32 protein-coding genes, 1 tRNA gene and 1 pseudogene are annotated in these 54181 nt (G+C 31.7%); 26 read left to right on the top strand and 8 right to left on the bottom strand.

The features are described from left to right. The 4 genes and pseudogenes from BW964_RS22260 to BW964_RS22655 all read left to right on the top strand — a co-directional run. Positions 1-1108 (top strand): RHS repeat-associated core domain-containing protein (locus BW964_RS22260; protein ID WP_317044356.1); only part of this gene is annotated, 1108 nt, incomplete at its 5' end. 4 nt (positions 1109-1112) lie between these two features. Beyond that, positions 1113-1634, top strand: coding sequence for a hypothetical protein (locus BW964_RS21805; protein WP_123912041.1), 522 nt, complete (start codon positions 1113-1115; stop codon positions 1632-1634). A 66-nt stretch (positions 1635-1700) separates the two neighbouring features. Next, positions 1701-1917 (top strand): annotated as a pseudogene (locus tag BW964_RS22910) (RHS repeat-associated core domain-containing protein); the annotation flags it as partial. A 23-nt stretch (positions 1918-1940) separates the two neighbouring features. Continuing rightward, positions 1941-2114: a hypothetical protein gene (locus tag BW964_RS22655; protein ID WP_165789227.1), complete on the top strand. Its 174-nt coding sequence runs from the start codon at positions 1941-1943 to the stop codon at positions 2112-2114. A gap of 300 nt (positions 2115-2414) precedes the next feature. Here the strand turns inward: BW964_RS22655 and BW964_RS21795 are convergent, their stop codons facing one another. Next, complete coding sequence (locus BW964_RS21795; protein ID WP_076510660.1) at positions 2415-3446, bottom strand: phytase; 1032 nt, start codon at positions 3444-3446, stop codon at positions 2415-2417. Positions 3447-3450: 4 nt separating this feature from the next. After that, positions 3451-6261 carry a TonB-dependent receptor gene (locus BW964_RS21790; protein ID WP_076510657.1) on the bottom strand — a complete coding sequence of 937 codons (2811 nt, stop codon included), beginning with the start codon at positions 6259-6261 and terminating at the stop codon, positions 3451-3453. Positions 6262-6447: 186 nt separating this feature from the next. Between BW964_RS21790 and BW964_RS21785 the strand changes: the two genes are divergently transcribed. The 4 genes from BW964_RS21785 (at position 6448) to BW964_RS21770 (ending at position 9659) form a co-directional block, all read left to right on the top strand. Continuing rightward, positions 6448-7026 carry a hypothetical protein gene (locus BW964_RS21785; protein WP_076510656.1) on the top strand — a complete coding sequence of 193 codons (579 nt, stop codon included), beginning with the start codon at positions 6448-6450 and terminating at the stop codon, positions 7024-7026. 55 nt (positions 7027-7081) lie between these two features. Next, positions 7082-7663, top strand: coding sequence for a DUF6624 domain-containing protein (locus BW964_RS21780; RefSeq protein WP_076510654.1), 582 nt, complete (start codon positions 7082-7084; stop codon positions 7661-7663). 441 nt (positions 7664-8104) lie between these two features. After that, a tRNA-Ser gene (locus BW964_RS21775) sits at positions 8105-8189 on the top strand. Between the two features lie 252 nt (positions 8190-8441). Beyond that, positions 8442-9659, top strand: a complete 1218-nt coding sequence (locus BW964_RS21770) for a site-specific integrase (RefSeq protein WP_076510652.1) — start codon at positions 8442-8444, stop codon at positions 9657-9659. 43 nt (positions 9660-9702) lie between these two features. Here BW964_RS21770 and BW964_RS21765 read toward each other — a convergent pair whose 3' ends face one another. Beyond that, the gene (locus BW964_RS21765; RefSeq protein ID WP_084176126.1) at positions 9703-14550 is read right to left on the bottom strand and encodes a RecQ family ATP-dependent DNA helicase; all 4848 of its coding nucleotides are present in this window, start codon (positions 14548-14550) and stop codon (positions 9703-9705) included. Between the two features lie 241 nt (positions 14551-14791). Here BW964_RS21765 and BW964_RS21760 point away from each other — a divergent pair, with 241 nt between their 5' ends. Together BW964_RS21760 and BW964_RS21755 are read left to right on the top strand one after the other, a co-directional pair. Further along, positions 14792-17200 (top strand): AAA family ATPase, encoded by a 2409-nt coding sequence (locus BW964_RS21760; RefSeq protein ID WP_076510650.1) that lies wholly within the window; start codon positions 14792-14794, stop codon positions 17198-17200. A 3-nt stretch (positions 17201-17203) separates the two neighbouring features. Further along, positions 17204-18172: an HNH endonuclease family protein gene (locus tag BW964_RS21755; protein WP_076510648.1), complete on the top strand. Its 969-nt coding sequence runs from the start codon at positions 17204-17206 to the stop codon at positions 18170-18172. Positions 18173-18267: 95 nt separating this feature from the next. Here BW964_RS21755 and BW964_RS21750 read toward each other — a convergent pair whose 3' ends face one another. Then, entirely contained in the window at positions 18268-21288 is a 3021-nt protein-coding gene (locus BW964_RS21750; RefSeq protein WP_076510646.1) for a DEAD/DEAH box helicase, read from the bottom strand. Between the two features lie 279 nt (positions 21289-21567). On the opposite strand from BW964_RS21750, the gene BW964_RS21745 reads away from it, so the two are divergent. Further along, on the top strand, positions 21568-27141 hold the full coding sequence (locus BW964_RS21745; RefSeq protein ID WP_076510644.1) for a reverse transcriptase domain-containing protein: 5574 nt from the start codon (positions 21568-21570) through the stop codon (positions 27139-27141). Positions 27142-27185: 44 nt separating this feature from the next. Here BW964_RS21745 and BW964_RS21740 read toward each other — a convergent pair whose 3' ends face one another. Continuing rightward, on the bottom strand, positions 27186-27473 hold the full coding sequence (locus BW964_RS21740) for a helix-turn-helix domain-containing protein (RefSeq protein WP_076510642.1): 288 nt from the start codon (positions 27471-27473) through the stop codon (positions 27186-27188). Between the two features lie 625 nt (positions 27474-28098). Here BW964_RS21740 and BW964_RS21735 point away from each other — a divergent pair. From BW964_RS21735 to BW964_RS21725, 3 genes are read left to right on the top strand one after another with little or no spacing between them, the layout of a single operon-like run. Further along, positions 28099-29385 (top strand): TlpA family protein disulfide reductase, encoded by a 1287-nt coding sequence (locus BW964_RS21735; RefSeq protein ID WP_076510640.1) that lies wholly within the window; start codon positions 28099-28101, stop codon positions 29383-29385. A gap of 20 nt (positions 29386-29405) precedes the next feature. Next, positions 29406-32606 (top strand): SusC/RagA family TonB-linked outer membrane protein, encoded by a 3201-nt coding sequence (locus tag BW964_RS21730; protein ID WP_084176123.1) that lies wholly within the window; start codon positions 29406-29408, stop codon positions 32604-32606. A gap of 9 nt (positions 32607-32615) precedes the next feature. Continuing rightward, a complete protein-coding gene (locus BW964_RS21725; RefSeq protein WP_084176119.1) occupies positions 32616-33959 on the top strand; it encodes a RagB/SusD family nutrient uptake outer membrane protein in 1344 nt (447 codons plus the stop codon). A 59-nt stretch (positions 33960-34018) separates the two neighbouring features. Here BW964_RS21725 and BW964_RS21720 read toward each other — a convergent pair whose 3' ends face one another. Beyond that, entirely contained in the window at positions 34019-34348 is a 330-nt protein-coding gene (locus BW964_RS21720; RefSeq protein ID WP_123912043.1) for a hypothetical protein, read from the bottom strand. 280 nt (positions 34349-34628) lie between these two features. Then, a complete protein-coding gene (locus tag BW964_RS21715; protein WP_076510632.1) occupies positions 34629-35057 on the bottom strand; it encodes a MauE/DoxX family redox-associated membrane protein in 429 nt (142 codons plus the stop codon). Between the two features lie 273 nt (positions 35058-35330). Here BW964_RS21715 and BW964_RS21710 point away from each other — a divergent pair, with 273 nt between their 5' ends. The 5 genes from BW964_RS21710 to BW964_RS21690 all read left to right on the top strand — a co-directional run bounded on the left by BW964_RS21710 (position 35331) and on the right by BW964_RS21690 (position 41518). Next, a complete protein-coding gene (locus tag BW964_RS21710; RefSeq protein ID WP_076510629.1) occupies positions 35331-37031 on the top strand; it encodes a helix-turn-helix domain-containing protein in 1701 nt (566 codons plus the stop codon). 815 nt (positions 37032-37846) lie between these two features. Beyond that, on the top strand, positions 37847-38107 hold the full coding sequence (locus BW964_RS21705) for a helix-turn-helix domain-containing protein (RefSeq protein ID WP_076510664.1): 261 nt from the start codon (positions 37847-37849) through the stop codon (positions 38105-38107). Positions 38108-38142: 35 nt separating this feature from the next. Continuing rightward, a complete protein-coding gene (locus tag BW964_RS21700; RefSeq protein ID WP_228432189.1) occupies positions 38143-38475 on the top strand; it encodes a hypothetical protein in 333 nt (110 codons plus the stop codon). Positions 38476-38642: 167 nt separating this feature from the next. Continuing rightward, positions 38643-40211, top strand: coding sequence for a type I restriction-modification system subunit M (locus BW964_RS21695; RefSeq protein WP_076510627.1), 1569 nt, complete (start codon positions 38643-38645; stop codon positions 40209-40211). A 59-nt stretch (positions 40212-40270) separates the two neighbouring features. Continuing rightward, positions 40271-41518 (top strand): restriction endonuclease subunit S, encoded by a 1248-nt coding sequence (locus BW964_RS21690; protein WP_076510624.1) that lies wholly within the window; start codon positions 40271-40273, stop codon positions 41516-41518. A 6-nt stretch (positions 41519-41524) separates the two neighbouring features. Here BW964_RS21690 and BW964_RS21685 read toward each other — a convergent pair whose 3' ends face one another. Continuing rightward, positions 41525-42736, bottom strand: coding sequence for a restriction endonuclease subunit S (locus BW964_RS21685; protein WP_076510622.1), 1212 nt, complete (start codon positions 42734-42736; stop codon positions 41525-41527). Positions 42737-42843: 107 nt separating this feature from the next. Between BW964_RS21685 and BW964_RS21680 the strand changes: the two genes are divergently transcribed. From BW964_RS21680 to BW964_RS21650, 7 genes are all read left to right on the top strand, one after another. Next, positions 42844-43770: a tyrosine-type recombinase/integrase gene (locus BW964_RS21680; RefSeq protein WP_076510619.1), complete on the top strand. Its 927-nt coding sequence runs from the start codon at positions 42844-42846 to the stop codon at positions 43768-43770. Positions 43771-43875: 105 nt separating this feature from the next. Next, positions 43876-46737 (top strand): type I restriction endonuclease subunit R, encoded by a 2862-nt coding sequence (locus BW964_RS21675; RefSeq protein ID WP_076510617.1) that lies wholly within the window; start codon positions 43876-43878, stop codon positions 46735-46737. Between the two features lie 329 nt (positions 46738-47066). After that, positions 47067-48821: an AAA family ATPase gene (locus BW964_RS21670; protein WP_076510615.1), complete on the top strand. Its 1755-nt coding sequence runs from the start codon at positions 47067-47069 to the stop codon at positions 48819-48821. Then, complete coding sequence (locus BW964_RS21665) at positions 48799-49806, top strand: hypothetical protein (protein WP_076510612.1); 1008 nt, start codon at positions 48799-48801, stop codon at positions 49804-49806. The genes BW964_RS21670 and BW964_RS21665 overlap by 23 nt, the downstream gene beginning before the upstream one ends. 50 nt (positions 49807-49856) lie before the next feature. Beyond that, a complete protein-coding gene (locus tag BW964_RS21660; protein ID WP_076510610.1) occupies positions 49857-50159 on the top strand; it encodes a hypothetical protein in 303 nt (100 codons plus the stop codon). Positions 50160-50163: 4 nt separating this feature from the next. After that, complete coding sequence (locus tag BW964_RS22250) at positions 50164-52164, top strand: AAA family ATPase (RefSeq protein ID WP_076510608.1); 2001 nt, start codon at positions 50164-50166, stop codon at positions 52162-52164. Beyond that, positions 52165-53601 (top strand): 5-methylcytosine restriction system specificity protein McrC, encoded by a 1437-nt coding sequence (locus BW964_RS21650; RefSeq protein WP_076510606.1) that lies wholly within the window; start codon positions 52165-52167, stop codon positions 53599-53601. It abuts the gene before it with no gap. The last annotated feature ends 580 nt before the right edge of the window (positions 53602-54181 follow it).

Raw genomic sequence — 54181 nt, 5'->3', positions numbered from 1 at the left:
CCTTGTTATCGGAGGCTCCCCTGAATGGAAACTTGATTTTGTGCCTACTTCAGAAGGATTTTACAGTTTCACAGAAAACCGTTATATTTACCAGTTCAGAGACCACCTTGGCAATGCGAGGGTAAGTTTTGCGAAACACAGCGAAGGCGTTCTGGGGGTTACCGATACTAATAACTACTATCCTTTTGGATTGAATCATATTCAGGGAATGATTAGCAGTTCTAGACTTGGAGGGTATTATAGTTATAAGTACAACGGAAAGGAACTCCAAGAGACGGGAATGTACGATTATGGAGCGAGAATGTATATGCCGGATATTGGAAGATGGGGTGTTGTGGATCCGCTGGCGGAGAAGATGACCAGACATAGCCCTTATAATTATGCTTTTAATAATCCTATAAGATTTATTGACCCAGATGGAATGCAGGCAGAAGATAAGATTAAGATCTTTAACAATGGTAACATAGAAAGAACAAAAGACAATAATGCTTATGATACTATTACAAACGAAGATGAGTCTAAGTCTATCCAGATTGCAAGGACAGGTGTATCAGAATCAAATCCAACTGGAGATTCGCAAATAGGAGATGCTAAGACAGAAAACATTGTAACACAAGGTCATGATGGAGAAGCAGGATCATCCAGATATACATATTTACAAATTCAAAATTATGATGTTGCAACCCAGTTTTTTGAATTTGCTGCTAGTAATACAAAAGTCGAATTTGGACAGGATAGATTAGGTTTTTCAGATGGTTTTAATACAAATATTATAACTACAAATCATACAGCTAATTCGAGTTCTAGTATAGTTAAGACAATTGGTTATGTTAATGTAAGCCTACCAGGATCAAGTTCTTCTCATTTTATAAATATGGCAACAATTCAAGAAAGAGTTCACTCTCATATATCAGGTTCAGAACCTGGTCCTTCAGGATTTACTTCTTTTCTTAGAAAGGGAACATGGGTAAGTGAATTATCACTACCTACGGGTGATCGTATAAAATATGATATAAATATTAAAGATTCATATCAATATACGCCTAATGTAGGTTATTTTAGATATAGTAACGAAGTGTCTGTATATACAGGTAGAACAAAAAAATAAAAATATGAAAAGATTTTGTTTACTAATGTGCCTTATAATTCTTTGTAGCTGTAAAAATTATTTTTATAGCCAAAAGAAAAGTAACTTATATCAAGATATAGTTAAAACATATATTGAATATAGAAATTCAGGAAAGATTTTAAATAAAGAGGAAAACATATTATTAATTGGAGCTAATACAAGTAAATATTATGAAAATAGCTATTGGGTGGATGTTACTTTTGTAAGTCCAATGTTATTGCAAGATGTAAAATACACTAAAGTCTATCAAATAGGTGGTTATAAATTAATTATAGATGAATCATTAAACAAATCAGATATATTAAACAAATCATTTAAAGAAACTAAATATGAAAATTTCAATTTAGCAAAAGATCTAATAGATTACAATACTAAAAATTGGCATATTATCTTTAATTCTAAAAATGAAATTATTCGCATAACATCTCCTTATCAAAAATCAAAAGAAATAAAAGAATTGCTTATGAGAAAAGGAGTAAAGTTTTCAAAGGACTACGAAGAGTAAAACTATATAACAAATTAAGAGACTGCCTTTGAGGTAGTCTCTCTCTTTATAGTAAGATGTAAGAGCTACAAGTACAACGGGAAAGAACTCCAAGAATCTGGGATGTATGATTACGGCTGGAGACAATACATGCCGGATATTGGACGTTGGGGTGTTGTAGATCCTTTAAGCGAAAAGGGGCATAATTTTTCCCCCCGCTGGCGCGAGCGTCTCGCTCGTGTCCATCTGAGCCCTAAATAACCCGACAAGATTTATTGATCCTGATGGAATACAAAATCAGGATATCACATTGGGAAAAATATATCATTGGAAGCGCAAAATAAGATTGTTAATAATTTGGAGCAAGAAACAGGACTTAAATTATCAGTTGGAGACGATGGGAAATTAAGTTATACAGAATCTTCTGATGCAGGAGGAAGTCAAACAGCTCGTGATATGTTGAAAGGTGCTATTGAAATCATAGAACTGACGATCATATGAATTCAATACTAAATGATCATCAATCGAACCCACAGGACACGAGGTGAAATAATAGATGGAGTATATGGTTCAATAGTGACATATGACTTGAATATTAACGTTACAGCCGGAAGATCTTCTGAAATAAAAAAAATACTGCTTAGCAATAGGCAGTATTTTTAGTTTTTATTTTTACGAATATGCTTTTTTAGCTTTATGATCTCGGATAAAAATGGACTAATTGTTCACCATATACTTTTATCGGTGACAGAACGATTGATCAATCCAGCCATCATCTCAAACTCTGCTCTAATAGAAAAATTATTGAGCGGTTTGCTGGGCCTTTTTTATCCTTTCCTCAATAACCCTCCAGTCATAAAAATGGAAAACCCTTCCATTGCTCATAGCGACAAATACTCCTTTGGGAAACTTAGGCCCTAAGTTGACATTCGTCACCTCTGATCCATCGCTCTCACTTGTGGAAACGGGGATCTCTGCAATTTTTCCTCTGGCCGGATCTTCTCTAAGATATACATTAAATGTATCTTTCTGTTGATTCGAAACCAGAATATAACCTGTTTGAGAGGAGGTAGGGTAGATGGAGATTCCTTCCACATCAGATTTAAAATCACCCTTTCCGAAAACAAGGAGTTCCTCATTTCCTTTCGACGGATCTGCATAATACTGATGCACTCCAAACTGTTCATCAGAATAATAAATATAACCCATCTCATCATCTACGGCAATACTTTCGATCTCTTTTAATCCGCTGTATTTTCCGAACTTACGCACTGCTTCACCCGTTATTTTTCCGTCTTTTTCAGACAGTTGATACTGCCACAGATACCCATCTGCCGGACCGGATTTTCGACCCACAACAGCGTACATTTCACCGGATTTCGGATTTTTGTACATCGAAATACCCATAGGATCACGTTGCATTTCACCATCAAACACAGTAAATGCACCTACTTCCTTCAGATCCGGGAGACTATATAATTTTACTGTATTCGTTTCCCTTTCCGTAACGGCAGCAATATCTGTTGGTTTTCCGTTCAGCATAAAACCATACTCCAGATCTACATTGTTTGGGCGTTTTAAGCCGGAAACTTTGCGGATGATCTTTCCGTTCAGGTCAAAAGCATAAAGGCCACCATCAGTATCTTTATCAGTCCCGATAATGATGCTTTGGGAAGCATTTGCCGGATTGATCCATATTGCAGGATCATCCGTATCATGGACTACCGTTTCGGTAATGACTGAAGGTGTTATTTTTTTTCCTAATGATTGCGTGCTGCAGCTTACCACAAAAGGTAAAACTGAAACAGCCAGTATAAATGGTATCTTTTTCATGCGTTTAAAAATCAAATTTCACTCCTAAAGTGAATCGGGGTCTGTAATATTCTACCTGGGCAGTTCTGCTCTGGATTCCCTGGTAATATCGTAACGGTTGATTGGTCAGATTATTGGCTTCTGCAAAAACTCTCAGTTGACTGGTGATTTTATATGAAGCATTGGCATCCAGAAAAACCTGTTTGTCATAATAACGGTCCTCAAATGCTTTTCCCCCTAATTCATCAATATAATGAGAAGCATAATTCATAGAAACCCTTGCCGAGAAACGCTTATTTTCCCATGAAAGCGATCCGTTGAACATATGAGGAGCCGCGCCTGGAAGTCCTACATCCGTTCTTTCCACACCGTCTTCATTTGTGATTCCCTTTGCTTTTGACTTGGTGTAGGTGTAGTTGACATAGACGCCAAGACCTTTCCAGAAAGCTCCCGGAATGAAATCCAATTGTCTTTGAAGCGCCACTTCAAAACCGTAAATATCTACATTGTCACCATTACGCTGCTGGTTAAATCTCCAGTTATCCGCTCCCGCAGGAATAGGATTAGACTGTCCTCCAAAATCATTGGCGAAATCATCGGAAGTATAATTTCTTCTCGAATACGTATAAATAAAATCTTTCAGGTTCTTATAAAAAACACCACCGGAGAGAATCCCTACAGACTTAAAATACTTCTCCGCCATAAAATCAAAATTATAAGCATACGTCGCCTTTAAATCCGGATTTCCTGCCGCGATGGTTTCATCCGCTGAAATAACGTTAAGATAAGGAACCAGTGAATAGTAATTGGGACGCGCTAAAGCCGTTGTAAAAGCTGCACGGAGGATAAGGTCCTGAACCGGAACATATTTAAACGATAGATTCGGAAGGACATTGGTGTAAGAATTGGTACGGTTGATTTTCCCTGCCAGATCCTCTTCATCCAAAACATAATTTCCGGTATAGTCGATTTTTGTGGTTTCGAAACGGGCTCCCACGATCATGGAGAATGTATCGCTGAAATCCTGGTCCCATCTGATATAGCCCGCATAGATGTTTTCTTTTGCCGTATAATTGCTCGAAAGGAATTCTTCCGGTTTAGATTCACCATTGAATAAATTCGGATTAAAAAGATCCAGACCGCCAACATAAGAAGGATTGACGAAAGTTCCGGGAACATAATTCCCGGGCTGGAAATTGTGCCCGTCAAGATGGATTGTGGGAACAGACAGCAAGCTTCCCATATCATTTAAAGGGTCAAAAGCATAATAATCATTGTTTCGCTCCTTTTGTTTTAATCGTACTCGGATACCCGTACGAAGCCTTCCTTTCTGGTTTTCAATCACAGAAAAAGGAAAACGGACATTCACCTTTCCTCCAAATTCCTTTTCCTGAGTAAAGCTGTTCGAATCCGAAAGATCGCTGAGCTGATAAACCCCTAAATTATCTGCAGAAAGAGGAGTGATCATTGGCCTTCCCGGATCACTCAGGTCAGAAGAGAAATTCATCTTTCCGTTTTCAAACTCTATCATGCGTTCGTGAGGTTTCTTTTCACTTGCCGTTGCATAGTTCATCGACCAGTCAAGATCGATCTTTGAACCTAAAAGATGTTCTCCTCTCAGGGCATAGTTTTGAACTTTCTGTCTTTCCAGACGGGTGTTGTCATTATCAGAATCTCCACCTTTATTCTGTCTCGTAATGCTTCCTTTCCATCCTGTGATTTCAGTTTCATCACTATTATAAACAGGTTTTACTTTATACCCCAGAGCGAATCTGTTTTCCTTATCCGTTCTGAAATTGTACATCGCTGAAGCATAGATCTTGTTTTTGGAGTTGAATTCATAATCCATATTCAGATCAAAACTGTGTCTGATCCGGTGTTCATTATAATAACGAACTCCCATTTTACTGATGTAAGCAGTCTGAGCAACGTCATTGGCAAGACTCCAGGTAGGCTCTATATTGTCTGAACCAAAATTATTATTGTTATAAGAAAAGCTGAAAACAGCCCCTAATTTCTTGTTTAAAAAACGGTTTCCGTAGACCAATCCTGCGGTGTAATTTCCCTTTTCACGAATAGGATTATAACCTCCGGCCAATGTTGCAGAAATTCTCTGTCCGTTAGGAGAAGCTCTTGTAATCAGGTTTACAGAACCACCGATGGCATCGGCATCCATATCGGGAGTCAGAGTTTTATTCACCTCAATTGTCGAAATCATATCAGACGGAATAAGATCCATCTGAACATTCCGGTTATCTCCTTCAGCAGAAGGAATTCGGTCTCCGTTTAGTGTTACAGAATTAAGATTGGGCGCCAAACCTCTGATGATAAGATTTCTTGCTTCACCCTGATCATTTTGTATGGTGATTCCCGGAACACGCTTTAAAGCATCTCCGATATTGGCATCAGGAAAACGTCCGATCTGATCAGCTGAAATTACATTTGTGATATTGGCGTTATTTTTTTGCTTGTTCAGTGCTCTCGCCTGATTTTTCAGTGTAGATCCGCTTACGACTACTTCTGCAATCGTGGTTTCTTTTCTGGTGAACAGAATATTCTGTCTCGTATTCTTTTCAGCTTCAACAGTCACGCTGTATTCACTGGTTCCATAGCCCAGGTAATCCACTTTCATAGTATAATTTCCAGGAGGAACATTCAGGAAAACGAAATTACCATGGTCATCTGAGGTGGTATAGATATTTCCGGGTGTCAGAGATATCTTGGCACCCGGAAGAGATAATTTTGAATCATCATTAATATTTCCGGAAAGACTACCAGTCTGTGCATAAAAAAATAGAGAGGCACAAAACAAAACAGAGGTAAAAATTTTCTTCACTTTATTAGTTTATATTAGATCTGAGCAAAATTAAACGTCTGTTTGGGAAAATACCTGAAATTAAGATTACGATTATTTTAAGGATTTGTGAACAACTGATAATAGTCCTAGAGCTTCGAGCTTATTTTTCTAAGATATTACTTTCAAATTTTTCGTAGTTTAGGTTAAATAATAAATCGAGTTTTCATGAAAAAACAAATCCTGTTTCTTCCATTATTGATATTCATCTTTTCATGCAGTGGAAACAAAAATGATTCGGTGAAAAAAGAAGACAAAGAAGCATTGTCTATTGAAGATATGCCAGATAAAGATACCGCGTATGATACGATCAAGACCCAAAATACAGAGGGCCATCAAAAGCTGATCAATGATCTCGGTGTGGAATTACAAAAAGCAGGTTTCAGTTTTGAAATGAGAAAAAACCAGAACCGGTCTTTCAATAATTGTGAAGAAAACAGAGTGAAAGTAATAGCCGGAAACGGAATAAGGGAGTATTTTGCAAAAAGTCATAAACCAGAAAAAGGAACGAAAGATTTTTATCCTGATTTCGTCATCCGGGTATATGAATTTAAGTCTGAAGCGGATGCTGAAAGAAATTTTAAAGAACTGAATACCGCACTATATTCCCGGGGAAGGCATTGTAACGGAAAAGCTCCCGAAAAGCTGGTGATCAACGGAAGGGAAATCTATGATCTGTCAACCCGTGCAGAAATGTTCAGAGCTTATATTGAAAAGTATAGTAAAGTAATTGAAGACTATCATTAGTTGCATTTTATTGTTATAGATTGTATTCTTCATGAAATAATTTGAACTTAAAAGGATGGACAATACATTTTCGAAAGAATTAATAGAATTGGCTCAAAAGGACCTTTCTGCAAGAGATCGGTTGATGTCGGAAGGTCAGCTTTCCGGTGGCTATCATCCTGAAATGGAAATGATCCACAGAAAGAATGCGGAAAGGCTTCGGGAAATCATTAAGGAAATTGGATTTCCAACAGTTTCAAAAGTCGGTGCACAAGCCGGGAACGCAGCATGGCTCATTATTCAGCATTCGATTGGGGAGCCTGAATTTATGAAAAACTGTTATAAGATGATGATGGAAAACAGTAATGATATCCATCCATCAAATATTGCCTATTTGTATGACAGGATTCAGGTTTTCGAGAGCAAACCGCAGCGGTATGGAACACAATTGACCTCAGAAGGAATTCCTTATCCTGTAGAAAATAAAATGCATCTTAATAAAGAACGGCTAAAAGTAGATCTTCCAACTTTTTCCCCGGAAGAGATCAATAGGATTTCCGGTGCAGAAGATATCCCCGAAATCGATAGAAAAGATATAGATTATAACAGGTGGAGACTCAAAGTAGGGTGGATTTCTGCATTTCCGTCAGGAATGTAAAAAGGATGGAATCATGAATTCATGTTTTTTGAAAACCCAATGAATTTCAGGATTTACAAAAGGTGCAGATTTTCATCTTTTTGTTTTCTGTATTCAAGCATCTGGAAATAGAATGTATTAGCATAAATAGAGAAAAAAAAGAAGGATAAAGAGATATAAGAACACTTTCGTGCAGGGAATCAAGGCGCTTTTTCGTGTTTTTCAAATTTTTTGAAAATAATACTATAAAAATAAAACATTTTGAATATCGGCCAGGTAAAATAAGTCTGATCTTTGAATCCTATTCTGTATCAGATTATTATATCTAAGGGAAATCTTAAATAGAGTAGTACTGCTGCTGTCAAAGTTCAAAATTTTTGATAAACAGCTAAAAATATTTTGTCAGTTCTAAAAAACTTTATATATTTGCACCACTGAAAACAACGGTACAGCCGTTATTCAGGAGAGATGGCAGAGTGGTCGATTGCGATAGTCTTGAAAACTATTGACTGTAACAGGTCCGGGGGTTCGAATCCCTCTCTCTCCGCTGGTAGAGATACTAAAATAAGCTAAAACGCTGTAAACATCAATGTTTACAGCGTTTTTTGTTTTGCGCTAGAATCAAAAAAAATCAAAATAGGTCACGATTTATATGACCTATTCCGTGACCCATCCTGAAAATTTGAAAATGGGTCACGAAAAATTCAGGGAAAGCCGACTAACAGGCAGTCTAACGATTGTACATCTTGCAGAAAGTGGTAATAAAAAGTAAATTATTAACAATTAAAGTTACCACACTATGAACAAAACATTCAACCTGTTATTCTTTATAAAAAAGAATAAAATCAGAACAAACGGAACTGCTCCCATCTACTTACGAATCACGATAGATGGCAAGGCAGCGGACATTGCCGCTAAGAGGTACATCGACCCACAGAGATGGGATGTTAAAGCACATAAAGCAGTTGGCAACTCTCAGGAGGCGAAAACGCTTAATGTGTATCTTAAAACTTTGGAACAACAAGTTTACGATTCTCACTACCAGATGCTGAAAGAAGAAGACTTTGTAACATCTGAAGGTTTAAAATCTAAACTGCTTGGAACCGATGTTTCCACACGAATGCTCATTCCTATTTTTCAGGATCATAATGATAAAGTGGAAGCACTGGTAGGTCAGGATTTTGCCCCCGGAACATTGGAGCGTTATAAAACATCGTTAAAGCATACGCAGGAATTTCTAATCTGGAAATATAAAACATCTGATATTGACATTACAAAAATCGATCACGCTTTTATAATGGATTATGACTTCTGGCTTCGGAGTGTACGCAAATGCGCTAATAATACTGCAGTAAAGTACATCAAGAATTTTAAAAAGATCATTCGTTTATGTATCGCAAATGGATGGCTCACCAAAGATCCCTTTTTAGGCTACAAAGCAAAGCTTAAAGTAGTGGAACGTCCATATCTTACAAAGGAAGAAATTCAGACAATCTATGAAAAGGAATTTGCGTCAGAAAGGCTAAACCAAGTACGTGATATTTTTCTTTTTAGTTGCTATACAGGTTTAGCGTATGTTGATGTAAAGAAATTGACGAAATCTAACGTCAATATTGGAATAGATGGCGACCAATGGATATTCACACATCGTCAGAAAACTGATACCTCAACCAGAGTTCCATTATTACCTTTAGCACAGGAACTGATTTTAAAATATGAAGACCACCCAGAATGTGTAAATTCAAATGTCTTGTTTCCCGTTCTCAGTAATCAAAAAATGAATTCCTATCTTAAAGAAATTGTGAACGTCTGTGGAATCAATAAAGAGCTGACGTTTCATATCGCTAGACATACTTTCGCTACAACTGTAACATTGTCTAATGGCGTTCCGATTGAAAGTGTAAGTAAAATGCTGGGACATACTAATATAAAAACTACACAGCATTATGCGAAGATTTTGGATAAGAAAGTGAGTGATGATATGTTGGCTTTAAGAAGCAAACTTGACAATAAATAAAAGCTATTATACTATTTTTTAGCTTCTTGTAGGAGATTCTTTTCTAAGCCTGAAGGATTGTTTTTTCGAAATAAACTTCAGGCAAAATAATTTTAATTTCTTGTAATGTATCTTCTTTTAACCAATATACTATGAAGTTCACTTTTATGCTTTTTAATTCATATAATTTTGTTTTCATCTGCTCTATTCTCTGTCGAAATTGTTTAGAAAACCTTAAAATAGGTTGATGACGAGAATTAACACATTCATTTCCATTGAAGATTAATATATCTCCACATTGAAGCTCTGAAACCAGATGCTGTTTGTTTATAAAATAATCCAGCCATACATCCTTATAGGTTAGATGCATAGCTAATTCGTTCGGCTGGAAATATAATTCATTATCCTCAATACGCATTAAATTATCTACAAAAAAATTATCAAGAAATTTAGAATTTGTATGAATATTTAAGTTGCGTTTTGCTCTGGTAATACCGACATATAACTGTCGTTTAACTTCATCTGTTGAAAGATTAAAGTTCTCAAGTAGTAAAAAAACATTATCAAACTCTTTACCCTTAGCCTTATGGATAGTTGATACAAAAATGGTTTCTCCATTTTCATTAAAAAAATCTTCTAGTTTGGATTCTCTTACAAATACTTCCAAATCAGATTTGTATTTTCTTTTAGTGTTTGTGGCTTCAAACTCTTTGATAATATTGCCACAAATTTCTAGCTTATCACTGCTTTGAAATTTATTCTTCAGTTCTTTTTTTGCTATTTCCCATACCTCATCACTAATAATGAATGTATCACTGTCTAAGTTTAATTTACTTAAGAAGAATCTAACTTCTACAAGGTTATACAAACTGAAACCGTCATTAGTTTGGATTAGTTTTGCTGGCATTTTATTTTTTAAAAGTAGACCCGTAATCTGCAAAGCCTCTTCATTTGTCTTTGTCAGCACACATGTAGTGCCTGAGAGATTCATATTAATTATATCTGAAACAGTAGGTGTGGTCAGATTTCCACTTTCGTATTTTACAATTTTTATTTCTCCATTGTCAATTTGCGTAGATAAAATTGGTGTAATCTTTAATCGATGCGAAATCTGCTTAACAAATTCATTAGCAAATACAACAAGATTACTTTTACTCCTGTAATTTTCTATTAACTCATATTTAACAGCATTATTGGACAAAATAAACTGCTCTAAATACTTTGAGCTTGCACCTCTGAATTCATAGATATTCTGATCATCATCTCCTACAGCAATAACCCTCATTTCCTCATTTTGTTCCATCAATGTATTGATAAGCCTATGTTCATCCTCATCCATGTCTTGAGCTTCATCAATTACTAGTACTGTTTTGGTAATTCTGCTCGCTTCAACTTCACCATTTTTTATTTTCTCAATTGTTTTTTTCAAAATTGTATCAGATTTCTCTAGGTTTCCGACTTTACCTAATAAATCAAAACAATAGGAATGAAATGTTTTCATTTCAACATAATTGGCTGCATTTCCAATAAGCTTTATCAATCGTTTTTTAAATTCGGTAGCAGCTGCTCTGGAAAAAGTTATCATAAGTAGCTGCTCTTGCTTAATATCCTCCATTAGAAGAAGGGATGCAAGTTTATGTACAAGCACTCGTGTTTTCCCACTACCTGGTCCAGCCGCTACAACAATATGTTGTGCTTCTTTGTCGTTTATGATTTTTAGTTGTGTTGGAGAAAGTTCTCCAAAAAGCTGATTGAATTTTGCTGGTGTTAGATTACGTCTAATCTCATTCTGCCTACTTCCTTTAAAATATTTACTGAGAAAGGATGTATAATTTAACTGAAAATAGTCTTCTACGAATTGTAAAGCATTTTGATAATCGGTAATCATTTTCTTTGCGTATTCTCCAACAATGTGGATTTGCTGAATCTTGTTTTCGTAAAATTGATTTAGTCTTTGATAGTCATCCTTAGTATATCGTTTTTTATTATCCTGTTCTGTACGCTCGATGGTTAATCGGTTATAAACGACTAAAAAGCCTCCCTCAATTTTTATGGCCTCAATTCTTGACAAATAAAATAATGTATCTTCAACATCCGTAATATCGACGTCTATTTTAAATAGATTTTGACTACTCTCATAAGCAGATTTCAATTCATGAACTGAAAATTCTACGAGTACTTCATCTTTATCAGCTTCATCTTTCGTAGCTTCCAAATTACTTTTCCTATACAGAAATTCCACAATGAAACGAGCCAATTCATGTCTTTTTTCAAGCTTGTCTTTCAATATTTCTTTGGAAAATAGGCTAACAACAGCAACATGGTTTTTTGAATATTCTAGATTTTGTCTTTTGATCCAATTCTTAATTGACCAGAAGTTGATAATCGTTTTTATTTGGTTGGTATTAATATTTTCACATCCCATATTTTCCGCCTCCTCATTAAGTTCTTTGATATGAAATACCTTTTCCTGCTGATCAAAAAACGGAAGTAAGAAATTTTCAATTTTACTGAATGACTCAACAATATTAAGTGAGCGATTTATATTCTCTCCTCTTTTGATAAATGCCGTTAAGTCTTTTGTATCTGCTAAAATTTTTTCTTCACGGAGAAGAGTTAAAATATTAATTACTTCCTCTTTCACTATACCCAAATGATCGCTAATATAATCAACCCTAGATTCTGCGGTTTCTTCGTTGGATTGCTTGCGACTTTTGCTTGAAAAAAGCTTCTTGATAATTCTAATACCTTTTTCTTTCTGCTTTTCTTCAAATTTTGTAGATAAATTGATTTTGTCAATAGCTTCCTGCGCATTTTTGGTTAAAATACTATTGGCAAAAACTCTAGGCATATTTTGTCCTCTTTTCAAATATCCTGCATCTTCCAGTGCTGCAATGGCTGTAGTTACTCTTGTTTCTATTTGTACTACGTTATCATCCCATCCTGCTTTTCTTGCTATTTCTAAAGCAGAATTGGAAACAGTTGATCGGAATCGGGTTATATCTTTAATGGCTTTCCAAACTTGTTGTATTTCTTTAATGGAGAGTTTGGTTTGATTCTGCAATATAAAATGTTTGCCAAGATCTTCTTCGTTAAAAAGCACAAAGCAATCAGCAATAATATTTTCGTCTCTCCCAGCTCTTCCGGCTTCCTGAACATAGTTTTCCAGTGAATCTGAGATTTCATAATGGATGACCATTCCTACATCTTTTTTATCCACTCCCATTCCGAAGGCAGATGTTGCAACCATAATTTGTGTGTCACCGTTAATAAAAGAATCTTGGTTTTCAGATTTTTCTTGCTTATCCATTTTACCATGATATGGCTTTGCATTAAAGCCATCTTTTGACAATCTTTCAGCAAGTAGATATGCTTTTCTTGTCCGTGATACATAAATAATAGTTGGGCAGTTTTTCTCTTCTACCAAGTCTCTTATGGCTTGATATTTTTCATCTTCATCAGCTTTTTCAAAGACTTTATAACGCAGATTTGATCTCGAAGCTTTCGATGTAAATAATTCAAGATCAAGATCTAATTTCTCTTTAAAGTAATCACGAATATCCTCAATCACCTTTTGTTTTGCTGTAGCTGTAAAGCAAGATACTGGTATTCCTTCTTCTAAATTTTTTTTATCCTGAATTGATTTGATAAAATCACCGATATATAAATAATCTACTCTAAAATCCTGACCCCAGGAAGAAAAGCAGTGTGCTTCATCAATAACAAACCGGATAATTTTTCTACCTAACATCAATCGTTCAATGCTTTTTGAACGTAATGATTCGGGGGATATATATAAAATTGAAGCAGATCCATCTTCAACTCTTTCAAATGATTTGGCTCTTTCAATTGGATCAAGCAGACCATTTATAGTAACAGCATCGGTAATACCATTTTTTTCCAGATTATCAACCTGATCTTTCATTAAAGATTGTAAAGGAGAGATAATTATAGTTAATCCTTTTGAGTTTTCTCCACTCATAAGAGCAGGAACCTGAAAGGTAATAGATTTACCGCCTCCGGTAGGGAAAACGGCGAGTAATGATTTATTATTTACTGCTGCTTGTACTGCTTTTTGCTGTAGAGCTTCACCATCATACGTTCGATATGCATCAAAACCAAAAAACTTTTTTAGTCCTTTGTGTATGTCTAATGCATTACTACAATAAGCACATCCGCTTATACAAGGTTTGTTTCGTAATAAAAGCATTAATCTTTCTACTTCCGGATAATTCTTTAATACCCAAGGCGGTGTGATGGAATGGATTTTTTTATTATCAATAAAAGAATTAATGAGTGATAAACAGTAGGCTAATTCAATACAATATCCTTCAATGATTCTAGTTAAATTAATATTTTCACAAATTTCATCTTTGAATTTTAGCCGAATCAACTGTTCAATGTCAATGTTTGCATTTGTATAATTAATAAAGCGAAAAAAGCTACTAAACTCTTTTTTATCTTTTAAAAGCAAATAAAAAATTTGCTTGAGGATTTCATCCGTTTCGTCAAAGGCTACTACTTCATCATGAAATAAATCTCTTGCTTTGATTGAATCATTGAGAGGATTATTAAGATCTTCTGTTTGAAGCTTATCATCTTTCAAAAGAGCATGATAAGGTCTTGTGGGGAATAATAGAGGAGAAAGGTACAGAGTATCTATGATGTTTTCAGGTTTAATACCTGCATCAGTAATAGCTTTCCCAATATACTTAATATCGTGATTGATGATGTTGTGTCCACAAACGAACTGGGTTGTTCCAAGAAATTGGACAAATTCTGCTATCGATGTTTTATGAAATGAGCTTCCATCATTTTTTATTCCTCCGATATCAAGGATTTTGTGACTTTTAGGGTCAATTTCAGTATCAATATATGAAATAAGACTATTGTCTTTTGCTTCTTCTGTCAATGTATATCAATAGTTATTTTGTTTTTTTATCTGCAAAAAAATAAAGATTACTATTTTTAATCTTTACATTAATTTCAGATTAGTTAAATTAAATAAAATATAACAAACTGGAAAACAATATGTACTAATAATTTAATATAATATTATAAAAATGTTTCAATCCAAAAATCTATTATTTATTAGTCTACTTTTATTCTCAAGTAGATTAGATCTTTAGTATATTTATATAAACTAAAATACCATGAGTTTTAAATTATTAGCAATTCGACCAATGGCTGATTGCGATTCACATTTTCTAAAAAATTTACAAGAAAACTATATCTATCGTTTCTACAATGAATACGAGTACATCTATAAGAACGATAATAAAGATTTGTCTTTTATAGAATTACAGAAACAAAATCAATCACAAAATAGAATCTTATACTACAATATAGAAAGCATAACATTCAAACAAGAGGTACCAAGTTTGTTTTATAGAGAAAATGTTAATGTAACTGCGATAGTGGGAAAAAATGGCAGTGGAAAAAGTAGTTTACTCGAACTTTTATATGCATTTATATTTAATATTAGTAAAAAGGGTTCAATTCTTAAGTTTGAAGATTCTAAGATAAATTATAATCAGATCAATTTAGAACTGTATTATTTATTTAATAATGAGTATTACAAAATATCTCATAAATATAAATCATCTACCTCTGTAATAACCAAAGTTTACAAATTAGATGAAAATTTAAAATTCATCGTATCTAAAAGCCCTGATGAAATTATATTTAAATTCTATTCTTTAGTTGTGAACTACAGTATTTATGGTCTCAATAGTAAAGTTTCAGGAAAATGGATTGAAAAATTATTTCATAAAAATGACGGCTATCAATCCCCAATAGTTATAAACCCTTTTCGAAATGAAGGGAATATAGATGTAAATAATGAGTATAATTTAGCTCAGGCAAGGTTAATTCTAAATAATTTTGTTATTAAAAACCATAATCTAGTTGATAACATAGAATTACACGAGGTAAACTACTTTTTAAATATTAGAGAATCCCAATTTATTGAAGACGAAACATTTCCCGGAGAAAAAACTAAACTGATTGTTAATGATATAATCAGTTTCCTGGATGTTAATAATTTTGGTGGTTTAAATAGATTTTCTCAACTTCTCGACATTATCTTCATTGGAAATAAAAAGAATAATCAAATTGAAGCTCTGAATTTTTTTTTACAGAACAAAGATAAAAACAGAGAATTTCATATAACAGAATTATCAAATAATAATTTCCGAACAGAGATTAGCTATTTATGTTTTTTATACATATTTAAAAAATTGAAGAGAATATCATATAATTATGATGAATACAAAAAATATAATTTTTTGTTTAATCTTACTTGGGATAACGATATTTTCAAAGAAGAATTAGATAAATTCAAACGAAATTTTCTAAAGAAAATAGGTTTAAAAAGTGGAGCTGAATTTATTAATATTAAAAAATATGAAAGTCAACTTTCTGAATCATTTAGGCATTTTGTAAAAAATAATTCGATACTTAATATATTACTGAATTCAGTAAATCACGATATCAAACTTGAAATAGATAATGTATTACAATCCTTTATAATTGAAAAAGATTCAGAGCTTGATAATGTAATTGAATTAGTATTTGAAAATTTTAAAGATATTGTAGATCTTCATAGAATCGACTTATTTAAAATTTACATTAAAAGTCTTACTGTTGATGACACACATGTAGCTTTTAAGTTTAGACAAGCTGTAAATTATTTTTATAAAAACATTTTTGGTAAACTTCAGATAAAAACTGTAGAAGATGAAAATAAGAAAGTAATACCACAATTATATAATATTATAATTGATCAAAAATTACTTTCGACTTCTGAAATTCACAACATCCCAATTTCATTTTTTGAACCAGAAATTTTAGTTAAAAAAAATGAAAAAATATATCCTTTTAATAGGCTCAGTTCTGGCGAACAGCAAATGATGCACTCATTACTTAATATCACTTACCATCTATATAATATAACTTCAGTAAAAAAAAGCAGAAGGAAGAAAAAGTATGAAAATATTAATATTATTTTTGATGAAGTGGAGCTATATTTCCATCCTGAATTTCAAAGAAGCTTTATAAATAATTTAATTAATAGCATCCAATACTTCTCAAACTTAAATTTTAATATAATTTTTTCTACTCACTCTCCTTTTATACTTTCAGATATTCCCACCCAAAACGTTTTAAGATTGAAGGAAGGTGTTGCTGTTAATGATCTAGACGGATATAATTCGTTTGGTGCCAATATTCACGACTTACTATCTGATGAATTTTTCTTAGAAGGTAATACGATGGGGACATTCGCAAGTATGAAGATTGATAAAATAATAGAGTTTTTATTTCTTAAAAATAAAATTTTAGAATTACAAGATAATGTGCAGAATAATATTTTTTCTGAATCATTACGCAATCATATGGCAAAAGAAATCACCATATTTAAAAGTAAACTTAATAATAATGATAATTATACGTCAAATCAAATTTTGGAAATCGCTGAATTGATTGGCGAACGATTAATAAAAAACAAAATCAAAGAAATGGTAGGAATTGTTTTTAATGATTTAAATCTAAAAAAAAATTAAATCATGCTATTTATTAAAGAATACAGTAAAGCTTTAGAATACCATCAAAAAGTATTATTATGTTGGCTTAAAATTAAGATTCATGGTGTTGCGAGAACAAATGATATTTGCGATTATTGTGGACAAGATGAATGTAAAAATAAAAGAACTGAAGCTTATAAAATCTCTTTTTCTAATGAAACAAAATTGTTCTTCACTTTTGATATTATTGAACGGCTAATTACTGGAATTCCAACTGATTTATTAAAAATAGTTAGTTCTTACAAAAATAATGAAGTAATTGAGTCTGACAAATCAGAGATTGAGAAACTCTTTAAAGAATCTGGTTACACTAATTTTTATCAAAAAAAACATGGAAAGGATTTTGTCAATTTGCTTAGTAGGTCAACTTGTACATATTGTAATAGAAATTATACTTTAAATGTATCTACCAAGCATGCTTCTTCACAGTTAGACCATTGGTTTCCCAAAAGTATGTTTCCAATTCTGGCACTTTCTTTTTTTAACCTAATTCCTTCCTGCGGTTCTTGCAATCATATTAAAGGTCAGTCAGATAAAGAGGATGACTGGTGGGAGAATAATTCTTTATTAGAAATGCTCCACCCTTACTTTCCAGATAATAGTGAGAATTTTAAATTTGATTTTACTTATGAAGAAAGTAGTGACGAATTTATTGTGAAGTTTAGAGATGTTACCGGCAATAAAATCATACAGACATTGAATTTTAATTTAACAAAAGAGATTTATCAAGCCCATTCTCATTTAGAATTGAAAGATCTATATAATCTCAGAAAAAAATACACTACAAATTACATTACATTTCTTTTAGAGAAATTGCACGAAGTTGAACCTTCTTATGATGAAAAATATAGATTACTATTTGGGGTAGAAAAGAATCAAAATGATTATCATAAAAGACCTTTCAGTAAGTTTAAAAATGATATTATTGAAAAACTTTTAGAGATTGATTAAAATAATTTACAATATTAAAAAAGTTTGCCTTAAAAATAATTGTCTAAAATTTTGATATTAGGTTGAATTGTTGTTATTCATATTATATCTTTTTCTTAACAGTATATCTTTAATTTAGCGCCAACTTGGGACACACTATTCCAAGTAGATCTGATTAAGTATATTAATTGTATAGCTTCTGATTTTATTTTCGAAATATCACTTTTTCTCAATTCTTTTTGAAATGAATTGTAATCGAACATGTTACCCACAATAAGCCACACTTCTCTACTTGTCGTCGGATCAGATATCAGTTCAATATATTTTCTCCAAAACTGTTGAGACGTTGCATTGCCTGTTATTATTCGATTAGTAACTTGTCCTACATCTTTTAATGCCCATGGTTCTTTCCATTTTTTAATATTCTGACTTGGTGTTCTTTGATAGTACGGAGTCAGGAAATCTAGGTTTTTTGTAGCCTGTCCACATATTTCTGTGAAATTTGATGCTGATAATTTTGATTTTTTAGCTTTGGCATGAATGAAAACAACCCTTTTATTTATTGTATCTAATCCTATAAAATCTCCTATTTCACTCCCCAAATCATCACAAAGTAAATATTCGAAATTGAACTCGTCAGCAAGAGCCTTATCTTGATACCCGTTGCCTTGTCTTGCTATTAAACCGAATAAAGTGTTTTTGTGCCAAAGGTTGGAGGATATTTTTAACTTGATATTACCTTTTTCACTGCTGATTTTTGAAATACTATTATAGGGATTAAATAATTGATTTATGTCTAAATTTTGTTTTTTGCTTGTTATATTCAGACTTGGTTTGAAAAAATTTTTATGTGCATAAACATGTTGATTACCATCTAATACTAATCTGAATGATTGATTGCCATTTAAATATGATAATAATGTTTGTTCACTTTCATTTATTGGAACTATTTTATCGTTGAAGTCAGAACAATATAATATAAACTTTTCTACTTTACTTTCGTAATTGATTGTAAAAACAAATTCTTCATTATTAATTTCAATAACAAATTCATTGTTTGTATTTATTAAAGCACAATAATCTTCAACAATTAGTTCGTCTTTATCATCACCATAGCCATGCCTGTAAATTATTTCAGTATCAATATCTAATAAAATAGATGTTGGTTTAGGATTAGATGGTGCATCCACCTTTTCAGAGAATCTACCCATAAATCCATCTAATTTATTGTTTGTTGTTTTTATATGTAATTCTTGATGAATCAATTCTATCCAAGCAGAGAAGTCTTCAAAATCTATTCTGGTATTTGTGAAATCTGTTATTCTACCATTTTGAAATCCAACATACCTTTTGGCATAGTTTCCTTTGCTGTCTGATATATTTCCTTCAATCCTAGCTGGAAAGTAAGAATAATCTGATAAGCCAGGAGCAGTGTATTCCATTGCCCCTGCTTGTAGTTCTTTATTCCTGATGTTATTACCTCCTATATCTGTGTTCATTAGGAAAACTTTGCTTACCGAACGTTTATCTTTAAAGAGTTTTACTAAATTTTCTCTACTTATTGGTTTTAAATTTTCTAACTGTCTCATTGGTGAACTCTGCATACTATCATAATAATATATATAGTTTCCTTTCACTTTTAGAAAAGTTATCGCTAATGTTTGTTCTATAAAAACGCCACTTTTAACCAATGGGGAATTTTCATATTTAATATATAAAATAAGAAAAATGTCAGGTGAAATTATTTGAGATTTTAAGACGTGATAGTCTCTACTTTCCCATTCTTCTATTAAAAAACTGCACAATTGATCAAATTTAAGAGTTCCATCTTGTAAATAAATATTTATTTTTTTCTGAAATAATATGCTATCTTTTAAATTAAGATTATTAACATCAACCAATTCTCTAAATGTTCCAGAAAAGTACAAGGTTTCTACATCTTTATTTACTCTCAAAATATCAGTAATATCAAATAACTTTTTTTTATTAGTTAATAATTCGTCATATTTCAAATATTTTTGCCATTCATCTCGCAACTTTTTTTCATCTCTGCAAAATAAAAAAGCTTTCTGATTTGCTAATTTCTTAGGATTACGCAGAATCCTTCCAATTTGCTGAATTAATAAACGTGTACTTTTAAAATCAGAATATATTCCAACAATGCAAAATTCAGGGTTATCAATACCTTCAATAAGCTTATACTGATGAATATAAAAATCATATTTACTTTGTTCTAGTAAAGTAGGAATTTGCTTAGCATAATTTTTAGAGTTTGTAAAGTTTTCATGAATACCGATTACTCTCTTTTTTAGTTTGACCAAGGAAGTAACAATCTTTTTTATATCTTCCGCATTTTCGCACCTAATAATAACTTTAGGGCTTTTAATTCCCTGGCCTATCAACAAGGGTTCTACTTTCTGTATTTCAGTCAAAAGTTTATTGACAAAAGTGTTTGTTGTAAATGGTTTTACATCTACACTTTTAATTTCTAATTCTCTGAGAAATTGTTGTGAAACACTATAATTATGATTAATGGAAAAGAAATTCTCCTTATCAATATTAAATACTTTATAATCATTTCTATATGGAGTAGCAGAAAAAAGTATTGTTGGTTTTTTAAATGACCTGATAGTTTCTCCCCAAGTATAAGCTGGCTCTTTATGTCCCTCATCAAAAACAATACAATCTACTAAATTTTTAAATTCTTGATATTCGGAACTTATATTCGGATTTGTAGCAATTGATTGAAGAGCTTGAATCGTCGTAACAACGATAAATTTTTCTTTTTTTATGTCCGCAAACGTCTTTATAAAATCACTAGGTAACAATGATTCTATTCTCTGATCTTTTAACTTTGTTACATCAAGCTGAATTTTACTCCAGAATCTGTCTTTTAACTCCTCAATTATTTGGAACTTTAAGGAAGTACTTGGTGTAACAATTAAGTAATTTTTTTCTGGATGTGCAATTCTTGTTAAGGTTGCAAAAACTCCCGTTTTACCTGTGCCAGTTGGCATTTTGACTAAGTAAGATTTATCTTTACTAACTTGAATATATTCAGAGATTTTAGTCACTGCTTCTCTTTGGTGATCCCAGATATTCAATGTCGAAATTGCTTTTAAAAAATTTTTCGCCATGGATTTAGTTTCTTTATGAATATGATAATCAAAAATACCCAATATTTTACTTTCGATATTACGGGTTTCCGTAAACAACAAAAATAAAAACCATTATAAAATCCGCTATCAGTATTTTCACTGAATTTCTTTCACATTGTTAATTTTGAACAAAGAAATCACAACATTACGTAGGGGTTTAAGTACTAAATGATATCGATTGATTTGAAAACATATTTATAATGTCAACACTATCTTTGTAAATCTTATCTTTGAATAATAATAGCAAACCAAAAACAAATGGATAATAATGATAATCTATATAGGATTCTATCGGACAAGTTATTCAGTATATTTTATGTAGATGATCTGAAATATGGAAGACAACAAGAGAATGGTAGTTATAAATTAATTAAAGAACGTATAACACCAGTAACAATAGAAGATATGTTAAGAAACCAAAAAAGTTTATTAACTTATCAAGAGTTGCATATAGTTGATACTGCATTCATAAAATGGATTTGTATTGATTTGGATATTTCTAAAAAGGAGATAGACGAAAATGAAATTAATCCAAGTAATTTAAAAGATGTCAAAACTGCGGCGGAAATAGTTGTAGAATTTTTAAATGAGAAAAATATACCTCATTTGGTGGAATTTTCCGGTAGAAGAGGATTTCACATTTGGATTTTTTTTGAAAGACTTGTTACTAAAAGTGACGGCTATAATTTAATAAATTACATTTATTTTAATGTTAAAGATAAATTTGCTAGCGATATAGCTGTAGATAAATTTCCAAAAGTTCCTTTTGTTAGTAAATATTCAAAAGGTGTAGGCTCAGGAATAAAACTCCCTCTTTCTCAAAATAAGGGTAGTAATAAATTATCTTTTTTTGTAATTATAAATGAAGAGTTTGACTTTGAGGCTGATAATTGGTTAAGTATTCCAAATGAAAAATTTTTACAGAAACAACTCAAGATATTATCTCAAGCTCAACCCGCATCAATTAAAATTATTGAATCAGTTTTAAGTGATTTTGCAAAGACAGATAGTTTGCCAAGAAACTCATATAAAGTAAAAAAAGCTGCAAGGATTGAAGACAATTTATCTTTAGAAGACATAATAAGTTCTTTAAGTCAGTGTGAGCATTTAAAATTGATTTTTAATGATTTTGAAAAAGGATTAAACAATAAAGAGAGGAGCATTTTAGTTGGCTTATTAGGGCAATTACAGACCCAAGAGAATAGTAATTTTGGTCAAGAATTACTTTTGGAAATTTTTTCTAGAGTCAGAGGATTTAATAAGGAAATTACCTTAAAAAAGATTGAAACTCTTAAATATCTAAAGCCTATAACCTGTAAAAGCTTAGGTAAATGCTCTTCCTGCTTTCAATGCGAAATGGTATCGCCAGTTGAATTAATTGAAGGGGTTTCGTTAGAAAAAATTTCTGATTACCGAATTGAAAATATTGATTTTAATCTTTTTGATAAAATTAGGAAGTCATTATATCAATACTCATTAAAGAATGATGAAGTCCCTTTATTTCCTCAGTTGGAAACAATTAATACAATTGATATTGAGATTGTAAAGAAAAACATTGAAGATATATATAAAGGGAGTTATATTTTTGATATCGATAAATATGAGTTTGAGAGAAAAGAAAATTCAAAAACTCGTAGATTATTTAATATAGACCCTTTAAATAATATAATTTCGATATACTTTACTTTTGTTCTAAACACTTTGTATTATAGTGAAATTTCTGGTAATTCTTATGGGTATGAATTTTCTAGTAGCTTTTATAAAAATAATATTTTTAGTAATTGGTTCATTAATTGGGCAAAATATACTCGAAAGATAGAAAGCATCTTGTTTAATGCAGAATATTCAAATTATTATTTAATAAAGTTAGATATAAAGAGTTTCTACGATAAAATTGATCTCCAAAGATTAAAAATAAAACTTTTTGAAGAAGCGCCTCTTTCAATTAAAAATAAATTGAAAGAGTTACCTAACGAAGATATTTTTAAATATAGAAATATAATAAGTTATCTAATAGATCTTTCAATTAAAACAACTGGAAATTCAAAAGTCGGCTTACCACAAGGTCCTGTATTTGCGAGATATTTAGCCGAATTATATTTGGGTAGCTTAGATACCTTAGTTGAAAAAACATTTATATCAGATCAAAAGAGGGAGTTTTATTATCGTTTTGTTGATGATATTTTCATTTTTGTAGAAAATGAAAACAGAGCGAAGAAACTATTTGAAAATATTCAAGAATGGCTATCAATAAATGGATTACAATATAATGATAGTAAAACTAAAATAGTAAATGTTCAAAGTTATGCAGATTCTGGAGAATATCATAAGTTTAAGGACGACATAAAATATGATATCAATAATGCAAACAAGAATAAAAATGTTTTAACCCAAACAGAAATTCAAGAGGCTATTTCTAAGCTTGAAATTTTAACAGACGATGTTAAATTTGGATTAAAAGATAATCTTAGATTTTTTTACAGTCAATTTGATAATGATATACGTTTAAATAGCATAAAAAAGAAACTTGCAAAGAAAATACCATTTACGGATACTGGTAGAGGAGCTTTATATTTCTTATTCTATAATAATCTAATTTCTAATTTCCCGAATGAATTTTGGCTACTATCAGAAAATGCAAATAAATTAAGAGGTCTATCTCTAAGCCATTTTTTAAATACAATCTTACTATATCAAGATGACTTATCTTCACATGAGGAGTATATTAGAGTTTTGATAGAGAATATATATGATAGAAAAGATTTAAATGATGCTGATAAATTATTGATTGCTGTTCTATCCTTAAAAACTAATAATACCATAAAACTAAATTATTCTGAAAAAATTATGTTTTCCGCTTTAGCACAACCCCGTCTCAAATTAGATAATTCCCATTGGGATTTGATGGAAAAAAAATTGGAATCATTTAATGATATTATTTTATTAACTGAAGTAAATAAGATAATACTCACACAAGCTCAAACTATTGATTTTTTAAATGTTTTTGCAAGCTACTTATTTTTAAGATTTTCTGAATGGAAAAAAAATAATCACGATTTTCTTAAAAATGAAGAAGCTTTAAAAGCGTATTATCAAATTATATCTTTTTTAACTTTATTTGAGAAATCTGAAGATATTAACAATCTGATTGTATCATGGAGATTGTTGTTGGAGATTTCAGTTAAACAAGGAGAATATCAAGATAAAAAGCATCAATTTTTATGGGTAGATAAAGTATCAGATTTACAATACCAAGACTTTTCTAATAATAGTTATTCACTTATACTTTCAAATAAAAAAGGCTCAAAAATAGGAGAATATTCTTGTCTGAATGAGTTTTTGGAGCAATATAGAAACCTGCTTATCATGATGCTTTTTAAAAAAGATCAGATTAATCATTATACTCATTTTAAAAAAGATGTATTAGCCGAAATTGATGCGGATGAGTCATTATTTTATGGCTGGATAAAGGACATGACTGCATTATTATATCCAGATACTAATGATATTAGCTTGAAAAACATAGCATTAAATGGATTAATTGTATTAAAAAATGGCGAGAGAATTTTCGTGAAAAAAGTTTACGAAAATATAAATATTGAAAAGTATGACTATTTAAATATTAATTCTTCTTTTAAAGAAACAAAAGAAATTGAATATACAGTTTCAAATGAAAATCTAAGTAAGGCTTTGGCTGCTCCTAACTTTTGTGTGTTTATTAAAAATTTAAAGTCCGTAATAGATGTACATATGGATTTTAATTCAACATATAAAACATTTCCATTCTTTTATAAGCCTTACGAAAGTTTGTCAAATTTACCTATTATTCCATTTTATTCTGAATATAAACAAATAGCGGACTCTAAAGGAGCTATATCCGACTTAAATGTTACTATTTATTGGCAGGCTATTGAGGAAGTATTATCTAGATTAGATACAATTAGTTTAGTGGAAGATAATTCAAAATATAATTTTACATTAAGCGAATTAGGTACTAGATTTTATCCTACATCTGCTATGCTTGAAATGAATGAGGTTTCTAAAATTAAATTTATTCAAAATTTTGTTGATAATATATTAACTGATGATTTAACAATTTTTCAATATCAATCAGTTTGGAGTAATACGGTATTCGAAATGTGTGCGACAATAAATAACGGAATCACAGATATAATAAATTATTTAAAAGTTCATTTTGATTGTTATAAGGAAGAAAGCGCACATTTAGATATATTATTCTCAATCAATGAGAAATTAGAAATTAAGAATGATAATCTTTTAGAGTTATATCAAACAATTATAAACTCCTTAGATCTGTTTATGGAGCAATCTCCGATAAATAAGATAAGTTTTTCTGAAATTCTAAAAGAAGCTTATTTGTCAAAATTATTTTTAAATTCTCTAAAAGAAAGTTCTGTCGAAATTTCATTATTGAAAAAAATGAACATTAGAATAGAAGACGATCCTCATCCTATTACGGGAGAAAGTAATTATAAAATTTATTTGAATAATGTAAGGAAAGAATTTAAAAAAATATATTTATATAATCACGATTATCAAATTTTTCAAGATGAAGATTGGGATGAACTTGCCAATATCATAAGAATTAGAGGAGAGAGTCAGTATTTATATTTAAAAGATGATGAATTATATATTTACGTTCTTCAAAATGAAATCACCAAATGTTATGATAGAATTATTAGGAGAAAAAAAGTTTATGATAGTATTTATGTTGAAAATAATATTGGTCAAGAAGATTTGGATAAATATATTAGTCTATTTCCTAAGAATGAAAATTTAGAAGAAGTATTTTCAGTTGTTGAAGGATATAGCAATTTTCAAGAATTAAAAAAGATGTTTTCATGTCATTTGAAAGATTCTTCTGAATTTTTAAACAGAATTGCTCATTGGTTATCTTTGTTTAATAACGAAAGTTTAGATGGAAGTCAGTTAAAAAATTATATGGATGAAAATCAATTAAATATAAGATATCTGCATACAACGATTTTAGAAGTATTATTTCGACATAATTATATTTCTGAAGAACATATTAATTATTTTCGTGAAACTTTAATAGGATTTGTAAAAGATGAAGATATAATTATTGTTCCTATTAAAAATCCTTCAGATGATGAAAATGGTCTTAAAAGACTGTTAAATAAATGTGGCTTTGAAAGTAGGGAATTTAATTGGCCATTTAATTTTGATAAATTATGTAAGAATGAGATTCCTGAAAAAATAGTTTTTATCACTGATATTTCACTTACTGGCTCTCAAACAAAAAAAGCTCTTAGTTATTATTTTAAGACAGATTATGAAAATAATGATTCATTAAATGATTACTTTAATAATAAAGGGGAAGAAGGAAAGAATTCTCCTAAAGAAGAAAAGTATTTTTCATTTGCTAACTTAGATTCTTGTAAAAATTTCTACAATAATATTATTAAATGTAAAGAAATAATATTTCTTTCTGCAATTAGTACAATACAATTTGAAGAAACTATAAAGGATTTTTTTGCTAATATAAATTTAAATGTTTCTTTTTCTAACTATGGTAATTTTTTATCTGAGGAAGAATATCTTTATGGGAAATTGAAGTATCACGTCGATGAAAAAAGGTTATTTGAAGTTTTAATAAATGATACCGAATTATTATTAAAATTGTTTTTAAAAGATAAAAAATATAAAGACAGTTTAAAAGATTTTGAAAGAAATAATATCATATTGAGAATAAATTCCTTACCAGCAAAACATATCAAATTATTTACTTTGCGTCCCAAAAAAGGAAAACCTTTATTAGATTATATTCCAAACTGGAAAAGAAAGAATTGAAAAATGAGAAATAGTAAAATTGGTTTTGTGCATTATGTTTAATGCTATTTTTTCTTTTTCTTAGCAACCATAAGTATATTATTTTCTTTCATATAACCTTCAAAATCAAATTTTAGTGAAAAAAGCTGCTGCGGCTCAATTCCAGCAGCTAAAGAAATACGTATTAATGTTGACAATTTTGGAACGTTTTCTTTATTTAACAATCTATAAACTTGCCTTCTATCGAGATTAGCGGCGGCTGCTAAATCAACAATATCAATTTTTGTATCTTCAAGTATGGATTTTATGTGATCAGCAAGTGCAATAAAGTATTTGTCATCAATATATTTCATTAAATAAAAGTGACATATTTGTCAAAAATAACATTGACATATTTGTCACATCTTGAAAATAATATTATATTTGCTAAATAAGTTACTGTAAAGTAACTTTGCGATACTTCGACGAAATATTAGAAGCTATTGCTTAGAATCTTGTAATAGAAAACTGGTAATTTTTAAGAGACAAGACAATAAGCAGGAAGCTCACGACCTAGGCGTGGGCTCTCTTATCTGTCTCAAGGTATACCAGTACCTCTATTACGGATAATGTAGAGTTACACGCCGTTTTATTTCCCAATGTTGTCCGCTATTTCTACTTTCTAAGCACCTTCAAAAAAATATAGTATCAGATTACACGATACAATGAGGTGTACAACTCATTGCGGCTATACAGCTTTCTCGGGACATAATTTCATTCATATTAATTTTTTATGATTGTTTGAGCAGGAGATTCTCCACCTACTAGGAAATCTCCTATCAAGCATATCATTTCAAACAACAATTAAAAATCTATTTCAAAACACAGATAATTTACTGTAACCATTAGAAAAGAAAGAGCCCTTTCCGCAAGAGTTTGGCGACCATACGGAAAGAGCATAATCAGTCATTAATAATTATTAAAAACCTATTCAAAAGTATGAAAAATATCTTTTGCAAGGGAATCCTGTCCCTTGTTTTTACTTTTCTGGGCGTCAACACAACATTTGCGCAGAAATCATCCATTAAGATCGGAAAATCTTTACCTGAAAGCTTCTGGACAGCACCTTTAGAGGTAGTCAATCACTCCAAGAAAACCATCAATTTTAACATAGATAAAGACAAACTCATTCTGCTGGATTTCTGGGCTACCTGGTGTAGTGCCTGCCTGAAGAAGTTTCCACAAATGGAAGAACTGAAAAACAAATTCAGTGATAGAATCAATATAATAGCGGTAACCGATCAGAACCGGACAACAATAGAAAAATTCTTTGCTTCAACCAACGGACAGCGTTATAAAGATGTTGTATCGGTAGTAGACGACAAAATGCTCACTCAGATGTTTCCTCATACGGCAGTTCCTTTTATTGTCTGGATCAAAGACGGAAAAATCATCAATACCACCGATGGAGGACAGGTCACTGAGCAAACAATTACAGAGGTATTGAAAAATGAAACATCTTCTTTGCAGACCGTCATTCAGATAAATAGAAAACGCCCGCTGATGCTCTCTGATAATTTTGAACTTGAAAAACTCAGCAGCATTGTAGGCTATAATCTTTTCGCTAAAGGAAGGATACGGGCAATTCCATTTGGTTCAGGTTTTCATAGGGATGGAGAAATCGTTTACGGAAGGCAGTTTACCAACTTTTCCCTAATGAATATCTACAGAGGTATTTCGTACGAATTATTTCGTGAGTTCGGAGATAAATTTTCGGATAAACGTCTGATAAATCTCGTGAAAAATCCCGAAGCTATCGATTTTAATACCACAACCGGTGGAAATTTTGAGAAACTTTACAGCATAGAATACATCGTTCCAAAAGAAGATGCAAATAATTTATACACTAGAATGCTAAGGTATGTCAATGAAAATTCCAATTACGTTGCCAGCATCGAAAAGAAACCTGTTAAATGCCTTGTCCTGAGAAAGACTTCAGGGATTGACAAGATGGCATCGAAGGGTGGCGAATCTCTCGGAAATGTATTAAAATCTCCTTATATGCTCCGAAATGTCAATCTTGATTATTTACTATCTGCCTTAGAAGCGACCAATGACATTACAACATTACCTGTAATAGATGAAACAGGCTATCAGGGAAAAGTTGATCTGAAGTTCTCAAATTTTCAAGATCTGAAAAGCATTCAAAAAGAACTTTCTGCATATGAGCTTGAGCTTGTTGAAGTCGTGAAAGAACTGCCAATGCTGATAGTAAAAGACAAATAATACTAATCATTAAAATCATTATGAAAAACTATATACTCTTCCCCGTTATTTGTTGCAGTACGGTGATGGTTGCACAGCAGACTGTTACAGGAAAAATAATAGAAAACAATACCGGAAAACCTTTGTCTGGGGTTGCTGTAGTCATACAAAACATTAATGCGATCACTAATACTGACAAAAACGGAATATTCAGATTTACCTCTGGGGAATCTCAATTGACCTTAATTATCAGCAAGGCAGGTTACGAAAGCCAGTCGCTAGATATTCAATTGCCATTACAAAAGGAGCTAAAAATATCTATATCTACTAAGATTACAGAAATAGAAGAAGTTACGTTATCGACAGGTTATCAGAAAATTCCCAAAGAAAGGTCTACGGGGTCTTTTTCATCAGTGGATAACAAATTATTGCAACAACAGGTTACCACCAACATAATGGACAGGTTACCCGCTATAGCCAATGGTCTGACGGTCAGCAAAGGACTAACTGAAGATGGTCAGCTAATGATAAGAGGTTTAAGTACTATGCAAGGTCCTAAAAATCCACTTATTGTTGTCGATAATTTTCCATACGAAGGAAGCATCAGCAATATTAACCCTAACATCATTGAAAGCGTCACTATCCTAAAAGACGCTGCCGCATCGAGTATCTGGGGAGCGAGAGCAGCGAATGGGGTCATTGTGATTACCACCAAAGCTGCTAAAACGAATCAGGCAACATCTGTAGAATTTACGGCTAATACGACACTAAGCGCAAAGCCAGACCTAAGCTACAGCAGACAGATTTCCAGCAATGACTTTATCGATGCGGAAATGCAGCTTTTTAACCAAGGATATTATGATACTGATCTCAATTCTGCCAGCCATCCTACTTTAACACCAGTGGTGACCATTTTAAATAAAGAAAAACAAGGACTTCTTTCTCATAATGACGCGATGAATAAAATAAACAGGTTAAGGAATGTCGATGTGAGAGATCAATACAAAAAGTATATGTATCAACCAATGGAAAACAGACAATATGCGCTTAATATTTTTGGAAGCACACCTAAATTATCCTGGACATCGTTTATAGGATATGACGATAATACAGGGAATTTAAGTGAAAAATACCAACGGTTGAATGCACGTTTTCAGAATATCTGGAAACCAACTGAAAAGCTGACCGTAACCACCGGAATGTATTACACGAATACGACGACAAAAAATGGCAGAAGTGCCTACAATAGTATAACGATGCGCAATAACTGGAAAGTTCCCTATATGCAGTTTGCAGATGATACCGGAAACCCTTTGGTGATGAATCACATGCTGGATCAGGATTATAAAAACAGTCTACAAGGCACAGGACTTTTGGATTGGAATTACTATCCATTGACCGATTGGATGCACAATATAACTCAAAACAAAACAAGCGAACTCATCCTCAACGCAGGCTTGAATTACAAGATCATAAAAGGTTTGGATATCGATATTAAGTACCAATACCAACATAATAATGGGGAAAGCAGCACACTCTATGATGAACAAAGCTATTACGCAAGAAACTATGTGAATAATTTTGCAAAAAAGAATACCGATGGCAGTATCAGTTTCGCCGTTCCCAAAGGAGGAATTTTTGATAAAGGAATTTCTGCAACTACGGTCAACAACCTGAGAGGACAACTGAACTACAATAGAAGTTTTGGAAAGCATTCCGTTAATGCTATTGCAGGAGGAGAAATCAGAGAAACCATTACCCGGTATGACAACAACAGGTATTACGGTTACAATACGAATACTTTATCTACAGCAGGCATTGATTATACGAATCAATATCCAAATTTTGTAACAGGAAGTTTGGACTTTATCGAAAGAGGAACGTCACTCAGAGAAACCAACATCCGTTTCGTTTCCCTGTATGCCAATGCAGCATATACTTATGATAAACGCTATACATTATCTGCAAGCGTAAGGCAGGATGCAAGTAATCTATTCGGATTAAAAACCAATCAACAATGGAATCCATTTTGGTCTGCTGGTTTGTCCTGGAATGTTTCGAATGCAGCTTTTTACAATTTCAATTTTCTTCCTTACCTGAAATTAAGAGGCTCTTACGGTTTTAATGGAAATATCGATCCTTCGATGGTCGCCGTAACAACCATATTATTTGATACTGACCTTTCAGTGTACACAGGAGGCAATACCGCCAGAATAGATAAATTTTACAATCCTAACCTGCGTTGGGAGACGATCAGAATGATGAATATAGGATTGGATTTTGGACTGAAAGACAATTTCGTTACAGGTTCGGTTGAATATTTTACGAAAGAAGGAAACAATCTCTTTGGTACAGCACCATTGGATTATACCACTGGTGTTAAAAGTATGCTATGGAATGTCGCAGGAATGAAAGGACGTGGTATGGATATCGAGCTGAAAACGAAAAATATTGATAAGACCGTAAAATGGAACAGCATCATTAATTTCAGTATCTATAATGACAAGGTCACTAACTATTATTTACCAACCACATTTGCCAATAGCTTTGTTGTCAATTCAGGTTCCATCGCTCCGATAAGCGGTATTGTAGGGCTTCCTGTATATGGTGTATTTGCCTACAAATGGGCAGGTCTCGATCCACAAACCGGAGATCCTCAAGGATATTTGGATGGAGAAGTCAGTAAAGATTACACTAAAATATTGAATTCTGCTCGAGGAATTGAAGATTTAGAATACTTTGGATCAGCGATTCCTACAAAGTATGGTTCATTCATCAACACGATTGCCTACCAACAGTTTTCTTTGGATGTTGGGATTACTTATAAGTTTGGGTATTGGTTCAGAAGAAGTTCTATCAACTATACCGACCTTATTGCTAGCCGAGACGGGCATAGTGATTATTCCAAAAGATGGCAGAATCCGGGTGATGAACTATGGACGAATGTTCCTTCCAATCCATACACAACAAACTCTGCCAGAGATGCTTTTTACAATGGTTCGAGTGTTTTAGTAGAAAGAGGTGACCATATTCGTTTGCAATATCTTACCCTTAACTACAATTTCAGGAAAGAAAATTTAGCGAATCTACCTATTCAAAATTTGCAACTGTTTGCATCAGCAAATAATCTGGGAATACTTTGGAAAGCCAATAAAGCAGGCATCGATCCGGACTATAATTGGGCAACTTACTCTTTAAAACCAGTAACAACCTATTCCATAGGACTTAGAACACAATTTTAAATCATCTTTATGAAAAATATACTTTTAAACATATTCGCTTTATGGGCTTTGTGTAGCATTATAGGCTGTTCAGATTTTTTGGAGGAAAAATCAGATTCCAGATTGGCTACACCTGTTACATTAGAAGATAATCAGGCTTTGATGGACAGAACTTTCAATACGGTACTTTCAAACAGCATTAGTGGTCAAATATCGGCTGATGAAATTTATATTACTGATGCAGATTATGGTAATTTAATTTATGAATTTGAAAAAAGACTATATACCTGGCAACCCAATGAAGTGTCCAGCAGTGATGAAAATGATTGGGGAAGCTGCTATAGAAGAATAAATGTATGCAATACAGTTTTGTATAATATTGAACATTATCAAATTGCAGGAGCAGAAAATTTAAAAGGACAGGCTTTGGCTCTTAGAGCTGCTATTTATCTGGAAGCTGCCCAAATTTATTGTTTGGTATATAATGAGAGCACAGCCAATACCGATCTGGGATTACCACTGAGATTAGATCCTGATATAAATATACCTTCAAAAAGATCATCATTAAAAGAAACTTATAGTCAAATCATTAGTGATTTAAAAGAAGCAGCGATGTTATTACCTAATACCCAAATTGCACTGATTCGACCATCAAAAGCAACGACATTGGGTTATCTTTCCAGAACATATCTTTTTATGGGAGATTATCAAAATGCTTTAGAATATGGAAAACAGACACTTTCTATCAATGATAATCTCATAGATTTCAATACCTTGAATCCTTCCGATTCTTATCCGATAAAATCAATGAACACTGAAATTCTACTTCATTCTTCGATGGTATATTCACAGTTTTTGTCGAGTTCTATGGCTAAAATTCCGCAATCATTGTATAACATTTATGACAATAATGATTTGAGAAAGAGCATATATTTTAGATTTAATACAGCACAGCAGATATTGTTTAAGGGGAATTATTCAGGAGGTGCTACAAGAATGACCAGCTTAGCAACAGATGAAGTTTATTTGAATGTAGCTGAAAGTTACGCTCGACTTAATGATATGCAGCTGGCAATGCAAACCTTAAATGAATTGTTGAAAACACGTTGGAAAACAGGAACGTATATTCCGATGACAGCTAATTCACAGAGTGAAACGTTGAATATTATTTTAAAAGAAAGAAGAAAGGAATTATTGTTTCGTGGCTTGCGATGGTCAGATTTAAAAAGATATAATCGTGATGGCGCAGGGATTTCTTTGCAAAGAACAGTAAACGGAACAACATATATTTTGCCACCCAACGACCTTCGCTATGCGATAGCCATTCCCGAAGACATTATAAAAATGACGGGAATGCCTCAAAATCCGAGGTAAGTCATTAACAAAAAATGGGGTGGAAATTTCCACCCCAAATTATTAAACAAATCACACCATTAAGGTTCTGGTCTATAACCTTCTGATATAGCTAAAACTTCACTGTTGGTTTTAGAACCTAAAACGGCACTCAGTGTACTTCCATCCGGAACGGTTACCTTACAAGGTCTTACCGGTTCTTCAGGTGAACAATCTGTCGGGATCGTTGATGTGCTCCAATGCGAAACATCTCGGAATGCATTGGCTGTCATATCGTTGCTGATATAGTAAAAAGTCTGTGCTACAGCTTTTTCTTTTTTCTCTATTACTTTAAAAGACATCGTAGCACCTGTAAACATAATAGCAGCAATAGCTACTGCATTGATTTTCAAAAATTGGTTGAATTTCATTTTATTGGTCTTTTTATACATCAAAAAAGATTACCATAAAAACTTTAGAAACCTGCCTGACAAATACGAATGATTAGGTTAAAATAATTAATTGTACCCATAGATTAAAAAATCTTGTCGTACCACAGTACCGTACTCTAAGTATTCTCAAACAAATTGTTGTTAATAAATACATTTAAAATTTTCGGGTATTAAACAGCTTTCGACCGTCTAATTCTAAGGTTAAACTTTAATATCAAATTCCAATCATTTTTATCCGTGAGCAACTACGGTAACATTCTTATTTAACAGGCCTGCTGTATTTTATATTCATCGCTAAGGCTATTGCGGCGAGTAGGACGCATCCTATATTAAAAATCAGGTGCTGATTCCAGCTCATTTTCTCTAAAATTCCTCCACAGGAACAAGGAAGATTTTCAGAGGTTTGAATTATGTAAAAAATGTATCCAGTGAAAATCAGCATCAAAATAAAACTTCCTATCATTCCTACATTTCTTGTCTTCCGATAACACAATAATCCAGCAATGATCAATTCCAGAACAACGATTGCAAAAGGTAAGAATCCAGCGTATGCACTTAATAAAGGTGATTCCGAGATCTGAATCTGAAAATTTTCAAAATCCATTATTTTACTGATGCTGGCATAACAAAACAACAGTATAAAGAAATAGCTGATGAATTCTACGACTCTTGTTTTGACTTTTTTCATAATATTTTATGATTTATTTAAAATTGATTTGCTGATTGATTCACTTGGAATTCTGAAGTCTAAATTACACTGACTGTGAGGTTGAGAAAAACAATAGTAGGAAAGAAATATGTTTTCTACGTAATGAAATATACATCTTTCCCACTATATTAATTTTTAACTAATTGAAAATTAATCATTTATAAAGCTAGTGGGAATAGAACCGAACTCGAAGCTTTTTCAAGTACATTTTGTAATAGATTTTTCCGGTAAATTTGAATATATCATAATGTTATGCATTATCATCATAAGATTTCATTTCTGATTTTTAATTTGTTCTTCTTTTTTCTTAACGCCCAGGAATTACAAAGTTTATCATACAAGACGATTTCAGACTTGTATGAAAACTATCCTGAAAACGATTCAAGGGCAATGGTTTTTGTGAATAAGTATATAGAAAAAGCAAAAAAAGAAAATAATTGGAAAAAGCAGATTATAGGTTATGAAGATGCCATATACTACACCGAAGACATAAACCGCAAATTGTCTTATGCCGACAGTGCTATCGTTGTGGCATTCAAATTAAGTGACCGTGATATCATTTCAAGGGCATACCTCGGAAAAGGCATTATCTACTATTATAACAAAAGACAATATAAATATGCTTTGGAGCAATACCTTAAGGCGTATCAATTCTCTCGGAATTCAAGCAACGATTATCTGATAAATAAAATAGACTACCATCTCGGGATGGTAAAAAGTTATTTGGGCTACTACGAAGAAGCTGCAGTTCACTTTAGAAATACTACGAATTATTTTGAGGAACATATGAAAGACAACCTTCACCCAAACATAAGGTTGAATAATGAGTCAGGCTATTTTAATAGCATTTACCGCCTGAGTAATTGTTATGAAAATCTTCGTTTATACAACAAGGAAGATTCATTGATTAGTATCGGGTTAAAAAAATTGAAAAACATCAATGAGCATTTACTTGAATATGGTTACTTTCAAAAAGGGAAAGGTGTACAACTTTTAAGAAAAGGGAACACCGATGAAGCACTTAAATATTTGGAACTTTCACGCGATATTTTGGTCAATAATCAGGATTATAACTCATTAACCGCTGTTTATTTTTACTTAGGGAAACTATATTGGCTCAAAGGAAACAGGGTAGAATCACTGGTTTATCTGAATAAAGTGGACTCTATGATTAACAAGGTTCAATTTACTACTCCCGAGATCCGGTCAAGTTATAAGTACCTCATTACGGATGCAACAGAGAACGGTAGTTTGGGTAAGCAACTGTATTATAGTGACCAGTTTTTACTAACGAATTCAACCTTGAATGTTGATTTTGCAATGTTGTCTTCAAAAATCCACGAAGAATATGATACGGAAAGATTACTAGAAGAAAAACAAATATGGGAGAATAAACTGCATAATGATTTTTACTTTCTAATTGCTACGCCAGTTGTGATTTTTCTTCTATTTTTTTTAGTAATCAGACTGCGTAATAGAGAAATTAAATTTCCTGGAAAATTTATTAAACTATGGAAAAAGTTCAGGAAGTATTATTCTTTTCTAATTGCAAACAAAAAAACTTCTGAAAAGAAAAAAACACACAGTCCCGAAATCATTGAAGATATTAAAGAAAAACTCAAAAAGTTTGAAGAAGACAAACGATTTCTTGACAAAAACCTGACCTTACCAATGGTTGCAAAAATGTTTGGCAGAACACACTCCCAACTATCTTATGTATTGAATGAACATCTGAATGTTTCTTTCACGCAGTATCTAAAGGTGTTACGAATCGGATATATTACCACTCTTCTTGTGGAAAATAAAATGTATCTGCAGTACAAAGTTGAAAACCTGGCTCAGGAATGTGGAATGTCTAGCCGACAATTATTCTCAACCCATTTTTACGAAATTAATGGAATAAGACCTATAGATTTTATAAAGAACCGGATGAAGGAAATCGGTGAGAATTGATTTCTAAATAAAGGGAGCTTTACTCACCTGTATGTCCCAAATTACATTTTGCAATATAAAAAAACCAGCGCATTTATTGAAATATGGAAAACTCATCCCGGCTTTTCCTTCGGAGTTTCCCACATTCCAACAAAGTTTTCACAACAACAGCAGACCTTTTAAAAATTCATAGATGTGTAAAATAGATACAGGTACTCAATCGACCTGCGTAAAAAAGATACAGGTTCTTGGCTGACCTGTGTAAAAGAGATATAGGTTGGGAATTTTTCCTGCACAATAGCAACCTGGGTAAAAGAGATACAGGTATTCGATTGACCTGCGTAAATTAGACACAGGTTTCCTGGCTGACGTGTGTAAAATAATACAAGGTCAACCTGCGTAAAAAGAGGCTAGGGGTTATTTTCATCATTTGTCATCTCCCAAAACAGATTTACAAAAAATAGATACTGGTTTTCAATTAATTACATAATAATTATGATTCTGTTTCTTTTTTTTTGGAGCTCTGAAATAACATTCGTTGATTTTAATGGCAAGATGTGTCTTTGTATATACAAACTTTTCAAGTTTGATATCCAAAGACTCTCTTGCTTTTTTGCAAAAAGGAAAAAAAACTGCGGAACTTGTTTTTTGTTTTTCTTAAAATTTGTTTAAAGATTCCAAATTATCCTTATTTATTCTTTTTTAATCTCCACGTATTTCCAAATTATTCCAGATTGTTCTTATTCAATCCAACTCCCTTTAACACTCTTGTTTTAACGGTTTTGATGTTCCAATTTTGCAAAAGAAATTTTATCAAAAACAAAAATGAAGAAATTATGAGAGTAAACCTTGTTACCAAAGAAGACCTTCAAGAGTTCAAAAACGAATTGCTTGAAGACATTAAAAATCTGTTTAATATCAAAATTTCAGAGCAGAAATTATGGCTGCGCTCATCAGAAGTCAAAGAACTTCTGAAAATTTCTACAGGAACATTACAGAACCTTCGTGTCAGCGGAACCTTATCTTACACTCGTGTTGGAGGCACATTATACTACAATTACAAAGACATCGAAAAAATGTTAAATGGCAGAGGATAATTTATGACTCCTCGCTTTACTCGAAATTAACCAAAATGAATTATATCAAACATCTCACAGGCTTCTATGAAAAGGTAGCCCAAGACAGTACCCTTAATCCCACACACATCAGCCTGTACTTAGCTTTATTCCAATTCTGGAATTTCAACCGTTTCCGAAATCCGGTCAGTATTTCACGTGATGAAGTGATGCGAATTAGTAAAATCCACTCAAAAGCCACCTATCACAAATGCCTGAAGAATCTCCATTCTTCGGGCTATATTGATTATCAACCGTCTTACAATCCGTTCGTAGGTAGTCAGGTTTTTATGTTGGATTTTGCGGGGGATTTGAAGCCCAATCTTAAGCAAATAAGAATCAAAAATTAAATTTCTTCTGAATTTTCCCAAGTGCAAGTTAATGGCAGAGGTTATTTTGCGACATTTAATGGATTATGACAATTATTTTTCAATATCAATTTTATTATTTTTAGCTATTTTAGCATTGTATGCATCTAACATTTTTTATCTTTGAGGATTAACATTAATGATACTAAATGTCAGAAGAACAAAGACGTCAGTTGCAACAGCAACTTTGGAATATAGCCAACACTTTAAGAGGGAAAATGGACGCCGACGAATTTCGGGATTATATTTTAGGATTTATTTTCTATAAATATCTGTCCGAAAAGATTCATTTTACAGCCAATAAAATTTTATTAGATTCCGGAGAAGACATCGACTATAATGACGTTGATGAAAATACTGAAGAAGGAAAAGAAATCGTTCAGGCAATTTATGAAGAGGTTGTTGAAGATTTAGGATATTTCTTAAAGCCATCAGAACTTTTCAGTAATATTGCTAAAAAAGGTCATCAAAAAGAGGAAGGTAAATCAAATTTTATCCTTGCAGAACTTTCAAAGATTCTTACTAATATTGAGCAATCCACTTTAGGTACTGATAGTGAAGACGATTTTGATAATCTTTTTGAAGATTTGGATTTAACATCTTCTAAATTAGGGAAAACAGAAGATGAGAAAAATACGTTGATTTCCAAAGTGTTGTATCATCTGGATGATATAGACTTCAATCTTTCTGATACCAATGCCGATGTTCTAGGCGACGCTTATGAATATCTCATTTCACAATTTGCCAGTGGTGCAGGTAAGAAAGCAGGGGAATTCTATACGCCTCAGCAGGTTTCTACCATTTTAGCAAGAATAGTAACGAGTCGAAAATCTCAATTAAAATCCGTTTACGATCCGACTTGCGGAAGTGGATCTTTGCTCCTTCGTGTTGCCCGTGAAGCAAAAGTAAGTGATTTCTATGGTCAGGAAATGAACCGAACCACTTATAACTTGGCGCGAATGAATATGATACTACACGGTGTCAATTATAGTAATTTCGATATCAAGCAGGAAGATACTCTTGAAAAACCACAGCACCTTGACAAAACTTTTGATGCCATTGTAGCCAATCCGCCCTTTTCTGCGAATTGGAGTAGCAATGAACTTTTATTGTTAGACGAGCGTTTCTCACAATATGGAAAATTGGCTCCGGCTTCCAAAGCTGATTTCGCTTTTATCCAGCATATGATTCATCATTTGGATGAGAACGGAATTATGGCAGTTGTAATGCCTCACGGTGTTTTGTTCCGTGGTGCTGCGGAATTGGTTATTCGTAAATATCTTATTAAAGAGAAAAATTATCTGGATGCTGTAATCGGTTTACCTGCCAATATTTTCTTTGGCACAAGCATTCCTACTTGTATATTGGTTTTCAAGAAATGCCGAGAGCAAGATGAAGATGTTCTGTTCGTGGATGCCAGCAAAGAATTTGAAAAGCAAAAAAATCAAAATGTATTGCTCCCAAAACATATCAATAAAATTGTTGATATGTATCAAGAGAGAAAAACGGAAGAGAAATTCTCTCATCTCGCTACTTTGCAGGAAATTGCGGACAATGATTACAACCTGAATATCCCTCGCTATGTCGATACTTTTGAGGAGGAAGAAGAAATTGACATCCAAGCGGTAATGGCGGAAATTAAACAATTAGAAGCCAAACGGGTTGAACTCGACAGTCAGATTGAAGTTTATTTAAAAGAATTAGGATTAGTAGGTTAAATTTTTTTTTGACTTTAGAATATCCTTAATTTTTATAGCAGTAACAATAAATTATCAAGATGACAGAAAAAAATAAAAGTATCAGAAATTTTCCAAATTCGGGAAATGTGCCTAAGTTGAGGTTCTCGGAATTTACTGAGGAATGGAAAGTGAAAAAATTGGGAGAGATTGGAGAAATAGTAAATGGATTAACGTATAGTCCTGATAACATTGATGATAGCGGAATTTTAGTATTACGTTCTTCAAATGTTCAAAATAGGATTGTGACTTTAAAGGACAACGTTTTTGTTAAAACAGAAAAATTTAATCCAGTCAAAGAAAATGATATTTTGATATGTGTTAGAAATGGAAGTAAAAATCTAATAGGGAAAAATGCAATTATAAAAAGAGAGAATGAAGGATTAGCATTTGGAGCTTTTATGACAGTATTCAGAAGTCCTTATAATAAATTTGTTTTTCAGTGGTTTGATACAAAACAATATAAAGAAATTGTCAATAAAAATTTAGGTGCAACAATAAATTCTATTAATGGAAGTGATTTAAAGAAATTTAAAATTCCTTTTCCTTCTGTGGATGAGCAAAAAAAAATTTCATCCTTACTTTCATTAGTTGATGATAGAATAGAATTATCAATGAAAATAATTTCACATTTACAAACCTCAATCCAAAGTTATAGACAGAAGATATTTTCTCGGAAAATTAGATTTAAAGATATTAGTAGCAAAGATTATCCAGATTGGGAAATAAAAAAATTAGGAGAAATAGCTATGAGATTAACAAATAAAAACAAAGATAATAATCAAAATGTTCTAACAATCTCTGCACAGTATGGTTTAATTAGTCAGTTAGAATTTTTTAATAAATCTGTATCTGCTAAAAATGTAACAGGTTATTATGTGTTAAATAAAAATGATTTTGCGTACAACAAAAGTTATTCAAATGGCTATCCAATGGGTGCTATCAAGAAACTAATTAAATACGAAAAAGGAGTGGTTTCAACTTTATACATTTGTTTTAAATTTCACTCCCATATTAATTCTGAATTTATGAAGCAATATTTTGATGCAGGTTTTCAGAACAATGAAATAGAGAAAATAGCTCAAGAAGGAGCACGAAATCACGGATTATTAAATATTAGCATTTCCGATTTTTTTAATATTGAAATTTCTTTACCTTCTAATAATTATGAACAAACGAAAATAGCTAACTTTCTTTCTTCCATAGAAGAAAAAATAGAAACAGAAAAGAAAATTTTGGCTCAGTACGAAATCCAAAAGAAATTCTTTTTGGCAAATCTTTTTATTTAATTAGCTTTAGACGAATAAATTGGCAAGTAAATACTTTTTCTGATTTTCAAATTGGGCTAGTAATTCTTTCTCGAGAGTAATTTTATATTCAATTAAAGATAAAAATTTATAAATTTTATTTTGTTCATCTTCATTCATTGGTAGTAAAAGTTTTGCACCATTTAAAAAAGTATCATTATTAATATTCATTGTGTTTTTTGCACCTTTTTGTACAAGCGGATTTAAATAGTTAAATGTATTTACAGCAGAATTAAAATATTCGTGAAGTAAATATCCCAAAGCAAAAGTTTGAGGTTGAAAAACACAGTATAATGGAGAAACTACACCAATTCTATCCGTTCTATTTTGTTTAATAATTCCAAACGGAAATTCTGAAGTTGGACTTTTCGTATAAACTAAATCACCAGGATAAACCAATTTGTAATGTGTAATTTCTTTTGCTGAAAAAGACCTTCCTAAATGTTCAATTTGATTAATAACTCCTTTATGTTTAGAAACAGAAAATACTTCCGTATAAAGATTATTAGGATTTTTTTGCAAATGCTCTTTTGATATTTCGTTTAATTTTTTCTTTTCCCAAATAGAGAAATTTACATTTTTGAATTTAATTTTTTCTTCAAATAATTTTTTTACAGTTGAATTTTTTACTACAATTAAATCATCAATTATTTTCTTTTGGGTTTGGATACGGGAATCAATGAGAAATAAAAATGAAGATATTTTGTTTTGTTCAGCAATTGATGGAAGAGGCAACGAAATATCAGAAAAATATTTATAGCTTATCATTTTTCCATCTCTAATTCCTTCTAACTTTCGGTTAAGGTGAGTTATGTATTTTGACGTTTTTAAATAATATTTATAAAATATTCTATCAACAGTAATTATTGGTCGCAATATAATATAAGCTGGGCTACAAATTCCTTGATATTCCGAATATTCTATTCCACCTTGAAAAGACCTTAAACTAATTATAAAATCTCCTTTTTGTACAACTTTATAACTATCAACACTCTTGTCAGTTACTGAAATTTTGTAGTCTATTAGGTCTCTTGGTATTGCGCCGTATTCTTGTGTAATAGCAAGAATTGGTAAGTCAGAATTATGATTTTTATCCGATATATTTTGGAAAATCTCGTTCCCAAATTTCATATCCCATTTTGGAAAATCGTCTCCATTATTAGCTTTAAATCGCAAATTTGGAAAATTCAGATTTTTCATCCTCTTTAAATAGATTAGAGAGAATATTTACCATCAATTTAATCTGCGGAAGATAATTTGCAAAGGCTCTATCTTTAAGATTTTAATCTTAAAATCAGAAGAAAATTATGACGACACAAAAAACATTTGCTCAAATCGTGGAACTATGGAAAAAAGACAAACAACTTTATGTGAAAAAATCAAGTTTTTCTGCTTATGTGCTTTTGCTGGAGAACCATTTGTTACCCAAATTTGCAGAAGTAAGTAGCATAGACGAAGAGGAAGTTCAGCAATTTGTTTTTCAAAAACTGGAACAGGGATTGAGCCAGAAAAGCATCAAAGATGTTCTTATCGTTTTGAAAATGGTAATGAAATTTGGGGCAAAATATAAATGGATTCAATACACGCCATTCGATATTCAATATCCAACCGTTCGGGAAAATCAGAGCATCGAAGTTTTGACCAGAGCCCATCAGAAAAAAGTGATGAACTATATTCAGGAACATTTTACATTTCGGAATCTGGGCGTTTACATTTGTCTTTGTTCGGGAATGAGAATTGGAGAGATCTGCGCACTCACTTGGGAAGATATTGATACGGATAACGGGATTATCAACATCAGAAAAACCATTCAGCGAATCTACATTATTGAAGATGGCAAAAGAAGAACAGAATTGCTTCTCGATACACCCAAAACCAAGAATTCAATACGTGAAGTTCCAATGAGCAGAGACCTTTTGCGAATGTTAAAGCCTTTTAAAAAAATTGTGAATCCTTTGTTTTTTGTTTTAACAAATGATGCTAAACCAACTGAGCCAAGAACTTACCGGAGCTATTATAAAAATCTGATGAAACAACTGGAAATTCCGGAAATCAAATTCCACGGATTGCGTCATAGTTTTGCAACCCGATGTATTGAAAGCAAATGTGATTATAAAACGGTGAGTGTCCTGCTGGGTCATTCCAATATCAGTACAACATTGAATCTATATGTGCATCCAAATCTAGAGCAGAAGAAAAAAGCAATAGATCAAATGTTTAAAGCACTTAAATAGTTTTAGTTATGATATTTTTTGTTAGATTTGGTAAAACTATTAACAACATTGTCAGAGTTTCAAACTCTGACAATGTTTTTTAACCATAAAATTCGCAAACACAGAATGTCCAGCCAACCCGAATATATTCTTGAACAAAAATTAGTAGAACAATTACAGCAGTTAGGTCATAAGCCAGTCAGGATTTGCAATGAAGCAGATTTGATTATCAACCTGAAAACCCAGCTCGAAATTCATAATAAAAAACAATTTTCCAATAAAGAATTTGAGAAGATTCTAAATCATCTTGCCAAAGGAAATGTTTTTGAAAAAGCTAAAATATTGCGTGACCGATTTCAGTTTACCAAAGACGACGGGACTTCGGAATGGATAGAATTCATCAATCAGGAAAGCTGGTGTCAGAATCAATTCCAAGTCACAAATCAAATTGCTCAGGAAGGAGATTATAAAAACCGTTACGATGTCACGATTCTAATCAACGGTTTGCCTTTGGTTCAGATAGAGCTAAAGCGCCGTGGTTTGGAAATGAAAGAGGCTTTCAATCAAATCAACCGTTATCATCATCAGTCATTTAATTCCGGAAAAGGTTTATTCAACTACGTTCAGTTGTTTGTTATCAGTAATGGCGTCAATACAAAGTATTATTCAAATAACGCTAAACAGAGTTTTAAACAAACTTTCTTCTGGTCAGACGAGCACAATAATAATATCACGCAACTTGAAGATTTTGCACAGGCATTTCTAGAGCCTTGTCACATTGCCAAGATGATTACGAAATATATCGTGCTGAATCAAACGTATAAAATTTTGATGGTTCTTCGACCGTACCAATATTATGCGGTAGAAAAAATTGTTGAAAGAGTTAGAAATACCGATAACAATGGATTTATTTGGCATACAACGGGTTCGGGGAAAACATTGACTTCTTTCAAGGCAAGTCAGATTCTCAAAGAAATTCCTAAAGTTGAAAAGGTTGTTTTTGTAGTGGATAGGAAAGATTTAGATTATCAAACACAGAAAGAATTTGATGCTTTTGAAAAAGACAGCGTAGATGCTACAGAAAATACGGCACATCTTGTAAAGCAACTTTCTGACAATACAAAACTCATTGTAACCACTTTACAAAAGCTGAATACCGCCATTACCAAAGAAAAGCACGGTAGAAAAATAGACCGTTTAAAAGACAAAAAAGTAGTATTCATTTTTGATGAGTGTCATAGAAGTCAGTTTGGAGAAACACATCAAAATATTAAGAAATATTTCCAAAAAGCACAGATGATTGGCTTTACTGGAACCCCGATTTCGGAAGTGAATTCAGTTGGGAAAATAGATGGAATTGCTGCAACGACCAATATGCTTTTCAAAGAATGTTTGCACAAATACGTGATTACAGATGCTATCAGAGATGAAAATGTTTTGAAATTTTCGGTAGAATATGTCGGGAGATACAAAGAAAAGGAAGGTAGTAATACTTACATAGATATGGAAGTTGAAGCCATTGATACTCAAGAATTACTAGCAAGTCCAAAGCGTCTGGAGAAAATCACTGATTACATTATAACCGAACACGATAGAAAAACCCATCAGAAAACATTCAATGCAATGTTCTGTGTGAGTAGCATAGATGTTTTGCAGAAATATTATGACCTTTTCCAAAAGAAAAAAGAAGAGGGCAAACACAATCTGAAAATTGCAACAATATTTAGTTATAATAGCAATGAGGATTCAAAAGATGCAGACGGACATCATCAGGAAGAAGAGGAAGTGTTTGGAATGGTTGCAGAACCTCGGGCAGAATATGGTTTTAATCACAGCCGAAATATTTTAGATCGGTATATTGGTCATTACAACGAAATGTTCGGAACCAATTTTTCTACCAAAGACAGTCAGACTTTTTATAATTATTACAATGACATTGCGAAAAGAGTTAGAAACAAAGAAGTTGATTTGATTATTGTGGTCAATATGTTTTTGACAGGTTTTGATAGTCCACAACTCAATACTTTATTTGTTGATAAAAATCTGAAATACCACGGATTAATTCAGGCATTTTCCAGAACCAACAGAATTATCGGCGAGAAAAAATCGCAAGGAAATATTGTCTGTTTCCGAAATCTGAAATCTGCGACAGATGATGCCGTGACTTTATTTTCTAATAAAGAAGCCATACAGGAAATAATCATCCAACCTATTGAAGATTACATTGAACTTTTCAAAAATTCTTTAGAAAAACTAAAACTGGTTGCACCAGAAATTCAAAGTGTTGACGCTTATCAAACCGAGCAGGAAAAATTTGAATTCGTTACAGCCTTCCGTGAATTGATGCGTATTCTGAATGTCTTAAAATCCTTTACAGATTTTAGTTTTGAGCAATTAGAGATGACAGAATTTGAATTTGATGGATATAAAAGTAAATATCTTGATATCTGGACTGCAACACATCCCAAAATTTCAGGAGACGGAAAAGTCAGCATTTTAGATGATGTTGATTTTGAATTAGAGCTCATCCACCGTGATGAAATCAATGTGAGCTATATACTTTCACTATTAGCAAATATTGCAGATATAAAAGGAATTAAACGAGAAGCGAAAATAAAAGAAATTCGTGAAATCCTATCCGGCGACGCCCAATTAAGAAGCAAAAAAGAATTAATTGAAAAATTCATAGACGAGAACTTGCCACATATTCCGGACGGCGATGCTGTAAGTGATGAATTTGATAATTTCTGGAACAAAGAAAGAACTGATGCTTTTGAGAAAATTGCAGAAGAAGAATCCCTTAATAAAGAGAAATTCCAGGAAACCATTGACAGCTTTCTTTTCACTTCTAAAATACCCAAAATGAGTGATGCCTTAAAACTCTTAGAAATAAAACCAAAACTGACCGAACGAAATAATATTGGAAAAAGAATTATCCAAAAAGTTCAGGATTTTGTGGAGGTTTTTATTGATGGGGTGGCATCTTAGGGATTAAAATAAAAAGAATGGCTTTTACGGATTCCCGTAAGTTTTAATCTATTGTATTGGATAATTTTGAATTTTGGAAATATTCAATCTTTAGAGACTCAAACTACATATAAAAAAACTAAATAAAGAGAACCTATTAAAAAAATGATTAAAGTTTTTTGTCTAAAATGGTTTTAACCTATTGTTTAAAATATTTTGGTGTGAGAAACTTATTTAGAAAGTCTTGGGAATTAAATATCACCAAGCTTAATGTGTTTTCGTATTTAGTTTTTGTAAAAGTTAATGACCATTGAAAAGGCAATTAAAATTAAGAAAGTAAATAATAATAAATGATTCAAAAAATTAGATTTAACGCCGCAAATTTCCCTTTTTTGTTTAAAGATGAAGAAGCTGAAATAGAATTAAATTTAGGCTCTGTTAAAGGTTCTTTTTGGGGAGAAAATATTAGTATGGTTTCCGCTATTGTAGGCAAGAATGGAACGGGCAAAACAAGCATACTAAGATCAATAAAAGATTCGTATATAGATATAGTAAATGACTTGGGGGAAGAAGTTTCTAATTCTACTTTTTTAAAGATTTATTATTCATCTAACTTAAGTTATGAAAATGACCAGTTTGAAGATAATACAGTCATTAATCTCTCTCAATATTCAAGATTAAAAAGAGAATTACGAGGAGATGAAGTTGGAGTTACCGAAATGCTTGAAATTCATAATTCAGAATTTTATTTAGATTTAATTCAACTTAAGAAAAATGAAGAGTTAAACTCTCTTTTATTAGATTTGGGCTTACCTTATATTGAAAAATATGAAATCTCACTTCTTAAATTGAAAGAAGATGATTGGAATATTTCTATGGATTTGAGACCTTACTTTGATAAACTAGATCAGAAAAAGGATGAAGAACGTGTGGAAAGAGAGCAGCGAAAAATCGATGAATTAGGATTAACTGGTGAAGAAATCAATCATAATGAAGAATATAATGAAACCTCATATAGGATTCGTTTAGAATTAGAAGTAATTAACGCAGTAATCTTAAAGGTTAAAAGAATTTTAGAAAGAACCGGTAATAAATATTTGCAAGAAGGCTTTATTGACGAACAAATTTCTGAGCTAGAAAATATAACTTCTTACAAAGAAGCATTTTATTGGATTATTGAAAAAACATACTTTAAATTATCCAGTAGTTCTAACCCTCTATTTTTACCATTTAAAGAAATAAAAGAATTTACAGATGTCTTACTTTCAATAGTGGAAGAGCAGCAAAATTTTTCAAACTGGACGAAATTTTCTGTAAATTCAGATGTTACATATAATTTTATTATAAAGTATCAAAATTTTATTAGAGCGTTCAAGTCTAGTTTTACTTATGATGATTATCCCATTTTAAGATTAAGTACAGATATACTGCTAAGTAATGGAGAGCGTTCTATGTACGAGCTTTTTTCACAAATGTACAAGTTGGCAATCGCAATATCCAATGGAGAATTTAATTTTGAAAATGAATTTGAAACATATCTTATTTTATTAGATGAAGCTGACCTTTCTTTCCACCCAACATGGAAAAAACGCTACATTTCTTTATTGATTAAAATTTTACCAGTAATTTTTAAAGGAAAAAAGATACAAATAATTTTTACTACCCATGATCCCTTGGCATTATCTGACGTGCCAAAACAGAATGTCATTTTCTTAGATAAAAATGATGAAGGGCAGACTATAATAAGTGAACAGAACATAGAAACATTTGGCGCAAACGTTCATGAACTTTTAGCAGATAGCTTTTTTATCTCGGATGGTTTAATGGGAGATTTTGCAAAAGAGAAAATTCAGGATTTAGTTTCATTTTTAACATTCGATACGGAGTTACCAGTTGGACTAAATAATCAACAACCAATTGAATCATGGGATGAAAATTCAGCCCTGCAATTAATTGAAATTATAGGTGAGCCAGTTATTCAAGAGAGACTACAATCACTATTTGATATCAAATTTAATATCTCAGAAAAGGAGGATTTGGAATCTAAAATCAATGAACTTCAACAAAAACTTAAAGAATTAAATGAGAAGAATTCTGATAGATAGTGAATTAGAGATTAAGGCTGAAAACTACAGTAAAAACTTATTTACGGGTAGAAATGCAAACTTTAAAACTCCTCTTGATGAACTCAAGAAACTGAGGGATAGTTTGCAAATGAAGCATAGGGTACAAAAACAATATGTTCAAAAAATTATTGATCAATATCAAGAAATTTTAAAAGCGTCTCCTGAAGAAATGAGGTTGTTAATAACTTCTTTTCAAACAATTGCTAAAAGTGACATACTAGAAAGCAAGTTGAAGACAAAGGATAAATTAAAATTTCATGAATTAATAGTAAAAGCAATGAGGTATGATGAGCTAAGAAGTTCAGAATTTCGTCAATTTGTTAGTTCTTCTGGAATCAAGACTTGTGTTTACTGTAATTCTCAATTAGCAATTATATCTGAGATTTCATTTTATGATAAAAAAGAGAAAAAAAGAAAACCTAAAGTATTGGCAAAATTTGAATTAGACCATTATCATTCTAAATCACAATATCCATTTTTATGCACTTCCTTTTATAATCTTTATCCTGTTTGTGGAAATTGTAATAGGGCAAAATCTAAATTAGATATAAAATTTGAACTTTATACTTATGATCCATCTAAATTAGACTTATTTAATTTTTGGATTGATGATGAAACCGTCATTAATTACTGGCTAGAAAAAACACCTGACGTTTCAAAATTAAAAATTCACTTCGACTCTATTGATGGGGATTATGATTTGATAAATGAATATAATAAAATCTTTGGAATACAAGGTATCTATGATACTCAAAATGATGTAGCTGAAGAGCTTTTACACAAGGCTAAAGTTTACACAAATGCTTATAATAAAAGTTTGCTCAAAAATTTTCATGATTTATTTCCTGATAAGAATATTCTTGAAAAGTTGATAATAGGCAACTATGCTAATTCTTCTGAAACATTTAAAAGGCCCATGGCAAAATATACCCAAGATCTTGCAAAGCAATTGGGATTGATATAATTTATCTGAATAAAGAAACTTTAAATATTAAACATAAAAAATTGTAACCAATGAAAACTTTAAAAGTATCTACAAAAAGTCCTAAAGACTTGCAAAATGAAATCAATGATAAAATTATAAATAATGAGATTCGGTCTTGGGAACTCGATGATTCAGGGAAGGCTATCTCCCATAGAGGAGAACAGTATGCTAATCATTTTTATTTTGAATACTATATTGATGATCCCAAAGGAATTTTAGAATTTGTTTTTCATTCCAGTGGCACAAGTGATTTTGCCGATTCAAGGGCATTTCAATTATTGGAAAGAATGTTAGAATCACATTTTGTAAATCAAATTAAAGTCATTAGATAAAGTTATGAATTATTGGCATTTACAATTGCAACCAGACGATAAACTATCGATAGACACTATAAAAGAAGTTTTAAAAACAAAAAAAGCTATTGGTCTAGGTGAATATTGGGAAGATAAGAACGGAAATCCAGTTTCAGATCCTAAATATTTTAAAAATGATATGAAAATTGGGGATATTGTCATGGTTAGAGAAACTACAACTCCTATAGCTTTAGTTAAGATAATGGGAGATTATTATGTTGAAGAAAATTCAAATTATGAATTTGATTGGTTTCCTTTAAGAAGAAATATTGAAATAATAAATTTTTATGATCAAAATATTCATCAAAATTTATTAAATAACATATTAAAGGAGTATAATACAAAACATATACAAGCATCTAAGACTTTGACATTTTGCGAAAATGATAACGCTACTAACAATTTTATTTGGCAATGGCATAATTTAGAGAATAAAAAAATGGAATCACAAAAGAAAATAGATATTTTAAAATACAAGAAACAAATCATCTTACAAGGACCTCCTGGAACTGGAAAGACAAGGTTAGCAAAAGAAATCGCTAATGACCTTCTGAATGATAATCCTCAAAATCTATCTCCAAAAGAGCTCATTGAGAATTTTTTTAAGCTAGGTAAATCAGATAAAATATACAATGAAAACTTTAAAAATAGATTAGAAGAATTTTATGATTTTTTTCCCAAAGACCAGTTTTCTAAAATGGAATTAGATGATTATTGTATTGGAAAAAGAAATAATACAAACTTTTGTTGGTGGATAGAAAAAGGTTTAGATAAATATGGGAAATTCACACCAGGTAACTCTGGTAATTATGTAATATATTTCAGTAAAACCGATGAGGATTACCGATTGACTAAATTCCTTAAAGAAGGTATTTTTGATATGTTAGTTAATATACAAAATGCTTTAAGCGATTTAGCTGAAAAAGAAAATATTGCTGAAGCATCAAAATTATTTGGGGATAGCTTTATTATCAAAATACTTAATTCGTATTATCCTGAAAAGTATTTTCCAATAAATGGAAGAACATCATTAGTTAATTTAATGAAGATTTTTGACATGTCTTTTAAAAAGATAGCTACTATTGAATTAAATAAAAATGTCCAAAATCTTTTCAATGAATATAAAAATAGATATCCATCAGATATAACAACCTTAGATTTTATGCATTTTTTATATTCTAAATTTGATTTGAAAAAAGATGGAAATCTTTATGAGGATTCGAATGAACTTGATGTTTCTAGAAAACCTAACTTAATTCAGTTCCACCCAAGCTATACTTATGAAGACTTTGTAAGAGGAATTGTTGCAACACCCAATGATAAAGGTGAAGGTATAATTTACAAAGCAGAAGATAGGTCGCTTATAAAATTAGCACTTGATGCGAAAGATAACCAGGATAATAATTACGTTCTGATTATCGATGAAATTAACCGTGCTAATCTATCTTCAGTTTTAGGAGAGCTTATTTATGCACTAGAATATAGAGGAAAAGAAGTAGATAGTTTGTATGAGATAGATGGTGAAGGCAATAAAATTACATTACCTTCAAATCTTTATGATATAGGAACAATGAACACAGCAGATAGAAGTGTTGGTCATATAGATTATGCGATTAGAAGAAGATTTGCTTTTGTAGATGTTTTGCCAAAAGAGTTAAATGACGATAAAATTATTTTTCATAAAGATTTATTCAGAGAAGTAAGTACATTATTTATTGAGAATTATGATGAGCATATCTCTAACGAAAAAGTTGCTCTAAAACGGGCAAAAACTCTTTCTGAAGAATTTAGACCCGAGGATGTATGGCTTGGACATTCATATTTTATACAGAAGAAGTTAGCAGAAAATCTTTTAGAGCCAGAAGATTTTAGAATTCGTATTGATTATGAAATCAAGCCCATCTTATTAGAGTATGTGAAAGATGGTATCTTGATTGGAAAAGTCGATGGAAAAGCTATTGAGGATTACATAAAAGCTCTCTAAATGGGTATTCTTTTAAAAGAACATGACATTACAACATTAAGTATTGTAATGGATGCTAATTTTAATGTAGTAGATGAGAAAAAGTACTTGATTAATACAACCGGATTAAAAATAAATATACAACCTCGTACTTTTAAAAGAGAAAGAGGAAGAGATTATTATTGTTATTCTTGTAAAATTATTGAAAATGAAATAATTTTAAATTCAGATTATTTTGTTGGTATTGATTGGCTAACTCAAGACCGATATATTCATGTGGAACCCAAATTAAATTCATCTGTTACAGAAGTCTTTGAAAAAGTTGTTGAAACTAATGATGAGAATATTTCGGAAGAAAAGATAATACAGTTTAATCAAGAAGCAGAGTCTGAAATAAAAAAAGTTACGAGCGAAAAAGAATTAGATGTCATTGGGATGCTCGTTGAGATTATGTCTCATGCAGATTTATCTAGTCATACTGATAATCTACTTTTGATTGATTGGAACAAGCCCGAAATTCCAATTCAGCAAAAGCAAGATTTGCTAACTCCTTTTTTAGTTATAAAGTTCCTCAATTTATTGAAAGATATTGCCAAGAAGGGCTTAAAAAAGTCTTACTATAAGGTTCAGGAAAATTTACCGAATAGAGTGAAAGGTAAAATTTTGGTTGGGCAGCAGATTAAAAAAAATATACTAAAGAACCGTTTTACCAATACCGTTTGTGAGTATCAAGTTTTTGGAGAAGACTCTACAGAAAACCGATTCTTGAAGAAAGTGTTTCAGTTTTGTACTCAATATGTAGAAAATCATAAAAATTATTTTAAAGATAAAAACCAAATTTCTTGGATGATTAATTATATCAGACCTGTATTTGAGCATATAGGTCCGGAGATTAATTTACAGGAGATTAAACACTATAAGCATAACCCGTTTTTTAAAGAATATAAAGTCGCTATTAAAACGGGTAATCTCATCTTAAAAAGATTTTCTTATAATATCATCAAAACGGCAGGAGAAAGTATTTCAACGCCTCCTTTTTGGATTGATATGCCTAAAATGTTTGAATTGTTTGTATTTTCAAAACTACTCAGGGATAATCCTCAACTCACCGCAAATAATCTTAATTATCAATTTGGAACGCATGGTAATTCTCTTGATTTTTTGATTTCTGCAGGAGATACGCAGATTGTCGTAGATACAAAATATAAACTCAAATATAATTATGGTCAAATCCACGAAGATATCAGACAAGTTGCTGGATATTCAAGATTAAATAAGGTAAGAGAAAAAGTAGGTTTAAAAAAAGATAATAATGAAGAGATACCTTGTTTAATAATCTATCCGAAACCACTTGATAAAAATGAGAATGAATCTCTAAGTATAGAAAATTTATTAAATACAGAAATCAATGCTTATCATAATGTCTATAAAATAGGCGTTTCTTTGCCTACAATTTAAATTTCAATATAAGTTAATACGAGACGAGGACAAAAATAAAAACAGAAGCCAAAGATAGTTCGCTCTCTAGTCTACCAGCCAAATTCTGTCAAGGTCAAGCCCTCTGGATTTTCAGAAAAAGTTTTTGCGTATAAATATAAGCAAAACTTTTTCAGAAAAAACCTTGACAGAATGCCTCGCTAACTTTCCATAAGGCTTTCTTTTTTTCTTTTTTTAGGATTTTTTCTTCGTTTTCTTTTAAAAATATTTTCAGCTAAGAAATATCCCAAGAATAAAAAGAATATTGAATTCCAATTATCAATTGAAAAAAAGTGTTCAAAATTTACCAATCTTTACTTGTAAATCCGAACGAAAATTTCTACTTTTACTACGTAAAATTTTTATATTGGATTTTACCGCTTTTTGCAAATGCCCTATTTAAGGCCTTTCACAAGATGCTACAGCGAAACGCTTATCAATAAAAGGACGAGAAGAAGTTACAAAAACCCTCTCTCTCCGCTAAAGTTAAACATAAACCTACTGATCATCAGTAGGTTTTTTTTTAATTAAAGTTTTCTTCCCTACATTTAATTACTCTGCC

It is taken from the genome of Chryseobacterium shigense (assembly GCF_900156575.1).
GTDB classification, from domain to species: domain Bacteria; phylum Bacteroidota; class Bacteroidia; order Flavobacteriales; family Weeksellaceae; genus Chryseobacterium; species Chryseobacterium shigense.
The sequence above is the reverse complement of the archived record's forward strand: the minus strand, read 5'-3'. Positions and strand labels throughout refer to the sequence as shown.

Excerpts from the sequence above, each read along its gene's own strand:
- BW964_RS21650 (WP_076510606.1), top strand. The coding sequence starts at position 52,165 with ATGGGTATTCTTTTAAAAGAACATGACATTACAACATTAAGTATTGTA.
- BW964_RS21770 (WP_076510652.1), top strand. The coding sequence starts at position 8,442 with ATGAACAAAACATTCAACCTGTTATTCTTTATAAAAAAGAATAAAATC.
- BW964_RS21710 (WP_076510629.1), top strand. The coding sequence starts at position 35,331 with ATGCATTATCATCATAAGATTTCATTTCTGATTTTTAATTTGTTCTTC.
- BW964_RS21740 (WP_076510642.1), bottom strand. The coding sequence starts at position 27,473 with ATGAAATATATTGATGACAAATACTTTATTGCACTTGCTGATCACATA.
- BW964_RS21745 (WP_076510644.1), top strand. The coding sequence starts at position 21,568 with ATGGATAATAATGATAATCTATATAGGATTCTATCGGACAAGTTATTC.
- BW964_RS21695 (WP_076510627.1), top strand. The coding sequence starts at position 38,643 with ATGTCAGAAGAACAAAGACGTCAGTTGCAACAGCAACTTTGGAATATA.
- BW964_RS21705 (WP_076510664.1), top strand. The coding sequence starts at position 37,847 with ATGAGAGTAAACCTTGTTACCAAAGAAGACCTTCAAGAGTTCAAAAAC.
- BW964_RS21690 (WP_076510624.1), top strand. The coding sequence starts at position 40,271 with ATGACAGAAAAAAATAAAAGTATCAGAAATTTTCCAAATTCGGGAAAT.
- BW964_RS21725 (WP_084176119.1), top strand. The coding sequence starts at position 32,616 with ATGAAAAATATACTTTTAAACATATTCGCTTTATGGGCTTTGTGTAGC.
- BW964_RS21660 (WP_076510610.1), top strand. The coding sequence starts at position 49,857 with ATGAAAACTTTAAAAGTATCTACAAAAAGTCCTAAAGACTTGCAAAAT.
- BW964_RS21670 (WP_076510615.1), top strand. The coding sequence starts at position 47,067 with ATGATTCAAAAAATTAGATTTAACGCCGCAAATTTCCCTTTTTTGTTT.
- BW964_RS21795 (WP_076510660.1), bottom strand. The coding sequence starts at position 3,446 with ATGAAAAAGATACCATTTATACTGGCTGTTTCAGTTTTACCTTTTGTG.
- BW964_RS21675 (WP_076510617.1), top strand. The coding sequence starts at position 43,876 with ATGTCCAGCCAACCCGAATATATTCTTGAACAAAAATTAGTAGAACAA.
- BW964_RS21750 (WP_076510646.1), bottom strand. The coding sequence starts at position 21,288 with ATGGCGAAAAATTTTTTAAAAGCAATTTCGACATTGAATATCTGGGAT.
- BW964_RS21680 (WP_076510619.1), top strand. The coding sequence starts at position 42,844 with ATGACGACACAAAAAACATTTGCTCAAATCGTGGAACTATGGAAAAAA.
- BW964_RS21720 (WP_123912043.1), bottom strand. The coding sequence starts at position 34,348 with ATGAAATTCAACCAATTTTTGAAAATCAATGCAGTAGCTATTGCTGCT.
- BW964_RS21805 (WP_123912041.1), top strand. The coding sequence starts at position 1,113 with ATGAAAAGATTTTGTTTACTAATGTGCCTTATAATTCTTTGTAGCTGT.
- BW964_RS21760 (WP_076510650.1), top strand. The coding sequence starts at position 14,792 with ATGAGTTTTAAATTATTAGCAATTCGACCAATGGCTGATTGCGATTCA.
- BW964_RS21735 (WP_076510640.1), top strand. The coding sequence starts at position 28,099 with ATGAAAAATATCTTTTGCAAGGGAATCCTGTCCCTTGTTTTTACTTTT.
- BW964_RS21780 (WP_076510654.1), top strand. The coding sequence starts at position 7,082 with ATGGACAATACATTTTCGAAAGAATTAATAGAATTGGCTCAAAAGGAC.
- BW964_RS21715 (WP_076510632.1), bottom strand. The coding sequence starts at position 35,057 with ATGAAAAAAGTCAAAACAAGAGTCGTAGAATTCATCAGCTATTTCTTT.
- BW964_RS21785 (WP_076510656.1), top strand. The coding sequence starts at position 6,448 with ATGAAAAAACAAATCCTGTTTCTTCCATTATTGATATTCATCTTTTCA.
- BW964_RS21700 (WP_228432189.1), top strand. The coding sequence starts at position 38,143 with ATGAATTATATCAAACATCTCACAGGCTTCTATGAAAAGGTAGCCCAA.
- BW964_RS21755 (WP_076510648.1), top strand. The coding sequence starts at position 17,204 with ATGCTATTTATTAAAGAATACAGTAAAGCTTTAGAATACCATCAAAAA.
- BW964_RS21665 (WP_076510612.1), top strand. The coding sequence starts at position 48,799 with ATGAGAAGAATTCTGATAGATAGTGAATTAGAGATTAAGGCTGAAAAC.
- BW964_RS22250 (WP_076510608.1), top strand. The coding sequence starts at position 50,164 with ATGAATTATTGGCATTTACAATTGCAACCAGACGATAAACTATCGATA.
- BW964_RS21685 (WP_076510622.1), bottom strand. The coding sequence starts at position 42,736 with ATGAAAAATCTGAATTTTCCAAATTTGCGATTTAAAGCTAATAATGGA.
- BW964_RS21730 (WP_084176123.1), top strand. The coding sequence starts at position 29,406 with ATGAAAAACTATATACTCTTCCCCGTTATTTGTTGCAGTACGGTGATG.